Here is a 50,111-nt window from a genome sequence, read left to right on the forward strand (position 1 = left end):
CTACGCCACCGGCGCGCGCCCCGACAAGGCGAAGGAATTCGGCTTCATCGGCGGCAAGATGGCGCTCCACCACGGCCCGGCCGAAGGCATTGAGGGCCTCAAGAAGAATATCGCCGAACTGGCCGACATGCGTTCCAAGGTCGGCGATGATTTCTGGCTGATGTGGGACTGCTGGATGGCGCTCGACGTCGACTATGCCACCCGCCTCGCCATCGCCGCGCATGAGCTGGGCCTCAAGTGGATCGAGGAAGCGATCAGCCCGGACGATTATTGGGGCTACCAGCAGCTCAAGCGCAACGTGCCCAAGGGCATGCTGGTCACCACCGGCGAGCATGAAGCGACCCGCTGGGGCTTCCGCATGCTGATGGAAATGGATTGCTGCGACATCATCCAGCCCGACGTCGGTTGGTGCGGTGGCGTGACCGAACTGCTCAAGATCAGCGCGCTCGCCGACGCCCATGGCAAGATGGTCGTGCCGCATGGCTCGTCGGTCTACAGCTATCATTTCGTCATCACCCGCCACAACTCGCCCTTCGCCGAGTTCCTGATGATGCATCCGGGGCCGACGGAAGTGGTGCCGATGTTCCACCCGCAATTGCTGGGCGAACCGGTGCCGGAAAATGGCCGCATGAAGGTGACCGCGCTCGACAAGCCGGGCTTCGGCGTCGACCTGAACCCCGACATCGCGATGCACCGTCCCTATACCCACTGATCGCCTGAACAGAGAAAGAGTGATCCCATGAAATTTGTTCGTTTCGGCCAGCGTGGCCAGGAAATGCCCGGCGTGATCGATGCCGAAGGCAAGATTCGCGACCTCTCCGGCGTCGTCGCCGACCTGACGATCGAGAGCCTCGCCGCCGCCAAGGGCGTCGATGTGGACTCGCTCCCCGTCGTCGATGGCGACCCGCGCTATGGCGTGCCGGTCAAGGGCATCGGCAAGATCGTCGCCATCGGCCTCAACTATGAGGACCATGCGATCGAATCCAACCTGCCGATCCCGACCGAGCCGATGATGTTCATGAAGGCGCTGTCGTCGCTCAACGGCCCCAATGACGAAGTGATGCTGCCCAAGGGCGCGACCCATGGCGACTGGGAAGTCGAACTGGGCGTCGTCATCGGCGAAACCTGCCGCTTCGTGTCGGAAGAAGAGGCGCTGTCGAAGGTCGCGGGCTATGTCCTCGTCAACGACGTGTCGGAACGCTTCAACCAGAAGCAGCGCGGCACCCAGTGGAGCAAGGGCAAGGGTCATGACACCTTCTGCCCGGTCGGCCCCTGGCTGGTGACCGCCGACGAAATCGGCAACCCGCAGGATCTCGACATGTATCTCGACGTCAATGGCGATCGGATGCAGACCGGCAATACGAAGACGATGATCTTCAACGTCGCCCAGCTCATTTCCTATGTCAGCGAATATATCACCCTCTATCCGGGTGACCTGATGATCACCGGCACCCCTCCGGGCGTGGGCGAGGGCAAGAAGCCTGAGGCCGTCTACCTCAAGGCCGGCGACGTCATGGAACTGGGCATCGCCAAGCTCGGCAGCCAGAAGCAGAATGTCGTGGAATGGCGCCACCTGGGTGACGAGGTGCTCGGATGAGCGTCTTTTCCGGACGCTATGAAGGTCGCTGCGCCATCGTCACCGGTGGCGCCTCGGGCCTGGGCAAGCTGGTCGCCAAGCGCATCGTCGAAGAAGGCGGCAAGGTGGTCCTGTGGGATCTGAACGCCGACGCCCTCGCCGCTGCTAGCCAGGAAGTCGGCGCGACCCATGTGGTTGCGCTCGACGTCTCCGATCAGGCCGCCGTCGCCGCCGCCGCCAAGGCCAGCGCGGATGCGCTGGGCAAGATCGACGTCCTCGTCTGCTCGGCCGGCATCACCGGCGCGACCGCCACGGTGTGGGACTATCCGGTCGACAGCTGGCAGCGGGTGATCGACATCAACCTCAATGGCCTCTTCTACTGCAACCGGGAAGTCGTGCCCTTCATGCTCGAAAACGGCTATGGCCGGATCGTCAATCTCGCCTCGGTCGCAGGCAAGGAAGGCAATCCCAACGCCAGCGCCTATTCGGCCAGCAAGGCCGGCGTCATCGGCCTCACCAAGAGCATCGGCAAGGAACTGGCGGGCAAGGGCGTGATCGCCAATGCGCTGACCCCGGCCACTTTCGAAAGCCCGATCCTGGAACAGCTGCCGCAGAGCCAGGTCGACTATATGCGCTCGAAGATCCCGATGGGCCGGCTTGGCCTGGTCGAGGAATCGGCCGCCATGGTCTGCTTCATGGCCAGCGAGGAATGCAGCTTCACCACGGCGTCGACCTTCGACACCTCGGGCGGCCGCACCACCTTCTGACCCAAGCCTCTACGCGGCGCGACCGGCCATCCAAGAGCCCGGCGCGCCGCGATTTATGCCAGTTTCTCCCCGTTCGCCCTGAGCCTGTCGAAGGGCAGGCTGAGCGAAGCCGAAGCCTTCGCTACGCTCAGCCCGAACGGAAAGAGGCTGCTGAACTGTTCGTGGGAGAGGACGCATGATCCCCTTTGTCGATGCCCATATCCATCTGTGGGATCTCAATCATATCCGCTACGACTGGCTGAACCCGCCCTTTTCGGACGATGGCCCCAATGGCAGCGTCGAGCCGATCGCCCGCAATTATGGCGTGGCCGACTATCGCGAAGACCTTGCCCGTTGGAACGTCATCGGCGCCGTCCATGTCGATGCCGGCGCGGCTGCGGAAAGCGCGCTGCGCGAGACCCAGTGGCTCGACACGCTCGCCGCCGTAGATGGCCTCCCCACCGGCTTCGTTGCCTTCGCCGCCCTCAACGACCCGGATGTCGATGCGCTGCTGGCCGCTCAGGCTGCCCATCCCCGCGTCAAGGGCATCCGCCACATCGTCAACTGGCATGCCGATCCCCAGCGCACCTATGGCCCGGTCGACCTCACCGTCGATCCGCAATGGCAGGCGGGCTATGGCCTGCTCGCCAAACATGGCCTCTCCTTTGACCTGCAATGCTATCCGGGGCAGATGCCCGGCCTCGTCCCGCTGATCGAGCGGCATCCCGACATCCCGGTCATCATCAACCATATGGGCATGCCGGTGCTGACCGACCCGGATGGCCTCAACGACTGGCGCCGGGGCATGAAGGCGCTCGCCGCGCTGCCCCATGTCGCGGTCAAGCTGTCGGGCATGGGCTTCATCCGCCGCGACTGGACCATGGCCGGCATCGCGCCACTAGTGCATGAGGCGATCGACATGTTCGGGACGACACGCTGCGCCTTTGCCAGCGACACGCCGACCGACAAGCTGTTCGGCCCGATCGACCGCTATATGGAATCCTATCACGCCATCGTGTCGGATTTCCCCGAAGCCGATCGCCGCGCCATGTTCGGCGGCAACGCCAATCGCCTCTATCGCCTGGGACTAGATCTATGACCCCCAATCCTCTGCTCGGCGTCCTCTTCCACTGGCTCGGCGGCTTCGCCTCGGCCAGCTTCTATGTCCCCTTCCGCGGCGTGAAGCGCTGGAACTGGGAGATTTTCTGGCTGACCGGCGGCATCTTCTCCTGGGTGATCGCGCCCTGGTTCTTCGCCTCGGTCCAGACCAATGACCTGATGGGCGTGATGGCACAGGTGCCCTCGTCCGTCGTCGGCTGGTGCATCTTCTTCGGCTTTCTCTGGGGCTTTGGCGGTCTCACCTATGGCCTCACCATGCGCTATCTCGGCCTCTCGCTCGGCATGGCGGTGGTGCTGGGCCTCTGCACCGTCTTCGGCACGCTCATCCCGCCGATCTTCGACGGCAGCTTCATGACGGAAATTGCCGGCACCCTGCATGGCCAGATCGTCCTGCTGGGCCTTGCCGTCACCGTGCTCGGCATCGTCGTCGTCGCCCGCGCCGGCGCCCGCAAGGATGAGGCGCTTTCGGCCGAGCAGAAGGCCGCAGCCGTCGCCGAGTTCGATTTCAGGAAGGGCATCGCCGTCGCCATCTTCTCCGGCATCATGTCGAGCTGCTTTGCCTTCGGCCTCGCCGCCGGTGAACCGGTCAAGGCACTGTCGGCCGCCGCCGGCACCGGTCCGCTCTGGACCGGCCTTCCCACCCTCTGTCTCGTCATGTTCGGCGGCCTCATCACCAACGCGCTCTGGTGCGGCTGGCTGATCGCCAGGAACAAGTCGGCGGGCCAGTGGGCCGGCGCGCCCGACGCCAGCGGCCAGCGCCCGAAGCTGCTGCCCAATTTCCTGCTCTGCGCGGTGGCCGGCACGGCCTGGTATTTCCAGTTCTTCTTCTACACCATGGGGGAAAGCCAGATGGGCCGCTTCGGCTTCTCCAGCTGGACGCTGCACATGGCCTCGATCATCATCTTCGGCACCTGCTGGGGCTTTGCCTTCCGCGAGTGGAAGGATGCCGCGCCGGCAGTCCGCCGCATGGTGTGGAGCGGCGTCGGCCTGCTGATCCTCGCCACCCTCATCATCGGCTATGGCAACAGGCTGGCCAGCTGATGCGCCGCTGGCTCGCCGCCCTGCTGCTGACGCTCGCCGCCCCGCTGGCAGCGGCCGACGCGCCGCTGCTGACATTGCATCTGCGCATCCATGATCCCTTCGTCGTGGCGGAGCAGGCGAGCCGAACTTATTGGCTCTTCTCGAAGAATGACCCGGCCGTCACCGGCGATCCGCGCATCGGCATCATGGCCTATGCCAGCACCGACCTCGCCCATTGGCAGACACCCAAGCTGGTCTTCGCCCTGCCGAAGGATGTTTGGGCCGATGACGGCGGCTGGGCGCCGGAGGTGCATCGCTGGAAGGGGCGCTATTATCTCTTCGCCACCTTCCACAATGACAAGGCGGCAATCCCCGCCAGCGGCAAGCGCCCCACTTATCGCCGCGCCACCTTGCTGGCGGTGGCCGACCGGGTCGATGGCCCCTATCAGCTTATCCACAAGGGTGAGCCGGTCACCGGGCCCAATGTCATGACGCTCGACGGCAGCCTCTATGTCGACCCGGCCGGCAAGCCCTGGATGGTCTATGCCCATGAATGGCTGCAGATGGGTGTCGGCACCATGGAGGCGCTACCGCTGAAGGACGATCTCTCGCCCGCCGGCAAGCCGCAATTGCTGTTCCGCGCCAATGACGCCGATTGGGTGATCGGCCAGAAACAGCCCGAAGGGGACATGGGCTATGTCACCGACGGCCCCGAACTCTATCGCACCAAAAACGGCACCCTGCTGATGCTCTGGTCCAGTTGGGGGAAGGGCGGCTATGTCCAGGCGCAGGCTCGATCAAAATCGGGCACGCTTGCCGGCCCCTGGGAACAGCTTGGGCCGCTTATCATGCAGGACAGCGGCCATGGCATGCTGTTCCATGCCTTTGATGGCAAGCTGATGCTGGTCCTCCACCGCCCGTTCAAGCGGGCGATCGCCAAATTCTACGAAATGCGCGACGCCGGCGATCGGCTGGAGGTCGTGCGCGAGGCCGTGGAGCTGGATGGCGAAGCCTATCCCACCCATGGCTGCCCGATGGGAGTATCCGATGCTCGCTGCTGATCTGGTCTGGCCGCTGCGCGATGCGCCAAGCGGCGCCTTCGCGCTGGAAGACGCCAATGCCGCGCCCGAACAGGCGGTGGTCACCGCCGTCGATCGCCCGGTGCTGCTCGGCTATGCGCCCGACAAGCCCAATGGCCGTGCCATGCTCGTCCTGGGCGGCGGCGGCTATGTCGCGCTGATGGCCGGACGCGAAGGGGTTCAGGTCGCGCGCTGGCTGACGTCGCTCGGCTATCATGCCTTCGTCCTCATCCACCGCTTCCCCCATGCCGGCACCGGCCCGTCCGCGCCGCTCGACGATGCGCTCGCTGCGATGCGGATGATCCGTGCCTCCGGCCTGGCGCCCGATGGCGTCGGCGTCGTCGGCCTCTCCTCGGGCGGCCATCTCGCCGCCTGCCTCGCCGCGCACTATCCGGCGGACTGGGGCGATGTCGCGCCACAGCGGCCCGACGTCATGGTCATCGGCTATGCGCCCATCTCCACCAATGCCAAAGGCCGCACCATCGTCGCCGACAAGCCGCCGCTGCCGCCGGCGGAAAAGCAGGCGCTCTACGACGCGCTCCAGCCCGACGCGCAACTATTGCCCGGCCCGCCGCCGGCCTTCATCGTCTATGCCGGCAATGATCCGGTGGTGCCGGTCGAAAACGCCCATCGCCTCAGCCGCGCCTGGCAGGATGCGGGCGGCAGCGCGGAACTGCACATCTTCGCCGACGCCCCCCATGGCTTCGCGCTCGACACGCCGTATCAGCCCGTCTCGCTCTGGCCGCGCCTGTGCGAAGCCTGGCTCAGGCAGGTCGGCTTCCTGTAAACATCGCTGTCACCTTAAGCGGGCTTTGATCAGCCCGCGCGGCGCCTGAGCGGTTCAAGCTGCCGATGCGTCAACATGCTGGCAGCTTGTAATCAATGCCGTGAGGGCACGGCATCCGACTGGCGCCGGATCAGCTGATAATCCAGCTTCACCCGGCCCAGCGCCTCTTCGCCGGCGCCATCGTCCTGGCTGCTGAAATGGGCGCCCAGCAGGCCGATCGCCTCGCGCGCCATGTCGCGGATCGGCTGGCGGATCGTCGTCAGCGCCGGCCAGATCGCGCTCGCCAATGGCGTGTCGTCGAAACCGCAGATGGTGATGTCGCCCGGCACGTTAATCCGCCGCTGATGCGCCACCGTGATCGCCGCCGCCGCCATATCGTCGTTGCAGGCGAAGATGGCGCTCGGCGGCGTATCGAGGCTCAGCAACTGCTCGGCCGCGTCCAGCCCCGATCGATAGGAAAAGTCGCCCGGCACGATCCAGCGCTCGTCCAGCTTTATGCCCCGGTCGGCCAGGCAGTCGCGAAAACCCTGCAGGCGTCGGGCGCTGGCGCGGTGGCGGATATTGCCGGAGATGAAGCCGATCTGCCGATGGCCAAGGTCGATGAGGTGCCGGGTCAGGTCATAGGCGGCATGGCGATCGTCGGTCCCCACCGCCAGCATGCCGGGCACATCGCCATCGGGCGCGATGCCGACCACGGCGATGTCGCGCGCCTGCAATGCCTCGACCAGCTCAGCCCAGTCGCACAGCGGCGGCGGCAGGATGACGCCGGCGACATGCGCTTTCGACACCTGATCGACGATCTCCTTGGCAAAGGCGCCGGGCGCGCATTGCTCGACGACCAGATGCAGATGGCGCTGCGGCGCCTCGCCCAGCGCGCCGAGCAGCAGTTCGCCCAGATAGGCCGATGTCGTCGAATTGCTGTGCAGCAAGGCCACCCGCCGGTCGGCGCTGCCCACCAGCGCACGCGCCGACGCATTGGGCACATAGCCCAGATCCTTGACCGCCTGCTCGACTGCCTGTTGCGACTTGGCGCTGACCAGCGCCTTGCCGTTGATCGCGCGCGATGCGGTCATCATCGACACGCCAGCACGGGCGGCGACCTCGCGGATCGTGGGCGGCTTCTTCTTCGCGGCTTTCTGCATCGTCCATCTTCCTAGCCACTTTTACGGGCAAGGAAAATCGCGGCGATCAGGGCTTTAGTCGTATATGCGCCGGCGCATCGCGATCGACGCTGACGATCCCGTCCTTCTCGGTCAGTTCGGCGATCTGCAGCACCGACCGCCGTTTCCAGTCGGGATTGGCCTTGGCCTCATCCTCGCCCTCCTGATGGACGAAATAGATGATATAGGCCCGGTCGTCCGACACGATGATGTCGGGGTGCTGGCCCTTGGCCCGGTCGGTCGGGGCCTTGCCGGGCGTCGCCAATATATAGTCCGGCTGGCGCGTCCAGTGCGTCCCGTCGTCGGAGCGCATCACCAGCAGCCCCTTCCACGCGTCGGAGATCAGCCAATATTTGCCCTTCCAGCGAAACGCCTTGGGCCCTTCGCCCGGCGTATCGGTCAGCCGGTCCTTGACGCTCCAGTGGATGAGGTCGCTGCTGTCGGCAGTGCGGATCGCCTTGTTCATCCGCTCGTCGTTGAAGAACAACCGATAGCCGCCGCCCGGTAACGCCAAAACACTGGCGTCGATCACCCGGTCGGAGCCGAGATCGAGCCGCTCGCCACAGGTCCAGCTCTTGAGGTCCGGGCTGGTCAGATGGACGATGAAGCGCGGTGCATTCCAGTCGCGATAGACGCCCGGCACCACCGTCAGCCACATATGCCACTGGCCTTCCAGCCACTGCACTTCTGGCGCCCACAGCGTCTCGCCGGTGCAACTGGTCGGGATCGTCGCGGTGCCGCTATAGCGCCACCTGGCGCCGTCCTTCGACCGCGCCGTGCCGATCGCCGTGCCATGGACCCAGCGGACATCCTTGGCGTCCTCCATGGGCAGGTCGGCGCGGCGATTGGTGTAGAACATCACCCATTCGCCGCTATTGCGGTCATAGACGGTCGACGCATCGGCCGCGCCATCATGCACCGGATCGCGCAGCAGCGGCTTGGGCGCCACCGGCCCGCTCGCGGCGGCCGCCATCAACAGCAGCGATGCGATCATTTGAACAGCCTCAGGTCGAACGCATCGGCCATGACGCGGAAGCCTTCGTCATTGGGGTGCAGCGCGTCGCCGACATCATAGGGCTTGGCCATGCGCGACGGATCGGCCGGATCGGCCACCGCCTTGGCCAGATCGACGAAGCCGTCGGCCTCCTTGGTCGTGCGGATCCAGTCATTGACGGCGACACGCACCGCATCGCCCTCCGCGCTCCAATAGCCCGCGCCCTTATAGGGCAGGATGGTCGCCAAAATGACCTTGATATTGCGGTCATGCGCCCGCGCGATCATCTGGCGATAGGCGCCGATGACGGTCTGCGGCGTCAGCATCGGACGCTTGTCGCGCGCCGCCCCGCCCAGATCGTTGACCCCTTCCAGGATGACGACATGGGTGACGCCCGGCACCGCCAGCACGTCGCTGTCGAACCGCGCCAGCGCATTATAGCCGTCCGCCTCGCTCAGCAGCCGGTTGGCGCTGATCCCGGCATTGGCCACGCCCACGCTCTTGCGCCCCGCCTTCTGCAGCCGTTCGGCCAGCAGGTCGGGCCAGCGCCGGTTGCTGTCGGGGGTGGCGCGCACGCCATCGGTGATGGAATCGCCCAGCGTCACGATCGCCGTGCCGCGCTTGGTATTATCGACCTCGACCGCGGAAATCACCACGCGCGGCCCGATGACGGTCGGGCTGGTCAGCGTCTCCGCCCCGGTCTGGTCGCCCGGCGCGGTCCAGGTCGTCGCCGCCGAGTAGCTGTGGACGGTCGCATCCGCCGCGCCCTGCGGCAGATGGATGGAAATGCTGATCCGGGTCAGCGGCTTGACCGCCAGGTCGATCGGATCGCTCAACAGCGGCGCACGCGCGGGGATGGTCGCGCCCTGCGCCTGGTTGAAGGTCACGACATGGTCGCTGCCCGGCACGATCGCGCCATTCTCGCCGGCCAGCGCGACATGCACGCTGCCCACCAGCAGCGGATTGACCGACATCTCGTTCGACAGGCGGATGCGGATGCGCTGCCCGCCGCTCGACAGGCGCACGACCTGGCGGACGGTGCGGTCGTTGAGATCGGGATGCTTTTCCGGCGGGGCGCGGTTGACCAAGGGCGCCGCCATCCAGCTGCGCGACCAATATTGGGCCTGCGCCGGCGATGCGGCGACCATCGCCAGCAGCGCCGCACCCAATAGCATCCTCTTGCCCATGTCCCTCTCCCTTATTGTCTGACCAGCCCTTATTGCGCGACCGGGTTGCGGCCCCACAGCTGGTCATAGCGCCAGCCCGACAGATCCTCGACCACTTCGGCCGCCACCGGCGATGTCGGCGTGCGCGCACCGCTGCGCAGATGCTCGATCTCGCGCATCAATATGTCGTGCGTCGCCGGGCTCAGGCGGAATTTGGTCGACACCCAGATGCCCAGCCCCAGGCAGCCGACCGTGCCGACGCCCAGCAGCAGCGCCATGGTCAGGATCGCGCCATGGCTCTGTTCCGCCGCGCCCGACACGAAGCCGCCAGCCTGCATGATGAAGCCCACGCCCGCGACGGCCGCCGCCTGCGTCGCCTTGCGCACGAAGGTCATGACCCCGGCAAAGCTGCCTTCGCGGCGCTGGCCGGTCACGATCTCGTCGACATCGGCCATATAGTTGTAGGTCGCCCAGGGAATATAGTTGAGCGCGCCGCGGCCCAGGCCGCACAGGATGATCGGCAGCCAGATCCACGGGCTGGTCGCCGGCACGCCGGCAAACCACAGGCCGATCAGCGTCAGGCAGCCGACCGCGAAGTCGGCGGCGGCAACCTGATAGGCCTTGGCCGGCGATGCTCGCAGCGCCAGGTTGATGGCGATGATCACCGCCACGAACTGGACGATATACATGGTGCCCAGCAGGCCCGATGCGATCGCCGTCGATCCGGCGAGTGCGAAGATCACGAAGAAGGTGAAGGCCGCGTTGAAGATGTCCTGGCTGATATAGCCACCCAGATACATGCCCAGATGCAGGCGGAAGGCGCGGATGCGCATGGTGGAAAACAGGTTGCGGTAGAGCGCCTTCAAGGCCTGTCCCGGCCCGCCCGCGCCGACCGGATGCTGGCCGATCGCCTCGGCCGATCCGGGCAGATGCCGTTCCCAGCTGAACAGGTAGAGCAGCCCCGCCGTCACCATGAACAAGGCGGCAAAGATGATGCCCATGTAGAAGAAGGTGTCGGCGCTGTCGCGGCCCAGCGCGTTGATCAGCCACAGCGGCAGGAAGCCGGCCAGGATCGCCGATGCCTGACCGAACAGGATGCGCGACCCGGCGAACTTCGCCTTGGTGCGATAGTCGGTCGACATTTCAGCCGCCAGCGTCTCGAACGGAATGATCTCCATCGCATAGACCAGCTCGAACAGCACATAGCTGACCAGATAATACCAGAAGCCCTGACCCGGCAGCCACATCAATGCAAAGCTTGGCAGCAGCGGGATCGCGGCCAGGATGAAGAAGCGGCGGCGGCCGAATTTGCGGCCCAGCCAGGTACCGCCGAAATGGTCGGAAATATAGCCGATCATCGGCGAGGCGAAGGCGTCCAGGATGCGCGCCACGGCAAAGATGGTCGCCGCCTGCCCGGCGCTAAGCCCGCAGAATTGCGTGTAGAAGATCAGCACCCAGCCGGAAATGACCGCCATCGATCCCGCGCCCAGCACGTCGTTGGAGCCATAGGCGAGGTAATTTTGCAGGCGGACGGGACGCGCGGTGGATGGGGCAGTCTCGGGCAATTCAGGTCCTCCGCCTAGGGCAATGATCGGCGCTTGGGCTCTTGTTCTGACGCGCGCGGGCATATGAGATATATGCCACATAGTGAACGGCTATCACACGATATGAGACTAATGCAAGCCGTTCTCGGCCTTTTCTGCGGTCGCCGGCACGAAGCGGATCGCTTCGATCAGCACGCCGGAATCGGCGCGCTCCAGCGTCACGACATGCCGCCCGCCGCTCAGTCGTTGCGTTATCGTCATGGTCGCGCGATTGTCCAGCACCCCCATCGCCCAGTCGCGACTGCCGGTCTCGCGCCGACTCTCCAGCACCTGCGTCACGCCATCGATGCCGATGGTCAGGTGCAGTGCGTCGCCATCCTTGTCGGCATAGGTCGGCAAGATATCCACAAGCACGGTCCATTCGCCCGGCGGCAGGTCGATCGTCGCGCGACTCGACCCGACCTTGGTGCCCGGCGCCAGCATCGCGCCATGGCGACCCAGCCCCTCCACGCGCGTCCATCCGGCGAATCGGTCCGGCGTCAGCAGCGGCAGGGCAGGGGCGGCTGGCTGCGCCTTCGCCGGTCCGGCCGGCGGCGCCAGCGCATCTATCGGCGGCAGGATCACCGGCGTCTGGCGATAGCTGCGCCATTGCCCGTCCGCCGGCCCCACCGCCATGATTCCGCGCCATTTTCCGCCCGCCAGTTCGCGGTTGTAATAGGTCGTCAGCCTGTCAATTTCGCTGTCCGCGTCATGCGCGATCCTGCCACGCCGCGTCGCCTCGGCCAGGTCGCTGTCGCGGAGCCGGTCATGCGCCTCCGCCGCGAAGAAGCGCCGGTTGGCCGCCGCCGATGCGCGCACCGGATAGGCCAGCAATTCGTAGAAGGCGTCGCGCCGCTCGGCCGGGATCGCCGGCTCCACTTGCGCCAGCGTCGCTTCCATCGCCGCGAACGCCGCGAGCCGTGCATCCGCCTCGCCGATCGTCAGCGGGCTTTGCCGATACTTATCCACAGGCAGGTTCCACTGCAGATGCTCGGGCCGCCGGGCGAAATTCAGCCGATGATAATCGCGCAATATCCCCGCAATGGCAGGCGCCTGCGCGGCATCGACATTCTCCGCCGCCCAGTCGTCCACAAACTTATCCACAGGCTTTGCCCGCACCTTATCCACAGCCCAGGCGAGGCTCAAAAAATAGTCGGTGGCCAGCTCCGCCGGCTTCAAATCGCCGACATTGGCGACCCAGACCTGCCGCGCGCCGGCATCCCAGGCACGCCCCATTTCCTCCCGGATCAGCATCGGTGGGGTTGTGGATAACCATAGGTAGGAGAGCGGCGCACCCAGATAGGAGAGGTGATAATAGACGCCCGATCCGCCCTTGCGCGCCCGCTCGGCGGCATCCGGGAAGTGGCGGATATAGCCGAAATTATCGTCCGGCCACATCAGCGTCACATCGTCCGGCACCTTGAGGCCCGCGCGATAGACGTCCAGCACTTCCTTGTAGGGGGTGAAGACCTGCGGCGCGTCGGCCGCACCGGCCCTGGCCAGCATCGCCCGCTGGTCGGCAAAGATGCGCTCCAGCGTGGCGCGCCGTTCCTCGACCGTCTTGGGCCCCACCATGCCGCTGTCATGGATGCCGCGCATCCCCAGCGTCCAGATGCTCTCATAGCCGGCATTGCTGCGTACCCGCTCGTCCCAATAGCGCCGCACCCCGTCGGGGTTCTTGAGATAATCGAAATCCTCGGCCGGGGCGGTCCATTCGCCGACATTGTTGCGCAGCATCGGCTCGGCATGGCTCGATCCCATGATGATGGCATAGCGATCGGCCAGCGCCGCATTGGCCGGGTCGGCGTTGAAGGGCGTCGTCACCTTGTGCATCGCCGGCCATAGCAGATTGGCCTTGAGCCGCAGCAGCAGCTCGAAAACCTGTGCATAAGTCTTCGGCCCCAGCGGCTTTTCGCCGGGCGCATGACGGCCCGCGGCCCAGGGCACCAGCCCCCAATCCTCGTCATTCAGGAAAATGCCGCGATATTTGACCGAAGGCGGCCCGAAGCGCCGGGCATCCTTCGCGACATAAAGCGCATCGCGATGCAGCGGCGTCACATCGGCCCACCAGTGCCAGGGTGACACGCCGATCGCGCGCGACAGTTCATAGGCGCCATAGGCGGTGCCGCGCCGGTCGCTGCCGATGATCAGCAGCGCGCGCGCCACGCCGGGCGCCGGTCGCTCGACCGGTAGGATCAGGAAGCTCTCCCACGCGCCCTTCAGCTTCGCGACGTCGATCCGCTTGCCTGCCACCAGCCGGTCGATCGCTGCATTATGCCCCAGCGTGCCGATCCAGACCTGTGCCGCGCCGCCTTCGGCCGCGCCGGTGACCCGGCCAATATCCTGCTTCAGGTCATCGGCGGCAATCCGCACCACGGTGTCGTCGGCCGGATCGGTGACGATCCGTGCCGCCTGCCCCTGCGCCACCAGCGGGAAGTCCCCCCGCTGCGCCGCCGACCGCACCCAGTCCGCCGCCTGCGCCGGCGTAGCGCCAAGCAGCAGCAGCGCGAGCCACCAGCGCATCAGAAACGCACCATGCCGACCGTGTCGATCCGCCGGTCCGGCAGGTCGTGGATTGCGCTGCTGCGAAAGCCGGTCACATGCTCCAGCCGGAAGGCACCCGCGCCGCCCGGCATCTTCAGATAGGACCCGTCAAACCCCTCGACATGTTTCAGCCAGAAGGCCGGCCGCGCGTCCGCCGCCCGCGTCCGCACCTCGACATGGCTCAGGTCCAGATTGCGGGCATGACGGATGAAGAAGCCACTTGCCGGCAACGGCCCGAACCGGTCGGGATCGGGATAATCCTCTTCCTTCGCCGGAGGATCGATCGCCGCCATCGCCGCGTCGCCGCCGCCCGGCTGGTCGATGAAGATATTGCTGATCTGGACGTCCTCGACCGGATGTCCGGCCACGCCCGCGATGATCGACGGCAGCATCGACCCGCTCTGGCAGGTGATATTGTCGATCAGCACCCGCCGCATCGATCCCACCGCCGCGCCGGCCGGCCCACGCATCCGCCGGCCCAGCCGCAGGAACAGGGCCGGGCTGTGACAGCCGCGCATGGCGATGTTGCTGATCGTCACATCCTCCATCACCGCGCCGTCCACCGTTTCCAGCGCCAGCCCCCAGCATTGGTCGAACACGCAATTGCTGATCGTGATATTCTTGAACCCGCCATTGCTCTCCGTGCCGCACTTGATACGGCCCAGCAGCCAGGTGTCGCGATTGCGCGCCAGCGGCCGGAATGTCCCGTCCAGCAGCGTGCCGACGACATAGGATCCGCTGACATGGCAATTGGTGATGGTCACATTCTCGGTCGCGCGCGGATAGCCCAGCGCATAGCTGGACTTGGGCACGATCGCATCGTCATAGGGGGTGTTAAGCGTGCAGTTGCTCACCCGCACATTGCGGCAGCAGTCGATGTCGAAGCCGTCGCGGTTGGTGTCGACGGTGAGGTTGTCGATCAGCAGATTGTCGACCCCGGTGGCCAGCAGGGCGAAATGCCCGCCCTCCAGGATCGAAAAGTCCCGCAGCGCAACATTGCGACAGTTCTTGAGCGCGATCGCCTTGTTGCCGACGCCGGGCAGTTCGGCAGCCGGCCGATCCGTGTCGGGATGGCCCCGGCTCAGCCCCTTGCCCCAGATCAGCCCGTCGCCGCAGATCGCGATATCATGCAGCCCCTCGCCATGGATCAGGCTGTTGCGCCAGTGATTATGGCCATAATCCTGATAGGGGGCGATCGCCGGATCCTGCGGCTCGGCCGCGTCATAGCCGCCGCTGGCGAGGCCCGTCAGCGGCACTGATGCGGCCAGCAGGGTGGCGCCCCGGTCCAGCCATAGGGTGATGTTGCTCTTCAGGTGAATGGTATAGCTGGCATAGCGGCCGGGGGGCACATAGACGGTCCCGCCGCCGCGCTGCGCGGCAAAGGCGATTGCCCGGTCGATCGCGGGGCTGTCGATATGGCTACCATCGCCCTTCGCGCCGAAATCGCGGACATTGACGATGCCTTGCGGCAGGGCGCGGCCGAAAGCGGGCAGTGCCGCCAGCATGGATATGCCGGCGGCACCTTTCAGCAGGAAACGGCGATCGAACGGTCCTTCCATTTACCCCTCGATCCCCGTTTCCCGTGACTCAGATATAGGTGCGCAGGAACTCGCCGAGTGCGCACATGGCCAAGCTCTGGCCATAGGGCATGGAGGTGAGCGCGATGTCCTTGTAGAACTGCATCGTGTCACCCATCGCCGTGCCGAAGCTCACCTGCTGCAGCTCGCCGGTCTCGTCGATATTGGCGAGCACGCCGCGCACCGCCTTGATGCCGACCGCTTCATAATGGCGCGGCAGATAGCCCTTACGCACGGCCTTCAGGATGCCATAGGCAAAGCCGGCGGTGGCCGATGCTTCCAGATAGCTGGTCGGATCGACGATCAGCGTGTGCCACAGGCCGGTTTCGGCGTCCTGCGTCTCGGCCAGCGTCTTCACCTGGGCGGCCAGCGTGTCGATCAGGAAGGTGCGGAAGAAATCGCCTTCCTTCAGGTCGAGAATCTCGATGATCTCGGGGATGGCGATCGTCACCCAGCAATTGCCGCGCGCCCACAGCGCTTCGGCGAAATTGTGGCGACCGTTGAAGTCCCAGCCGTGGAACCACAGGCCGGTCTTCGTGTCATAGAGATATTTGATATGGACCAGGAACTGGCGCTTGGCTTCCTCGACATAGGCCGGGCGACCCAGCAGCAGGCCGATCTTGGCCAGCGGCAGCACCGACATCATCAGCGTGTCGTCCCACATCTCGCCGGGATTCACGTCATTATAGACGATGTGCTGGAACCCGCCTTCTTCGGTCTTGGGCAGGCCATCGGCCGCCATCAGCCATTCGGCCCAGACGTCCAGATAGGGGATGTAGCGCGGGTCGGGCTCATATTCATACAGATAGGCCAGCGTTATGAACGGGGCCATCGTGTTGATATTCTTGGTCGGCGTGCCTTCGGCAAAGCGATCCTCGAACCACTGCTTGATGATGCCAAGCGCCTTCTGGTCGCCGGTCTGCTCGAAATAGCGCCACATGCCGAACAGGCCGACGCCGTGGGTCCATTCCCATCCGGCCCAGCCCTTGGTGTCGATGATGCGGCCATCTTCCAGATGGAGCAGGAATTCGCCTGTCTCGTCCTTGATATTGACGAGATTGTCCATCAGCCGGTCGATGGATTCGACGACCTGCTGGCGCGGTACATCATGGGTGAGAGCGGCCACTTACTTGGTCTCCTTGAGGTCTGAAGGTGCGTTTGGCGCGGTCACCATCTGCACCGGCAGACCGCCTTTCACATTGCGTAGGGTGACGAGGCGCACGGCTTCGAGCGCATCGCCCGGCTGACCGTCGGACGTGACGGCCAGCGCGACATGGTTCTGGCCCCTGTGGTTCAGGATGCCTTCGGGAATGGGGAAGGTCCGCTGCGGCCCGACATGGGCGATGAACTGCCCCATGTTCCAGCCGTTGACGAAGACCAGCACACGGTAACGGACCGGCGAACGCGGCTTGCTGGCGTCGCCGAAGCTGAGGCCAATGGTCGCGTCCTGGCCCTTGGGCACGTTGAGGGCAAAGCTGGTGCGATACCAGCTCGTTCCGGCCGCCGCCTGGGTCGCGGGCACGCTGACCTTGGCCCAGCTAGCATCGTTGAAGCCGGGCAGGTGCCAGCCCATCCGCTCGCCATAGAGGCCGCCATTGTTCGCCGGACCACGGACGACATCGGGCAGATCCTCGCCGCCCTGCTTGCCCTGGATCTTCCAGTTGATCGGCACCGCGAAGCTGCGTCCGCTCGGGCCGCCCTCCAGCGATGCGGAGACCAGGCCGCGCGCTTCCTTGTGGAAATCGTCGCTGTCCAGATCCCAGTTATGGCCATTGTTGCGGACCATGACCGATATGACATGCTCGCCCGCCGCCTGCGCCTCCACCGGCAGGGCAAAGCGCGCGGTGCCGGTGGTGATCGGCCGCGGCAGGCCGCCGGACGTTTCGCCTTCGCCCAAAAACTTGCCGTCGATCCAGGCCTGCACCAGTCCCGAACCGCCCGCGCCATAATAAAGCGACAGCGCCCTGGCATCGGCTGACCCGGTGAAGCGGCCGCGATACCAGACATCGCCATCATGGAAGCCATAGGCGTCCATCAGCATATTGGGCTGGCCGTCGGGCTTGGCGGTGGTGCTGGCATAGGATCGGTTGTCGATCGCCTGCCAGCCGCTGTCGTCGAAACCGGGCTGCGCCTCGGGCGAACCCTGCGCCATGCGCCAGTCGTTGAGCGCCGGCAGCGCGACATCCGCCGGGCCGGCGAGCGGCTGGACCGCTGCGATGCTGCCGATGGCTGTCGCCTTCGTTGTCACCTTCGCGCCGTTCCAGCTGACCGAGCGGACCGCCTTTGGTGCCCAGATTTCGAGCGGGCTGGCGGCAGCCGTGTCACCGGTCAGCACCAACGAACCGCCCTTGGCAACGGCGCTGCGCACCAGCGCCGGCCCGCGCACCAGCATGTCCTTCTCGCGCCAGTAGCGCGCGCCCTCGGCCTCATCGGCCAGGATCAGGGTCAGTGGCGGACGCCCGCCACCCTCGATCCGCAGCACGGCGCGGCCCTGATGGCTGTAATCCAGCTTCAGGTCGCCCTTGGCGGCATCGAACGCGCTGTTCGCCTGCCCCTCAACTACCGTAACCTTGGGCGCGGTAGCGTAGCGCAGCACGGTCTCGCCCGGCTCGCCGGCGCGGCCATAGAGCAGGATCAGGTCGTTGCCGTCGATCTGTTGCGCCGACTGAAGTTCGGAACTGGAATAGACCAGCCGCTGCCCGCCCAGCGTCACGCCCGCGACCAGCCATTTGGCGTCAAAGCCATTGAGCTGCATCGGCACGGTGTAGCGGCCATCGGGCAGGTCGGCGGTGAAGCTGAAAGCATCGCTCGTCTGCCCGTTGGACGGCTTGTGCGTCACCATCAGGAAGCGCGCGTCCGTCTCCGGGCTCTTGTTGTGATAGACCTGGATATTGGGCGAGCTGATCTCCGGCGTCCCGGCCGGGATCATCCCGGCCATGTCGGGGACGGAGGCGATCAGGCCGCCCAGTTGCTTCATCTCCAGCGCCTTTTCGCGGATTTCGCGCGGCTCGGAAATGGCGGAGCCATAATCATAGCTGCTGAACACCACCGGTGCAGGCAGCCAGCCCCAGCTGGTGCCGCCATAGCCCATGTAGAAGCTCTGGATGCCGATGCCATTGGCGAGATTGGTGCCATAGAAGACGCGCTGGAACCGCTTGCCGCGCTGGATCGCGTTGCATTCATAGCCGCCGTTCGATCCCCAATAGTCGAACCAGCCGCCACCGAATTCGGCCAGAAAACCGGGCGTGTCCGGGGACGCGGATGCGCCGCCCTTGGCCCCGCCGGGACCATAATAGCCCCAGTCGGGCGCGGCCGACCCGCGCGTCGGCTTACCGTCCACGGTACAGGTGCCGCCGGGATAGCCGTCGAACGCATACATGTCGTTGGGGCCGTGAACGACCTTGTCCACCTTGCTGCTTTCCGGCGCCCAATAGCCGTTGCGGCCCTGGTCATTGTGGAACAGCGGCACGGTGATGCCGTCGGCCCGTGCCTTGGCATAGAGATGATCCATGTAGCGTCGCTGGGCCGGCGTGGTCATCGCCAGCTCATTCTCGATCTGGTGCAGGATCACGCCATATTTGCGGCTCGGATCATTGTTGATCTGGTGCTTGGCGATGATCGCGTTGACCTTGGTCAGCCATTCGTCGGCCGCCGCCATATAATCGGGGTCATCGGTGCGGGCGCGGGCGCGCTGGTTGACCAGCCAGCCGGGAAAGCCGCCGCGCGACAGTTCCGCATTCACATAGGGGCCGGCGCGGGTGATGACGTAGAGGCCTTCCTCCTCCGCCATCGTCAGCAGCCGGTCGATGTCGCGGATACCGCTGAAATCATACACGCCCTTTTTCGGGCTGTGGAAACCCCAGTCGAAATAGACGGCGACGCTGTTGAAGCCGCTCGCCTTCATCTTCTGGAGGATGTCGCGCCACAGATCGGGCGAGGGCAGGCGGAAATGATGGAATTCCGACGACCAGATCACCATCCGCTTGCCGTCGATCATCAGCGATCGCGCATCATAGGAGACGCGGCCGAACGTCTTGACCGGCGCGGAGAGATTGGCGGTCGGCTTGGCCTGCTGCGCAAGCGCAGGCGTGGCCAGCATGGTGCCAAGGGCGAGGGCGGCGATGAAGCTACGCATGGATGTCAGCCTATCCCTGCACTCAATCCATGTGGAACAGCAGCGACAGCGGCCATTCCTTGGGCTGGTTGCTCGGCTGCACCTCCATCAGCGGCGCCATATAATCCCACCAGCGCTTCATGATCGGATGGTCGGGCAGGCTGTCGCGGCTATTGTCCTCGCGCAGCTTCAGCACCGCGAACAGGCTCAGCGTCTCTTCGTCCAGGAAGATCGAATAATCATGGATGCCCGACTCGGTCAGCAGCGCCGACAATTCGGGCCAGATCTCGTCATGGCGCTTGCGATATTCCGCGACCACGCCGGGCTTGAGCTGCATCTTGAAGGCGTGGACGGACATCGGCTCTCCCCTGTGAACCATATTATGGAACTCGAAACCGATATTTGGGTAACATCGTCCCACATGTTCGTCAAATGCTAAGAATGGGTGGGACGATGTCCGTTTCAGCGCGCCAGGATCGGGCTGTTGCGGATCGTCAGCCCCGCGACATCGCCGAACAGCGCCGGTGGCCGCGCGTCAGGCGTCGCCGTCTCCGCCGTAAAACGCTCGATCGTCAGCCGCTCGGCATGGCGCGCCCATAGCGCCCAGCTGGGCAGCACGCCGAACATGCTGGGTTCGGGATAGGCATCGGCCAGTTCGGCCGGCCTGCGCGCCGCGTCCTGCGCGGTGCCGCTACCCTGATAGACCAGATGCACATCGCGCAGCGTCACGTCGCGCACCGGATGGCCCGGCAGGCCGGCAATGCTTGCGGCAAATCTGTGATCGATCCCGCGTGCATCGACCTCGCTGATCTCGACCCCGTTGATCGCGCCGATGCCGGTGCCATCCGGCCCGCGGCGCCGGTCGCCAATGCGCAGGAAGATCGGCGCGGTCGTCACCTCGCGCATGGTCAGCCGCCGCGCGACGACATTCTCCATCACCCCGCCATCGACTGTTTCCAGGGCCAGCCCGCGGCAGCGGGTGAAGCGGCAATCCTCGATCCGGATATTGCGATATCCGCCGTTGCTCTCGGTGCCAAGTTTGATCCGGCCGGTGACCCGGTCCTGGTCGGGCGCGATCTGCTGCGTGGTGCGCTTGGTGCCGTCCAGCATCGATCCCATGTCATAGCCGGACACGTCACAGTCGCGGATCAGGATATTTTCCGACGCGATCGCCCGGCCCAGCGCATAGCTGCTCTTGACGACGATGCCGTCGTCGTTGGGCGAATTGACCCGGCAGCGTTCCACCACCACGTCGCGCACGCAGTCCAGGTCGATGCCGTCGCGTTCGGTGTCGATCGCCAGATTGTCGATGCGCAATTGCTGCGTGCCGGTCGCGATGATCGCGAAATGCCCGCCCTTCAGGATCGAAAAGCCGCTCAAATGAATGCTGCGGCCGTTCTTCAGCGCGATCGCCTTGTTGCCAAGGCCATTCATCTTCGCGGCATCGGGCTCCAGCTCGGCAATCTGCGCGTCGCTCATCCCGCGCATCGACAGCGGCCGCTCGCCCGCCTGTTTCTTCCAGCGCGCACCCGGCCCATCGCGGGTCAGGCCCAGGCCATGGATCATGCCGGGGCCAAGAATCGCAACCTCGATCAGATCCTCGCCCCAGATCAGGCTGTTGTGCCAATGGCTATGACCGAAATCCTGGTAGAGCTGGTCGATCCCCGTCTCGGGCAAATCATAGCGGCCGCCATGGCGCGCCGGATCGGCCGCCTCGATCACCGCGCCTTCGCCGATGACCAGGGTGACATGGCTCTTCAGCCGGATCGAGAAGCAGAGGTAGCGGCCCCGCGGCAGCAGCACCGTGCCGCCCCCCGCCTGCGACGCGACCAGGATCGCGGCATTGATCGCATCGCTGTCGATCGCGATGCCGTCGCCGCGCGCACCATGATCGCGCACGTCGAAACGCCGCGCCGCATGACCGGCAAAGGGGAAGGCGGTGCCGGGCGCCAGCAGCGCGCCGGCGGCCAGGCCCAGGCTCATCTCGCGCCGGCTCATCTTCTGCATGCCTCAGTTACCCGCCGGACGCACATCGCTATGCGCCCGGCTCGGCACGATCGCCACCTGCGTCGCGCTCGGCGGTTGGGCCGGCACAAAGGGTGCGGCGACGATATGGGGCGCCAGTTCGGGAATCTGTGCCCTGATCCGCTCGGCCACCGCGCTCGCCATCAGCCAGGCGCCATAATTATCATGATGGGTCTTGTCCTTGCCGCCATCATTGAAGGCGGTCGGCGAAACCTGCGGCCCCAGCGCTTCATAAATGGCCCGGCTGTCGGCATTCAGGTCGATCAGCGGCACTCGCTCCTCCACCGCCAGCTTGCGCACCGCATCCGCATAGCTGCCCAGCGTATCCTTGATGTGACCGCTCTCGTCGAAATTGCGCCGTTCGGGCGATGTCACCAGTGCCGCATGGGCGCCGCGCCGCCGCGCCTCGGCGATATAGGCGCGCAGATAGGCAGGGTAGGTGGTGGCCGCATCGGCATAGGTCTGCGGCCATTCCTGCTTCTGGTCATTATGGCCGAACTGGATGAACAGCCAGTCGCCCGGCTTCACTGCCGACAGCAGCTTGTCGAAGCGCAGGTCGGTGAGGAAGGATTTCAGCGTCGCACCTGAACGCGCATGATTGGCCACGGCAACCGTGCCGTCCAGCATCGCCGGCAGCATCTGACCCCAGCTTGCCGCGGGTTCGGCTGCTTGATCGGTAACCGTCGAATCGCCGGCGAGGAAAAGGGTCGGCGCGCTCACCGGTTCGATCGTCACCGAAGCGACCTGCGGCTTGCCCAGAAATTCCAGCGTCAGCCGGTCGTCCCACGTATATTCGCGCGCATCGCCCGGAGTGATCCGCACCGCCGTTCCGCCCGGCGCATTGGCGGGCGGCGGCGGCAGGGCAGGGCTGCGGACATTGACCAGGAACTGCCGTTCGACCAACTGCCCCTTCTTGGTTGCGACATTGCGCAGCATCAGCCGCCGCGCTTCGGCCTTCACCGTGGTTTCGCCGGCTGCCTTGCGGTCGCCCAGCGTCAGCGTCACCCGATAGGTGCCGTCGGGCACCGCCACCGAAAACAGGAAGTCATCGTCCGTGCTGCCCGGCTCCATGCCATGGCCGCCAGCCTGATAGGGCGTCTGCCGTGTGGCGCTGCCCGACGACAGGTCGAAGGACTGCGGCGCGGCGATGGAGGATCCTGCCATCAGGATTAGGGCAAGGCTGGTGCTGAGCGGCATGACGCAAACATCCTGAGCGAGACAAATAGGGGAGCGCGCCAAGACGCGCTCCCCCAAGAAAACCGCCCGTGCAGAGGCGGAAGCAGGAATCCGGTCGCGATCACGATAGGATCGGTCTCATAAATTGATAGCATGATCCATATATAGGGAAAAAATTCCGGTCAATCCCTTCCCGTATCCAATGCGATCAGCGCCATGGCGATCCACATCGTGGAACTTGCGATCATATTATGATTTTTATGGAAATGTCGTGAAATATAATATAGTGTGACACGAAATTTCACATAGTGGGAATGCTGGCGAGGGCCGGCACATTGGGGAGGAAGTCATGATCGAGCATTACAGCCGTATTGCGTCCGCGCGCCGTTCGTCGGTGATCGCGCTGGCCGTCGCCATGATGGCGGGCGCGCCGGCCCTGGCGCAGGACCAGGCACCGCAGGCACAGCCTGACCAGGAAAATGCCGACATCGTCGTCACTGGCTTCCGCGCGTCGCTCAACAGCGCGCTCAGCATGAAGCGGCAGGAAGCCGCCGCGATCGACTCGATCGTCGCCGAAGATATCGGCAAGTTCCCCGACTCCAACCTCGCCGAATCGATGCAGCGCGTGCCGGGCATCGCGCTTCAGCGCGGCGACGGCGGCGAAGGCCGCAACATCTCGGTCCGCGGCCTTGGCCCGGCCTTCACCCGCACCCGCATCAACGGCATGGAAGGCACGTCGCAGACCGGTTCGTCGGACATTTACGGCGCCGGCAACAATGGTCGCAGCTTCGACTTCAACGTCTTCCCGACCGAAATCTTCTCGGCCCTGTCGGTGCGCAAGACCCCCTCGGCCGATGTCGAGGAAGGCTCGCTCGGTGCGACGGTCGATCTGAGCGCGCCCAAGCCGATGGAGCAGAAAGAGGATTTCGTCCTCTCGATGACTGCGCGCGGCGTCTATAACGAACTGTCGAAGGAGGTCGATCCGCGTGCCTCGCTGCTGGTGTCGAAGAAGTTCGGCGACAGCGGCTTCGGCATCCTCGGCTCGGTCGCCTATCAGAAGCGGCACATCCGCGAAGTCGGCTATTCGGCGGTGGACATCCTGTCGGCCAATACCAATGGCGGTTTCTGCTCGCCGGTCGGCTTCGCGCCGCAGAACCCGGCCGACAATGCCGCCAAGGGCGCCGATGCGCTCAATTGCTCGACCGGCAATCCGCGCACCAGCACCAGTGCCGCCTATCAAGCCATCTATGATCTGCGTCGCGACGACCTGCCCAATACGCCGGGCAGCGGCGCCTTCCTGCCGCGCATTCCGCGCTACCTCAATTCGGAACAGAATCAGGAACGGATCGGCGGGTCGCTGACTCTGCAGTTCAACCCCGACGACGATACCGACATCTCGCTCGACATGCTCTATTCGCGGTTCGAGGTGACCCGGCGCGACAATTATATCGCCGCCATCTCCTTCGCCCGCTCGGCCGCCAATAACGGCCAGCCGATGACGTCCGTGCGCGATATCGAGTTCGACGAGAATGGCTCGCTGGTCCAGGGCGTGTTCGACGGCGTCGATGTCCGTTCCGAAGGGCTGGTCGATCATTTCGTTTCGACCTTCAAGCAGGCCAACCTCAACTTCCGTCGTCGCCTCAACGACAGTCTGGAACTGAGCGGGATCGTCGGCTTCAACCGGTCCATCTGGGACGGCAAGAAGCGTCTGCAGACCTTCATGGATGCGATCGACACCGACGGCTTCTCGATCGACTATAGCAAGGGCGGCACCACGCCGACCTTGGGCTTCGGCATCGACGTCAATGATCCGGCCAGCTTCAACTACGCGCCGGGCCGTTCTGACGGCACCGTGCTGGGCGGCTTCAGCTATCAGGGCAAGCCGTCGAAGAATACCACCGACAACATGACCGCCGACATCAACCTCAAATGGACGGTCAGCGACGCCTTCTCGATCAAGGGCGGCGCGCAATATCGGCGCAGCAATTTCCTCTCGACCTTCCTGCGTCCCTATAATGCCGATACCGTGGTGCGGGCGCTGCCGGCCGGCACGACGCTGGCCGATATCACCACCAACATCACCGGCGTCGACAAGCTGTGGGGCCATGGCGCCCCGTCCAGCTGGGCGGCGATCGATCCCGAGAAATGGGCCGACACCTTCGGCTTTGACGATGTCCGCTATTGCGGCGTCGAATGTGGCGGCGGCCGCAGCCGCGTGCGCGAAGAGGTCATGAGCAGCTATCTCATGGCCAATTTCGACCTCAGCGATGCGATCGGCTTTGGCATTCGCGGTGACGTCGGCGTGCGCTACGTCAAGACCGACATGCTGTCGTCGGGTTACATCGCCGTGGCTCAGGCCAGCTCGCCGACGGGTCTGACCGGCCAGTTCGCCGCCGCCAGCAACAGCTATGACGATTGGCTGCCCTCGGCGAACATCGTCGTCGAACCGGTCGAGAATGTCCTGGTCCGCTTCTCTGGTGCCAAGGTCATGGCCCGTCCGGAACTCGGCCTGCTGACCCCGACCAGCGGCGTCAATCCGGTCACCCGCGTCGGCAATGTCAACAACCCGTTCCTCGACCCGATCCGGGCCAACACCTTCGACGTCGCGGTCGAATGGTATTTCCGCCCCGGATCGCTGCTCTCGGCCGCCTTCTTCTACAAGGACATCAAGAGCTTCATCCAGAATGTGAACAGCCAGATTCCGTTCAATCAGCTCGGCCTTCCCAACGCCCTGCTAGAAAACAGCAACACCTTGCCGGATGAGCTGTTCACCGTGTCGCAGCCGTTCAACACGCCGGGCGGCAAGCTCAAGGGCATCGAGCTTAATGCCCAGATCCCCTTCACCTTCCTCGACGGCTTCTTCAGCAATTTCGGCGTGCTGGCCAATTACACCCATGTCACGTCGAAGATCGACTATATCCTCGCCAGCGTGAACGGCGTGCCGACCGTGACGACCACGGCAGACCTGGTCGGCCTGTCGCCCAACACCGCGTCGGGCACGCTCTATTATGAGGATGACAAATTCTCGATCCGCACCACCGGCAACTTCCGCGACAAGTTCATCCGCGGCATTCCGGCCTCGCCCGGCAGCGATCTGCAGGGCAATGCCAAGACCTTCTACATGGATGCGTCGGCCAGCTATAATGTCACCGATCGCCTGAAGATCATCGTCGAGGCGCAGAACCTGACCGATGAGCAGAACCGCCTCTATATCGACAGCCAGCGTCAGGACACGCTGTTCGAAACCCGCATCGGTCGCACCTTCACCTTCGGCGTGACCTACCGGATGTAATTTCCCAATCCTCCCCAACCTCAAAGGGCGCGGTTACCATTGGTAACCGCGCCCATTTTCTTATCCGGTAGATCAGGAAATTCAGCGCTGGCCGCTGAAGCCCACCGCGGCGCTGATCTGTTCGGCCGACTTCATCACCTGCTCGGCCAAGGCCGGGCGGACATCGTCGGTCAGATAATGGGCCGCGCTCGCGATCGAGATGGCGACGCAGATCTGCCCCTTGGCATCGCGCACCGGCACCGCGATCGACCGCACGCCATCGCCCAGTTCGCTGTCGTGCAGCACTTCGCCGCGCGCCTTGTGGATGCGCATCTCGGCAATATAGGCGTCGATCTGCGCCCGGCTGGCCTCGCCGCCCTTGGCCTCGACATAGAGCCGTTCCCAGGTCGCCTCATCCTCGTCCAGCAGCAGCGCCTTGCCCAGGCCCGTTTCGGCGACCGGACGACGATCGCCCGGCGCGGTCGCGACGCGCAGCCGCTGGTTGCCGGTCACCCGATCCAGATGGCGCGACCAGTCGCCCTCGCGCTTGCCCACGAACACGCAGAAGCCGGTCTTTTCCGACAGCAATTCCATGAACGGGCGGGCGACGCGGACATAGTCGATCTGCTCGGTCGCCAGCACGCCCAGCTGCAACAGCTTGGGGCCGAGCGCGAAGCCGTTGCGCGTCACCGCCAGATAGTCGCGCGATTTGAGCGCCTGCACCAGCCGGTGTGCCGTGGTCTTGCTCATGCCCAGCTTGCGGGCCAGATCGGCGGCGCGGATCGGCCCGTCGATCACCTCATCCATGATATCGAGCGCGCGCATCAGCGTCTGCGTGCCCTTAACGCCCTGTTCCTGCTTCTCTTCGCCATCTTGCATATGTTTTTTCGCTTCCTGTTTTCGTCCCATATATAGGGTCGTCCCACATATCGGAAACGAATTTCGCAATGACGGAGCGAAGATCGCGATCAGCCCAAAAACATAAGGGCCCGCCGATCGAAATCGGCGGGCCCATAGCCGTCAGTCGCGACCCGACGGGGATCAATATTGGACGGTAACGGTCACTGCACGGCGGTTCTGCGCCCAGCTTGCCTCGTCCGAACCCAGAGCCGCCGGCCGTTCCTTGCCATAGCTCACGGTGTTGATGCGGCTGGGCGAAATGCCCAGCGATGCGAGATAATTTTTGGCCGCATTGGCGCGACGGTCGCCCAGCGCGATATTGTAATCGCGGGTGCCGCGTTCGTCGGCATGGCCTTCGATGGTGATGCGGACATTGGGGTTCTGCTGCAGCCAGGCAGCCTGGCTCTGCAGCGTCGCCTGATCCTCGGCATCGACATCATATTGGTCGAGGCCAAAGAAGATGCGGTCGGACGACACCGACGCGACGAAATCTTCCTGGCTGCCCTTGACCGGGCCGGTCTGGCCGGTGGTGCCACCCGTCTGGGTCGTGTCGCTGCCACCCGGTGCCGGCGGCAGTTCGGCCGGCGGCTTCTTCGAGCAGGCGGCGAGGGCCAGGACGGCGGTTGCCATGAGCAGGGGCCGGGTGATCTTCATCGGGGTCTCCTAAGGATATCGCCATTCTGCCACCCGGACGGGCAACAGCATGGTTGGTAAAAATCGTTACGCTGTCAAGACGATAGGGTTCCCTATCGCGTCGAAAAGCTGTGGAAAACTTATGGCAGCAACGGACCCCAGGCCGGGTCGGAGCCGCTGAGCGGCGTCGGGATGCGCCGTTCGTTCACGCCGGTCAGGTCGACCTGCCACACCTGGCTGCTGCCCTGGCGGCCCGGCGTGGTGCGGAAAAATTGCAGCACGCGGCCATTGGGCGACCAGGTCGGCTGTTCGTCCTGCCAGCCATTGGTCAGGATGCGCTCATTGTCGCCGCTCGGCGTCATCACCGCGATCTTGAAATCGCCGGACAGCTTGGTGAAGGCGATCAGGTCGCCGCGCGGGCTCCATTCGGGCGTCGCATAGCGGCCGCCGCCATGGCTGATGCGGCGCTGGTTCGACCCGTCGGCATTCATCACATAGATTTGCTGTCCGCCCGACCGGTCGCTTTCGAACACGATCTGGCGACCGTCCGGCGAATAGGAACCGCCGACATCGATGCCCGGCGAATTGGTCAGGCGCACCGGCGCGCCGCCCTGGGCGGAGACGCGATAGATGTCGGTATTGCCCGACACCGCCATCGAAAACAGGATGTTGCGGCCATCGGGCGACCAGCGCGGCGCGAAGGTCGTGTTGTTGCTTTCGGTCACCAGCCGCTGCTGCCCGGTGCCGATGTCATAGACATAGATGCGCACCCGGCTGCCCAGATAGCTCACATAGACGATCGACTTGTAATCGGGCGAGAAGCGCGGGGTCAGGGCGATCGATTGGCCATTGGTGATGAAGCGGTGGTTGGCACCATCGGAATCCATGATGGCGAGGCGCTTGACGCGGTTATCCTTCGGCCCGCTTTCGGCGATATAGGCGATGCGGCTGTCGAAGAAGGGGCTCTCGCCCGACAGGCGGGCATAGATGGCGTCGGCGCATTTATGCGCGGCGCGGCGCCAGTCGCGCGGGGCGACGACATAGCCCTGGCGCGTCAATTCCTGCTTCAGCGCCACGTCGTAGAGATAGCAGCCCACGGTAATGTCGGCCTCGCCGCCGGTGGTGCGGACAAAGCCCTGCACCAGCGCCTGATAGGCACCCCATTTGTCATAGACCGGATTGGTCACTTCCGGGAAGGCGAGCGCGGGCATGCCGGCCGGGCCGGACGGATCGAACAGGCCCGATCCTTTGAGGTCGGTGGCGATCACCTCGGCGATCTTGCGGCCCAGTTCATTGGCGGTGCCGGCCGGGGTCGCCACATCCTGCTGCGCCGGCAGCGCGGGCACCGCGATCTTCAAATTGCTGTCGATATCGCCGGTCACGTCGACCGACAGCTGCGCCAGCGCGGGCATGGCGGTGAAGGCGAGCAGGGCGGCGGTCGCCGCGGCCAGGCGGCGGAGCAGGGTCGTCGTCATCGGGTCAGCCTCGCGTCAAAGCGGAGTGGCCGCAGCCATTTCCATTGTTCATAATATTCGGGCGGCAAATTGCGGAAGGGCGAAGCGAGCTTCACTGCCTGGATCGCGCGCTCCGCATGCAGCTTGGCCTGGGGCCGGTTGCTGGCGGTGACGCCCAGCTGGTCGATCACTTCGGGGGTACCGATCACCGCGCCATTCTTGTCCAGCCGCACTTCCAGCAGGGTCACCAGCTGGTCGGCATCCGCACCTGACGGCGGGCGCCAGTTGGGCTTCAACTGTCGGCGGATCTCGGCGTCCAGTGCCGCCTTCTGCTGTGGCCCCATGGCGGCAGCCTGCGGTGCGGCGGCCGGTTTGCGCGGCGCGTCGGCGCTGGTGTCGATCCCTTTGAGGAAATCATTGCCCAGCAGCGATCCCTTGGGCTTGGCCGCGGTCTTTCCTGATCCTGATACCGCCGCCGGCTTTGCGGCTTTGGGCGCCGGCTTGGCGCTGGCCTTTGCCGGCGCGGCCGCCGCCTTGGGCTTCTCCGGCGCCGGCTTCGCCCTGGGCTTTTCCGCCGGCTTTTCGGGTGCCGGCTTGGGCTTGGGCGCCGCCTTGGGCGTTTCCTTCTTCGGCGGCGTTGGCTTCGGCTTGGGCGGCGCGAGCTTCGCGACTTCCTTGGGCGGGACCGGCTTTGGTTTGGGCGGTGCCGGGGTCGGTTCGGGCACGGGCGCCGGCTCGGGCTGGGCGGCGGGCGCAGCGTCCTCGGTCGGGCCCTTCTCAGGCGCGACGCTGGGTGGTGGCGGCTCGGTCGAAATGCGCGGCGCGGTCGATTGCAGCGCCACTTCGTCCACCAGGCTGACATCCATCGGCGGGCTGTTCAGCTTCAGCGGATTGGGCGTTGCCAGGAACCCGGCCGACAGCAGGCCGAACAGCAGGACATGTCCTGCCGTCGCAACGCCAAGGCCGATTTTTTCCGCGCGTTCCATCGGTTTGACCTATGGCCCCTATTCTGAACCTGCGCTGACATCGTCGGCGCCGTCCTGCCCGCCGGTGCTGACCAGCGCCACCTTGTTGAGGCCGGCCCGGTTGAGCTCGCCCATCACCCGCATCACCCGGCCATAATCCAGCGCCGTGTCCGCCCGCAGGAAGATTTGCGGCGCGTCGGGCTTGCCGGCATTGGCCGACACGATCTCGGCCAGCCGGTCGGGCAGGTCGGCATCGCTGACCACATCCTCATCGACATAGATGGCGCCGTCGCGGTCGATCGACACCACCGTCGGCTTGGCATCTTGGTCCAGCCCCTTGGCGCGCGTCTCGGGCAGGTTGACCGGCACGCCGGTCACCAGCAGCGGCGCGGTCACCATGAAGATGATCAGCAGCACCAGCATGACGTCGACCAGCGGCGTCACGTTGATATCCGCCATCGGCGCGCGATTGCGCCCGCGCCGACCGGACGGAGGACCGGACATCGCCATTAGCGCTGGGCCTCCAATTCACGGCTCAACGTGGCGTAGAAGCCGTCGGCAAAGCGGTTGAGGCGCGATTCCATCCGGTTGATGCCATGGCTGAACCGGTTGTAGGCGATCACCGCCGGGATGGCGGCGAACAGGCCGATCGCGGTCGCGAACAGCGCTTCGGCAATGCCCGGCGCCACGACGGCGAGCGAGCTGTTCTGCGCCGCGGCGATCGAGGTGAAGGCGCGCATGATGCCCCAGACGGTGCCGAACAGGCCGACGAACGGCGCAACCGAACCGACCGTCGCCAGGATGTTCAGCCGATCCGACAGGCGGTCGACCTCGGCCGCGATCGTGCTCGACATGCTGGTCGCCAGCCGGTCGCGCGTGCCGTCGCGGTCGATCACCTTCTGCGCGGTGGAGCGGCGCCATTCGGTGACGCCGGCGGCCATCACCTTGGCGGCCGGGAATTCGGCCTTGCCGCGGGCTTCATAGAAACGGTCGATATCGTCCGCCTTCCAGAAATCCGCCTCGAACGCGCGGCTCTGCTTGCTCGCCTTGCGCAGGGTGAAGCTGAAGCCGATGATGATCGCCCAGGTCCAGATGCTGGCCAGCAACAGGCCCAGCATCACCCCCTTCACGACGATGTCGGCCTGCAGGAACAGGGCGAGCGGCGAAATGGTGGCGGCGTCGGCTGCGGCGCCCATGGCGGTGCCGACGTCAGGCATGGACAGGTTCATGGGTGGATGTCTTCCCCTCGCATCAAACGGCTGAAAATCTCGATCCAGGGGCGCGGCTGGCGCTGCGGTCGTCCCTGGGGTGTCAGATAGGCGACGGTGATGACGCCGTCGGTCAATATGTCCTCGCCGCGCATGACTCTTTGCTGAATGACGCAGCTGGCGGCCCGCACCTCCATCACCTGGCTGACGACCATCAGGTCATCGTCCAGCCGGGCGGGGCGGCGATAGGCGAGTTTCAGGTCGGTGACGGCATAGACGCCTTCGCCGCCTTCATGATTGGCGCGCTGGTCGATGCCGGCGATGCGCAGCATGTCGGACCGGGCGCGCTCCATATAGCGCAGATAATTGGCGTGATAGACCAGCCCCGACAGGTCCGTATCCTCGAAATAGATGCGCAGCGGGAAATGATGCACGGCGGCGATGAACCGTCCGGATGCGGGCGCTGGCAGGGGATCGGCAAGGGGCATGGGCGGCTATTAAGCATGGCGTGCGGTTCGCGCAAAGGCGGAAAATCGCGCGGGCGAACCATCCATCCGTCGCGATGGCCCGTTCGCCGCCCGCGAAGGGGCTTGGCGCGCGGCCTTACTTGTCGGTAGGGGTGACTGGAACGAACATTTGGTGAGGAGAATGGGACATGACCGACATAAAGACCGTGGGCGTGATCGGCGCCGGCCAGATGGGGGCGGGCATTGCCCAGGTCGCCGCCCAGGCCGGCTATGACGTGATCCTGTCCGACATCGACCTGCCCCGCGCCGAAAAGGGCAAGGCCGGTATCGCCAAGCTGCTGGCCCGCGCGGTCGAGAAGGAAAAGATCAGCCAGGCCGATGCCGATGCCGCCCTTGCCCGCATCACCCCGGTCGGCGAGATCGCGCCGCTCGCCGGCGCCCAGCTGGTGATCGAGGCCGCGACCGAGCGCGAAGAGGTCAAGCGCACCATCTTCACCAATGTCGGCCAGATCCTGGCGCCCGGCGCCATCCTCGCCACCAACACCTCGTCCATCCCGATCACCCGCCTCGCCCAGGCCGCGCCCGATGCCAGCCGCTTCGTTGGCGTCCATTTCTTCAATCCGGTGCCGGTGATGGTGCTGGTCGAGGTCATTCGCGGCCTCGCCACCTCGCCCGAGACGGTGGCCGCGGTCGAGGGTTTCGCCGCGAAGATCGGCAAGACCACGGTCCACGCCTTCGACGCACCGGGCTTCGTGGTGAACCGCATCCTGCTGCCGATGCTGAACGAGGCGGTGTTCGTGCTGGGTGAGGGGGTCGGCAGCGTCACCGACATCGATCAGGGCTGCAAGCTCGGCCTCAACCATCCGATGGGGCCGCTGACCCTGCTCGACTTCGTCGGCCTCGACACCGCGCTCGAAATCCTCAACGTCTTCCTCACCACCACCGGCGATCCCAAATATCGCCCGGCGCCGCTGCTGGTCAAATATGTCGAGGCCGGCTGGTATGGCCGCAAGACCGGCAGGGGCTTCTATGACTATTCGGGCCCGGAACCCGTCCCGACCCGTTAAAACATTCAGGTGGGGCGGCCTCGTGCCGCCCTATCCCGCGCTCAGCCCATGTTTCTTCATGCAGTGGCGCAACTGGTCATAGGTCAGGCCCAGCCCCTTGGCGGTCGCCCGCTGATTATAGCGGAACCGCTCCAGCGCCGCCCGCACGATCGCCGCCTCATGCGCGTCGACTGCCGATTTGAGATCGGTGACATCGCCATGCCCGTTCATCACCGATGCGGTCACCGGTCCCGGCGTCGCGCTTTCCGGTGAAACTGCCGCAGGCCCCGGCATCAGCGGGCGCGGCTTCCAGGGCGAGGCGAAGGGGTCGAACACAATGGACGAGATCGGCCGCCCCGGCTCGGGCCAGCGATAGACTGCCCGTTCCACCACATTGCGCAGTTCGCGCACATTGCCCGGCCAGCCATGGCCTTCCAGTTCGGCCGCGCAGGCGGCGGAGAAACCCGGCCATTGCGGCCAGTTCAGTTCCGCCGCCATGCGCCGGCCGAAATGGTCGGCTAATACCGTTATGTCGCCTTCGCGCGCGCGCAGCGGTGGCAGGGTGATGACCTCGAAGCTCAGCCGATCCAGCAGATCGGGGCGGAAGCGCCCGGCATCGGCGGCGGCGGGCAGATCCTCGTTGGTCGCCGCGACGATGCGGACATCGACCATCACCGGCCGCGACGATCCGATCCGCGTCACTTCGCCATATTCGATCACCCGCAGCAGCCGCTCCTGCGCCGCCATCGACAATGTGCCCAGCTCGTCCAGGAACAAGGTGCCGCCATCGGCTTCCTCGAACCGGCCCGGCCGTGCCTTGGTCGCGCCGGTGAAGGCGCCCTGTTCATGGCCGAACAGCTCCGCCTCGATCAGCGTCTCGGGCAGGGCGGCACAGTTCATCACGATCAGCGGCTCGCCCCAGCGCGGCGACAGATGATGCAGGCGCTCGGCGATCAGCTCCTTGCCGGTGCCGCGTTCGCCGATCACCAGCACAGGGCGATTGAGTTCGGCGGCCCGCCCGGCCAGTTCGACGGCGTCGAGAAAGGCCAGCGACTGGCCGACAAACTGGGTATTTTTCTCCATGCGCCAAAATATGGGGAAATTTCCCAACTATCAGCAAGCGAAATCTTTGCGCAGCCGTGCTAAATCATCAAAAAATGGCTGTTTTCTGCGCTTTTCGAAAATTGGCACGGCCTCTGCAATGTTGGGAACGAAGCCGCTGCACAGACAGGCGGCACCTTTAGAAGGCCAGGTTCAAGGAGTGTTGAAGATGGAAAAGAACAGCAACAGCGTTCGCGAAATCGGTCAGCTGATGTCGGTCGCCATTGCCGCCGTCCTGTTCGGATCGACCATGATCCTTTCGGCGGTCGGCCCGGCCCGCGCCAGCGAAGCCCCGGTCCTCGCGACCCAGGATACCCCCGCGACCCTGCGCTATCTGGCGTAAGGCCGTACGACCCAGGCCGGGGCGGAAATGCCCCCTCTCGTCCGCCCCGGCCCCCTTGAAGAGAAGACCAGGAGCACCGTTAAAATGGGTATTTTCTCCCGCACCCGAGACATCATCGCCGCCAATGTCACCGACTTGCTCGACAAGGCCGAAGACCCGGCGAAGATGATCCGCATGATCATCCTCGAAATGGAGGAGACGCTGGTCGAGGTGCGCGCGTCCGCCGCCCGCACGATCGCCGACCAGAAGGAAATGCGTCGCCACATCGGCAAGCTGCAGGCGCTGCAGGATGGCTGGACCGAAAAGGCCCAGCTCGCCCTCAGCAAGGACCGCGAGGATCTCGCCAAGGCTGCCCTGGTCGAACGCCAGAAGGCCGCCGACATGGCCGAGCATCTCTCCCACGAGATCGAGGTGCTGGACGAGGCGCTGAAGGCGTCGGAAGAGGATATCGCCAAGCTGCAGGGCAAGCTGCGCGAGGCGCGTGCCCGCCAGAACAGCCTGGTCAGCCGCATGGAAAGCGCGCAGAACCGCCTGCGGGTGCGTGAAGCCTATGCCGGCGAGAAGGTCAACGAAGCCTTTGCCCGCTTCGACATGCTCGAACGCCGCGTCGATATGGCCGAAGGCCGCGCCGATGCCATGGGTCTGGGCGCGCAGCCCAAGACGCTGGAAGAGGAAATCGCGGAGCTGAAGTCGGCCGACAAGGTCGATGCCGATCTCGCCGCGCTCAAGGCCTCGATGAACAAGGGAGCCTGATTCCATGGAAGACGTCTTCTTGCCTATCATGGTCTGCGGCATGCTGTTCATCGGCATGCCCTGGCTGATCTTCCACTATGTCACCAAGTGGAAGCAGGCGCCCAAGATCACCGACGAGGATGAGCGGCTGCTGGATGAACTCCATCTGCTCGCCCGCCGTCTCGAAGACAGGCTGCAGACGGTCGAACGGATCGTCGCAGCCGACAATCCCGACTTCCGCCCGCAACGTCCGGCACAGGACGATAATTACGACTTCGACCGGAGGAACTGACATGAGCGCCCGCCGCACCAAATTCTATCTCGACAAGCAGAATGGCAAGTGGATGGGCGTGTGCTCCGGCATCGCCGACTATACCGGGATCGACGTGGTCTGGGTCCGGGTCGGCGCGGTGCTGGTGACCCTCATGGGCGCCTTCCCCTGGACGCTGATCGCCTATTTCGCCGCCGCCTATTTCGCCGATGCCAAGCCCCAGGGCCTTTATTCGGATCGGGACGACGAGAAATTCTGGCAGGGCGTGCGCACCAATCCGGCGCGCTCCACCCGCGACGTCCGCTCCAAGTTCCGCGACATCGACCGCCGCCTCGCCGACATCGAGGTCTATTATACCAGCCGCAACACGCGCCTCGCCGACGAGATCGACAGCCTGCGCTGAAGCATAGCCAGGACAGGGCAGTAATAACGGGGAGTTAAGGCCATGAATTTCGCAGGACCGACCTTCGTTCTGGCCATCATCGCCATGTCGGCGCTGGGCTGGATGTTCACCACCTGGGTCCGTGCCCGCCATGGTTATCCGGTTGAAAATGAATGGACGGGCACCGTTCATCGAACAGATCCCGACGCCGGTCGAAAAATCGACCTTCTTTCAAGTGAAAACGAAAAGCTGACTGGCCGCATCAGCCGCCTCGAAGAACGCATCGCAGTCCTCGAACGGATCGCCACCGATCCCGCCGCCCGGACCGCGCGCGACATCGACGCGCTGCGCTGACGCTGACCAGGCAAGGGGAGTAAAGATCATGGTTCCAGTTGAAGTTCTTGCGCCTGCTGCGGTCATCGTCGGATCGCTGGGTGTCGCGGGTTGGGTTTTTACCACCTGGCTTCGCATCCGGCACGGCTACCCGCTGGAAAATAGCTGGGGCAAGGCGGTCTATCCGCAGAAGAACGAAGAACTGGTCGAGCGCATCAAGCTGATCAGTCAGGAAAATGCCCAGCTGCGCGCCGAAATCGGCTCGATGAAGGACCGGCTCGCCGTGGTCGAGCGGATCGTCACCGATGAAAGTCATCAGCTCAATCGCGAAATCGAGCGGCTGCGCGGCCCGGCGAACTGATCGCCCCGCACGCCCAAGGGAGGACAAATATGGATCCGTTTCAAATGGTCGTCGCCATCGTCGGGATTACCGCCGTCGCCAGCGTCGTCCGCGCCAAATATGGCGTCGTCCGCCGCCATAAGGGTGAGGAGTTCATCCAGCGCGGTCCCGATCCGGAGGCCGAACGCCTCCGCGCCGAAGTGAAGGCACTCAAGGACCGGGTCGCCGTGCTGGAACGGCTCGCCACCGACAGTTCGACCGCGCTGGAGCGCGAATTCGAGAAGCTCAAGGACCGCGACTGATCGCGGCAAAGGACACAGGGAGGACATCATGCAGGATCCCCTCTTCTACCTCACCATGGCCACCGCCGGCCTCGCCGGCCTCACCATCGTCGCCTTCGCGTCGCTGCGCGGCTGGAACGGCTGGCTCGACCTCAAGCGCGCGGAACTGAGCCGCCGCAGCGAGGAAGCCGCGCCGCCCTCGGCCGCCGCCCGGATCGAGGTGGCCGACCTCAAGGAACGCATCCGCAAGCTCGAAGCCATCGCCGCCGGCGTCGATCTCTGATCCGCCGGCGGGGAAAAGCGGCTTTCCCGCACCGCTTTTCCCCCTATATGGGCGGCATGACCGATCAGCCCGCCCCGATGCCCGTTCTGGCCGACCTCCAGGAAGAATATGAATTTCTCGACGCCGATGATCGCTATCGCCTGTTGATCGATCTCGGCCGGGGGCTGGAGGATATGCCCGACGCGCTCAAGACCGATATGACGCTGGTGCGGGGCTGTTCGGCGGCGGTCTGGGTCTATCCCACGGTGCTGGATGATGGCCGGCTCCATTTCCTTGCTGACAGCAATGCCGCCATCACCAAGGGGATCATCGCGCTGGTGCTGCTGACCGTGCAGGACCGCGCCCCGGCAGAGATCGGCGCGACCGATATCGAGGGCGCGCTGGCGCCCTTCGACCTCAAAAACCAGCTCAGCTCCAACCGCACCCAGGGCATTCCCAACATGATCGCCCTGATCCGCGAGACCGCTGCCCGCTACGCCTGACGGAAACTCCCGCGCATCCCCGCGTTCTTGCCTGACAAGGAGAATGCGACAATGCGCCATATCATGCCCCTCGCCATGCTCGGCCTGCTGGCCGCCTGTTCGGGCGGGGACAAGAAGGAACCGACCCAGCGCGACCAGATCGGTCAGGTCTGGAAATATGAAACCGCCGGCGCCGGCCAGAAGGTCGCCTATATCGGCAGCGCCAACAGCGTGCAGACCATGACCGCTGCCGACACCTTCTCGGTGCTGATGGTCCAGCCCATGTCCAATGGCGAAAAGACGGTGACGGTGAAGCTGGTCGGCGCGCCCTTCCAGTGCGACCTGTCCGATTGCGCGGTCGATGCCACCACCGATGACGGCAAGGCCCATCGCTGGAAGGGCCGCATGACCGAAGCGAAGGACGGGATCGAGATCATGCCCTCGCAAAATGCCTATGAGGCGATCGCCAAGGCGAAGAGCCTGAAGGTTGACCTAGCGGTCGGCCCCAAGGATCAGCGCTTTCCGTTCGAATTCAACGTCGCCGGGCTCGACCTCAAGAAGGGCGCCTGACGCGCGACAGGCGAGCGCGACGCTGCGCTCGCCATGATCGCCTGCCTTATTCCTGCAGCGACACGCCGGGGCTGCGCGGGTCGGCGGCGCCGATCCAGTGGCCGTCGGCGGTGCGCTCGGCGGCATTGGCCTTGAGGCCCAGGCGCGAGATGGTGACGCGGTGGCCCAGTTTCTCCAGCGGTCCCTTCATTGCCTCCAGCGACGTGCCCTGTTCCAGCACAAGCCCGTCGCCATTGAAGAATTCCAGCCCCAGCGCGATCGAATCCTGCGCCGACAGGCCCCAGTCGAAATGGGCGATCAGCGCCTTGGCGACCTGCATGATGATGGTCTTGCCGCCGGCCGCGCCAACGGTGAAGATCGGCATGCCCTTGGCGTCATAGACGATCGTCGGCGACATGGACGATAGCGGCCGCTTGCCCGGTTCCACCCGGTTGGCGACCGGCGCGCCATTCTTCTCGGGCGTGAAGCTGAAATCGGTCAGCTCATTGTTCAGCACCACGCCATTGGCAACCAGCTGGCTGCCGAAGAAGCTCTCGATCGTCGAAGTCCAGGCGGCGATGTCGCCATTGCGGTCCACCGCGACGAAATGGCTGGTGCCGCTTTCCGGCTGGGGCAGGGCGCTGGTGCGCGGCTGCGCCCCGGCGGGCAGGCCGGGCTTATAGGCAGTGAGCGCCTTGTTCAGCCGGATCTCGCCCGACCGCTGCTTCAAATAAGCGGGATCGATCAGCCCGGCGATCGGCACGTTCACGAATTCGGGATCGCCCAGCCAGGTGTCGCGATCGGCATAGGCCAGCTGCATCGCTTCGCCGATGACGTGCCAGGAGCGCGGATCATCCTTGCCCCACTGCGCCAGCGGGAAGCGCTCGACCATGCCCAGCACCTGCAGCACGGTGATGCCGCCGGCCGAAGCCGGGCCCATGCCGCACACCGTATAGGCGCGATAATGGCCGCACACCGGCTTGCGGTCCTTGACCTGGTAATTGGCCAGATCCTCCGTCGTCATCGGCACCGGGTTCCGCGGCGCAGTGGTGACGGCCTTGGCGATCGCCTGCGCATTCTCGCCCAGATAGAAGGCGTCCGGCCCTTCCGCCGCGATCCGCTTGAACAGGGCGGCGAGCGGCGGGTTCTTCAGCGTCGTGCCGACCGCCGGCAACTGCCCGTCGATCCAGTAATAGCTGCGGATTTCGGGAAAATCGGCCCAGATATTCTGCAGCGCCTTCAGCGCCGTGGCGGTGCGCTCGCCCAGCTGGAAGCCGTCGTCGGCCAGCCGGATCGCGGGCTGGAACAGGTCGGCCCAGGGCAGTTTGCCCCATTTCTTGTGGGCTTCCCACGCCATGCGCAGATTGCCCGGCACGCCGACCGAATAGCCGCCTGGCCAGGCCTGGACGAAGGGCAGGGGCTTGCCGTCGGCGCCCATGAAGCGATCGGGCCGAGCGGCGGCCGGCGCGGTCTCGCGCCCGTCGATCGATTCCAGCACGCCGCTCGCGCCGTCATGATGCATCAGGAAGCCGCCGCCACCGATGCCGCTATTATGCGGCTCGACCACATTCAGCGCCAGCATCATCGCGATCGCCGCATCGGTGGCGCTGCCGCCCTTGCGCAATATTTCCTGCCCCGCCGCCGCCGCGCGCGGATCGGCGGCGGACACGGTGGCATTCAACGCCACCGGCTCGCGCGCCAGTACGGTCGCGGGCGCCAGGGCAAGGGGGGCAATCAGGGCGAAGGGGGCCAGCAGGCCGGTCAGGCGGGAGGTCATGGCCGGCACCCTAAAGCTCGCATTTCGTTTCGCAACCCGTCTTGTTTCGATCATGTCCGGGAAGGACGGATCAGGCGTCGATCCCCACCACGTCGCCGATATGCCGCACGCCATCGCGCGCCATCAGGGCCTTCAGGCCATCATTGATCCGCCTGGCGAGAAAGGGGCCTTCATAGACCAGCGCGCTATAGACCTGCACCAGCGATGCGCCGGCGCGGATGCGGGCATAGGCCTGCTCCGCATTGGCGATGCCGCCGACGCCGATCAGCGGCAGCCGGTCGCCCAGCAGCCGGCGGAAGTCGCGCAGCTTGCCCAGCGACAGGTCGGTCAGCGGCGCGCCCGACAGGCCGCCGGTCTCGCCTGCATGGGGCGATTGCAGCGCTGGGCGGGTGATGGTGGTGTTGGACACGATCAGCGCGTCGATCCGGTGGTCGATGCAGGCGGCGGCAATATCCTCGATATCGGCCGGCTCCAGGTCCGGCGCCACCTTCAGGAAGATCGGCGGGCCGCCTTCGGGCCGTGCCGCCATCACTGCGCCCAGCAGGTCGTCCAGCGCCGCCCGGCCCTGCAGCGCCCGCAGCCCCGGCGTGTTGGGTGACGAGACATTGACCGTCAGATAATCGGCCAGCGGCGCCATGCAGGTAACGCCGGTGGCATAGTCGGCATTGGCGCGCCCGGCCGCCGTCGCTTCCTTGTTCGCGCCGATATTGATGCCGATCACCGGACCCTCCCCCACCGGCCGGCGATAGCGGGCGATGCGGTCGGCGGCGGCGCCCTGGCCACCATTGTTGAAGCCGAAGCGATTGATGACGGCCCTGTCCTCGACCAGGCGGAACAGGCGCGGCTGGGGATTGCCCGGCTGCGCCAGCGGCGTCAGCGTGCCCAGCTCGGAAAAGCCGAAGCCCAGCCCATGCATCTTGTGCGCGACCCGGCCATCCTTGTCATAGCCTGCCGCCAGACCCACCGGATTGGGAAAGGCGATGCCCGCTACCGTCTGCGCCAGCATCGGGTCGGCCTTCAGCGGGGCCGGGGTCGGCATCATCCGCAGCAGCGCGATCGACAGATTATGGGCGCGCTCGGCATCGAGCGCGAAGAAGAGCGGACGGATCAGGCGATAGGACATGGCCGCGCTATGCCAGCGGTGCCTGCGCAGGTCGAGTTGTGTTGCGTTATTGCAACAACATATTCCCTTGCGTCATTTCATGACAGAAAACGTCATGAATGCGATCCTTTTCGGTCGTCAGATGTCCGATCTGTCCAATAATCTTCCACCGATTCGGGCTTAAAGCCGTCTTGCGACCCGAAGGCTCTAGGCCATTTTGGCTGATGAGACCTTTTCCTGACCCGGCAGTGAAAGCTGCCGGGTCATTTTTTTGTTGCAACGCTGTGGCGAAAAATCGTCATGGTGACGTCATGGCTCTTGCACGGTCGTTGGCCGCGCTCATAATGCCGCCATTGGGGTGAAACTATGGGGCCGCAACATTGGGATTTGCCGCTGAGTGCGGCGCGGGGGGTGGTACCGGATAATCGCGGGCCATTGTCCTATTCGGTGGATGCCGAACAGGGCCCGGTCCGCTTGCGCTATTTTACCCCGCCGGAAAAGGTCCGGCCCTATTTCGGCTCGCTTTACATATTTTCCGTGGCGGCCGACCATTATGCCGACGTCACCCGCGCCGATGTCGCGCAGTTGCGGCTGATGCTGCGGGGCGATGGGCGCTATCATTTCCAGGATGGATCGGTGCAGCGGCCCCCCGCGGTCGGCCTGATCGGCCCCACGCAGGGCGCAACCCGCTTCGAACTGGATGCCCCGACCCGGCTGCTGGGCGTGTCGCTGCTGCCGGCTGGCTGGCTGGCGCTGCATGGTGGCGACGCTGACAAGCTGGCTGATGGCCTGTGCGATCTGGCGGCGGAACGGGACGACGGCTTTCTCGACCTGCTCGCCCAGTTGCAGCGCATGGAGGATGGCGACGCCATGGCCGCGCTCACCTGGTCCTTTCTCGCCGAACGGATCAAGCCACTGCCCGAAGCGACCTGGGCGATCCTGCGGGCGATCGACAGCTGGCTGATCGGCGAAGGATCGCCCAGGATCGAGGTGCTGAGCGAGATGACCGAATTGTCGCCGCGCCAGCTCGCCCGCATCACCAACAAGCTCTATGGCGCCCCGCCCAAGCTGCTCGCCCGCAAATATCGCGCCTTGCGTTGCAGCGCGCGGATCGCGCTCGACCATGAAAGCTGGCAGGCCCTGTGCGACGATGGCAGTTTCTATGACCAGTCGCATTTCATCCGCGAGATCAAGCATTTCATCGGCATGACCCCGCACCAGCTCCAGACCGAGCCGACCGCCGTGGTCCAGCTCACCCTGCTCCGCCGCACGTTGGGCGGCGATGTCGCGGTGCTCAACCGGCTGAGCTGATCGTCCCTTCGATCCAATCAAAAATGCCTTGATTCCGGGGGCGAGTGGGACCACATGCCCAATCGGATTGATTCGATCCGATTTGAGAATGGTTCGCAACACGCATGAAATTATCGAGCTTTGCCGATTATGCCGTCGTGCTGATGTCTGCTGCCGCCCGTCACTGCGGTGCGGCCAAGATGAACGCGACCACGCTCAGCGCCGAAACCGGCATCCCGCTGCCCACCGCGCAGAAGCTGGTGAGCCGGCTGTCGGCGGCGGGTCTGCTCGAATCGAGCCGGGGCACCGGTGGCGGCGTGCGCCTGTCGCGCCCGCCCGCGACGATCACCCTGGCGGACGTGGTGGAGGCGGTCGAAGGCCCCATCGCCATGACCGCATGCAGCGAACAGGGGGCGCATGACTGCAATCTGGAACAGGATTGCCGCATCCGTCCGCACATGAATCTGGCGAACAACGCGATCCGCGAAGCGCTCGCGAACGTGACCATCGCCAGCCTGACACGAGAAATGGCATGACCGAAGAAGTGAGCACCGTCCGTAATCAGGAAGCGCTGGAGGCCGCCGAGCGCGCCTCCACCTATGAACATGGCTGGTCGTCGGCCATCGAGCAGGATTTCGCGCCCAAGGGCCTGAACGAGGATACGGTCCGCTTCATCTCGGCCAAGAAGAACGAGCCGCAATGGCTGCTCGACTGGCGCCTGAAGGCCTTCGCCATGTGGCAGAAGATGGAAGCGCCGGACTGGGCGAAGCTCAACGTCCCGCCGATCGATTACCAGGACGCCTATTATTACGCCGAGCCGAAGAAGAAGGTGGAGCTGGATTCGCTGGATCAGGTCGATCCCGAAATCCTCGCCACCTATCAGAAGCTGGGCATCCCCATCGCCGAGCAGGAAATGCTCGCCGGCGTGAAGGGCAGCCGCAAGATCGCGGTCGACGCCGTGTTCGACTCGGTCTCGGTCGCCACCACCTTCCGCAAGGAGCTGGAGGAAGCGGGCGTCATCTTCCGCTCGATCAGCGAAGCCGTGCGCGAATTTCCCGACCTGGTGAAGAAGTGGCTGGGCAAGGTCGTGCCGATGCACGACAATTATTTTGCTACCCTCAACTGCGCGGTCTTTTCCGACGGCACCTTCGTCTACATTCCCAAGGGTGTTCGCTGCCCGATGGAGCTGTCGACCTATTTCCGCATCAATGCGGAAAATACCGGCCAGTTCGAACGCACTTTGATTGTCGCGGACGATGGCGCCTATGTCTCCTATCTCGAAGGCTGCACCGCGCCGATGCGCGACGAAAATCAGCTCCACGCTGCCGTCGTGGAACTGGTCGCGCTGGACGATGCGGAGATCAAGTACAGCACCGTCCAGAACTGGTATCCGGGCGACGAGAATGGCAAGGGCGGCATCTATAATTTCGTGACCAAGCGCGCGCTCTGCCAGGGCCGCAATAGCAAGGTCAGCTGGACCCAGGTCGAAACCGGCTCCGCCATCACCTGGAAATATCCGTCCTGCGTGCTGAATGGCGAGAATAGCGTCGGCGAATTTTACTCGGTCGCGCTCACCAACAATCTGCAGCAGGCCGACACCGGCACCAAGATGATCCACAATGGCAAGGGCAGCCGTTCGACCATCGTGTCGAAGGGCATCTCGGCTGGCCGCTCCAACAACACCTATCGCGGCCTGGTCCGCGTGAGCCCAAGCGCGGAAGGCGTGCGCAACTTCACCCAGTGCGACAGCCTGCTGCTGGGCGACCAGTGCGGCGCCCACACCGTGCCCTATATCGAGGTGCGCAATCCCTCGGCCCAGATCGAGCATGAAGCGACCACCAGCAAGATCAGCGACGACCAGCTTTTCTACGCGATGCAGCGCGGCCTGGACCAGGAAAGCGCGGTCAGCCTGATCGTCAACGGTTTCGCCAAGGAAGTGCTGCAGCAACTGCCGATGGAATTCGCGGTGGAAGCGCAGAAGCTGCTGGGCATCAGCCTGGAAGGCAGCGTGGGCTAAATTTGTCCCGCATCTTCCCGTCATGCCGGACTTGATCCGGCATCCCGCTTTTCTTGAGCGGGACGGAAAGGCAGCGGGACCCCGGATCAAGTCCGGCGTGACGATAGAACAGAGATTTTGAAGGACGGAAAATTGAGCGACGAAGACGATATCCAGGATGCCCTCGCCGATTTCGCGGAGGATGTCGGCAATGGCCAGGCATGGACCGCCGCGATCCGCATCCTGACCGAGGATTATGAGCTGGAAGAGGGCGAGTTGCAGACGCGTGCCGCCAAGGATTTCGGCGATCTCGACGCCTATCAGGCCGAATGCCGCGATGCGCTGGAGAAGGGCGACGTCGCTATGACCGAGAAGCTGCGGAGCGACAAGGCCTTCCACAAGGCGAAGGCGCCCAACCTCGCCCGCATGGGCCCGGTCAGCGAATTCGTCGTCGCGCTGCTGGAAAAGGGCGCGCCGGAACCGGACGCCGACTGGTGGCCCTATATGCCGATCAAGCGCCATATCGACACGCTCTTCCCCGCGCCGGGCGACGTGCGCGACATGGCCTTCTGGACCGCGCGGACGCTCCAGCGCGCGCACAAGGACTAAAGACACATGCTGACGATCGACAACCTCACCAACGAAATCGACGGCAAGGCGATCCTCAAGGGCCTGTCGCTCCAGATCAACGCGGGCGAAATCCACGCGATCATGGGGCCGAACGGCGCCGGCAAGTCGACGCTCGCCTACACGCTGGGCGGTCGCCCCAATTATGAAGTGACCGGCGGCACCGCGACCTTCGAGGGCGAAGACCTGTTTGAAAAAGACCCGCATGAGCGTGCGGCGGCTGGCTTGTTCCTGGGCTTCCAGTACCCGGTCGAGATCCCCGGCGTCTCCAACCTGCAGTTCCTGCGCGAAAGCCTCAATTCGCAGCGCCGCGCGCGCGGCGAGAAGGAACTGAACGGCGGCGAGTTCATCAAGCTGGCCAAGGAAAAGGCCGGCCTGCTCGGCCTCGACATGGAGATGCTCAAGCGTCCGGTGAATGTCGGCTTTTCCGGCGGCGAGAAGAAGCGTGCCGAAATGGTGCAGATGGGCATCCTCGATCCCAAGCTGGCGATCCTCGACGAGACGGACTCGGGTCTCGACATCGACGCGCTCAAGACCGTCGGCGCGGGCATCAATGCGATCATGCGCAAGCCTGACAAGGCGGTGCTGCTGATCACCCATTATCAGCGCCTGCTCGACTATGTGAAGCCGGACTTCGTCCACGTCCTGGCCGCCGGCCGCATCGTCAAGTCGGGCGGCCCGGAACTGGCGCTGCAGCTCGAAAGCGAAGGCTATTCAGAAGTGCTTGGGGCCGAGGTGACCGCGGCGTGACCCTCCTCGCTCCCCCCACGCGCAAGGATGAAGCCTGGCGTTACAGCGATCTTGACGCACTCGCCGCTGCCTGGCCGGTGCCGGCCGCGACCCGGATCACGGTGGCGGAGGGCGAAAGCGCGCATGACCATCTGCTGCAGGACGCGGCCGATGGCACGACCGCGGTGCATGACTATGTCATTGATATCGCTGATAATGCCCGGTTCGATTTCCATCTGCTCAACATTGGCGGCAAGCTTGGACGTGTCACTTTCGCTGTCACGCTGGGCAAGGGCAGCCATTTCGAGCTGAACGGTGCGATCATCGGCGGTGGCGAGCAGACGCTGGAGATCATCACCAGCGTCACCCATGCCCACCCCGACGCGACCAGCGGCCAGACCGTCCGCTCGATCCTGGGCAGCCATGCCACCGGCAATTATCTGGGCAGCATCAATGTCGCCCGCGATGCCCAGCGCACCGACGCCTTCCAGTCGATCAAGGCGATGCTGCTCGACCGCACCGCCACGGCCAACGCCAAGCCGGAACTGGAAATCTATGCCGACGACGTGAAATGCGCCCATGGCGCCACGGTCGGCGAGCTGGACCGCCAAGCGCTCTTCTACATGGCCTCGCGCGGCATGGACCCGGCAACTGCCAAGACATTGCTGTTGAAAGCCTTCGTCGCCGGCGTGTTCGACGATGTCGCGCAGGACGATCTGCGCGAACGGTTCGAGGCGGCGGCGCTCGCCAAGCTGGGGACGCTGGTATGACCGATCTCGCCCAAGGCCTGCGCCTGCGGGACGACTTTCCCGGTGTCGGCGACTGGCATTATCTCGACAGCGCCGCCACCGCGCAGAAGCCGACCGCCGTGATCGACGCGATCGCCCGCGCCTATGGCCCGGACTATGCCACCGTGCATCGCGGCGTCTATGAACGCTCGGCAAACATGACGCTCGCCTATGAAGCCGCCCGGCGCAAGGTCGCCGGCTTCATCGGCGCGCAGTCGGACAGCGAGATCGTCTATGTCCGCGGCGCGACCGAGGGCATCAACCTCGTCGCCCAATGCTGGGCCGGCACGCAGTTGAAGGCCGGCGACCGCATCCTGCTGTCGACCCTCGAACATCACAGCAATATCGTCCCCTGGCAGATCGTCGCCGAAAAGGTCGGCGCCCAGATCGACGTGGTGCCGCTGACGCAGGATGGCCGGATCGATCTCGACGCGATGCGCGCGATGATCACGCCGCAGCACCGCATGGTCGCGCTCGCCCATGTGTCGAACGTGCTCGGCAGCGTGCTCGATTGTCGCCGCGCCGCCGACATCGCCCATATGGTTGGCGCCAAGATCCTGATCGACGGTTGCCAGGCGGTCCCCCGCCTCGCCGTCGATGTTCAGGCGCTCGACTGCGATTTCTATGTCTTCTCCGCGCACAAGCTTTACGGCCCGACCGGCATCGGCGTGCTGTGGGGCCGCAAGGAACTGCTGGACGCCATGCCCCCCTATCAGGGCGGCGGATCGATGATCGACAAGGTGACGTTCGAAAAGACCACCTATGCCCCCGCGCCGACCCGGTTCGAGGCTGGGACGCCGCATATCGTCGGCGTCGTCGGCCTGTCGGCTGCGATCGACTATGTGCAGGGCATCGGCCTCGACATCATCCACGCCCATGAATGCGCCATGGTGGCCAAGGCCCGCACCGCCATCAGCCAGCTCAACAGCGTGCGCGTCTTTGGCCCCGAAGATTCGGCCGGCATCCTTTCTTTCGAGGTGGAGGGGGTTCATCCGCACGATGTCGGCACCATATTGGATGAAACGGGTGTCGCGATCCGCGCCGGTCATCATTGCGCCCAGCCGCTGATGCGGCATCTGGGCGTCGAGGCGACCGCACGGGCCAGTTTCGGCATCTACAGCGACGACAGCGACGTGGATGCGCTGGTCAAGGGTATCGAACGGGTAAGGAAGATCTTCGGATGACCGAGGAAAAGAAGTTCATGGTGGAAGAAGTCGACGCGGTGGAAACCCCGCCCAAGGCACGCGTGGAAGAGGCGGAGGCCGCTCCGCGCCAGCGCGACTATCTCGACGGTTTCCTGGCGCAGAAGCCCAGCGAAGTCGCGGTCGGCGAGCCGGGCGGCGATCTCTATGACGGCATCATCGATGCGCTGAAGGAAATCTTCGACCCGGAAATCCCGGTCAACATCTATGACCTCGGCCTCATCTACGGCGTCGACGTCACCAGCGACGGCCATGCCGTCGTCACCATGACGCTGACCACGCCGCACTGCCCGGTCGCCGAATCCATGCCCGGCGAAGTCGAACTGCGCGTCGGCGCGGTGCCGGGCGTCGGCGATGTCGAGGTGAACCTGGTCTGGGATCCGCCATGGGATCCGGGCAAGATGTCGGACGAAGCCAAGCTCGAACTGGGAATGCTGTAAGATTTCCCCTCCCTTTCAGGGAGGGGATTAAGGGGTGGGTGGCGAGCGCAGCGAGCCGACTTCCCCTGCGATGAAAACGCCGCCTATGGCGACGACCCACCCCCGGCCCCTCCCTTCCAGGGAGGGGGGAGGATATTGGAATGACCGAGACGACCACCAAGACCCGCGCCCGTCCCGCCGCCGTCATGCTGACGCCCAGCGCCGAAGGCCGCATCGCAGAGCTGATGGCGCAGGCGCCTGAAGGCGCGATCGGGGTCAAGCTCTCGACCCCCAAGCGCGGCTGCTCGGGCCTTGCCTATTCGGTCGACTATGTCACCGAAGAAGCCAAGTTCGACGAGAAGATCGAGACCCCCGGCGGTGTCCTTTACATTGACGGTGCCTCGGTCCTCTATCTCATCGGTTCGACCATGAACTGGGTCGAGGATGATTTCACCGCCGGCTTCGTCTTTGCCAATCCCAACGCCAAGGGCAGCTGCGGCTGCGGCGAGAGCTTCACGGTCTGATACTGGCCTCAAGGGGAGGGCGCCGATGCTGCACATGCTGATCCTCGGCATGGGCTATAGCGCCTCCCGCCTCGCCGCCCGGCTGCGCGCCGAGGGCTGGCAGGTTACCGGCGTCCGCCGCAGCGCCGACGCAAACCATATCGCCTTCGACGATGAACCCGCCGTCCGCGCCGCCATTGCCGGCGCCACCCATATCCTCTCCTCCGTCCCGCCCGAGGGCGAGGATGACCCCGTCCTCACCCGTTATGGCGCCGTGATCGCCGCCGCGTTGGCGCTCTGGGTCGGCTATCTCTCCTCGACCGGCGTTTATGGCGATGCGGCCGGCGCCTGGGTCGATGAGGCAAGCCCTGTGGGGCAGGGGCGCCGCACCGCCCGCGCCCGCGCCGATCTCGACTGGGGCGCCTTGCGGCCCGATGTCCGCCGCTTCCGCCTGCCCGGCATCTATGGCCCCGGCCGCTCGGCGCTCGATCGTGTCCGGGCCGGCAAGGCGCATCGCATCGGCTTGCCCGGACAGATATTCAGCCGGGTCCATGTCGACGATATTGTCGGCGGCATCATCGCCGCCTTCGACGGTCCGCCCGGTGTCTATAATCTCGCCGACGACCGCCCCTGCGCCCAGAATGATGTGATCGCCACCGCCTGCGAACTGCTGGGCCAGCCGCTACCGCCGCTGCTGTCGCTGGAACAGGCGGACCTCTCGCCCCAGGCGCTGGCCTTCTATGCCGAAAATCGCCGCGTCGCCAATGGCCGGGCGCGTCGATTGCTTAACTGGAAACCTCTTTACCCCACCCATGTTGAAGGTCTAAGGGCCTGTCTTGTGGAAGAAAATCAGCCTTGCTGATCGGTTCGTCGCATGGTTTACGCCCCGTTAACCAGCGTGCGCCGAAAGCGGGATTACCGCATCAACAAGGGTGTGTCATGACCAGCATCGACAAGACTGTTTCCACGCTCGGTGACCGCATCAACGCCATGTCCGTGCCCGATCGCGCGGCCCCCGCACCGGAATCGCTCAGCAGCCTGATCGCCCGCCTCAACATGGCCAAGCTGCGCTACCAGCCCGGCGGCGTCAGGCTGTAATCCCGGTTCAGCTCCTGGTCTTCGCCCGCAGCGCGATCACCATCCCGGCGATCGCCAGCAGCGCGCCCGGCACGGCCAGCCCGCTCCAGCGATACCCCTCCACCACCGTGGAGATCAGCATCGCGATCACCGGGATCAGTACGCTGGTATAGGCGGCCCGACCCGCGCCCATGCGCTGGATCAGCCCGAAATAGAGCGGGAAGGTGACGACCGATCCTGCCAGCGCCAGCCAGCCTATGCCCAGCAGATAGCCGATCCGCGGCTCGATCACCGGCGGCCCGGTGGTGATCCAGGCAAAGGCGGCGTCGATCCCGGCGCCGATCAGCATCGCCCAGGCCAGCACCGCGATCATCGGCAGCCTGCGGGCAATCTCCATCCCCTGCATCACATTGGCGGTCGATGCGCTCATCAGCCCGGCACAGGCAAAGGCCGCGCCCAGCACGACCTTGTCCGGGTCGATCCCGGCAAAGCGATATTCATGCACCAGCATCATGGCGATGCCCGCCGTCGCGATCACCGACCCGCCGATGAAGGCGCGGCTGACCGGCTGGCGATGGAAGATCCAGGCCAGGATGCTGTTGGGGATCAGCAGCATCGCATAGACCACCGCCACCACGCCGGACGTCAGATAGACCTCGGCGCGATAGACGAAGTTGAAATTGAGCACGAACTGCGCCGTGCCCAGCAGCGCGGCAAAGACCAGGCCGCCCCGCCCGATATTGAGGGACACGCCGCGCATCCGCGCGAACGCGGCCATCGCCACGCCCGCCAGCAGGAAGCGATAGCAGACCGACCAGCTTGCCGGCACGCTGCCCAGCTGGTCGCGGATCACGATCCAGGTCGAACTCCAGATCAGCGTGACGACAGGGCACGGCGCGGGATGGAGCGGGGCGG

General features: G+C 64.9%; 52 protein-coding genes (1 of these 52 only partly in view). 30 read left to right on the forward strand and 22 right to left on the reverse strand.

Going from position 1 to position 50,111, the window contains the following annotated elements; genetic code table 11:
- From rhmD to CG471_RS03285, 7 genes are all read left to right on the forward strand, one after another.
- Nucleotides 1-712 carry the 3' portion of an L-rhamnonate dehydratase gene (gene rhmD, locus CG471_RS03255; RefSeq protein ID WP_017500963.1) on the forward strand. The gene continues 509 nt to the left of window position 1, outside the view, so 712 of the gene's 1,221 nt are visible here — the last part of the coding sequence; its start codon lies beyond the left edge, outside the window; its stop codon occupies nucleotides 710-712.
- Between the two features lie 27 nt (nucleotides 713-739).
- Entirely contained in the window at nucleotides 740-1,597 is an 858-nt protein-coding gene (locus CG471_RS03260; protein WP_099230599.1) for a fumarylacetoacetate hydrolase family protein, read from the forward strand.
- On the forward strand, nucleotides 1,594-2,343 hold the full coding sequence (locus tag CG471_RS03265; RefSeq protein WP_097385001.1) for an SDR family NAD(P)-dependent oxidoreductase: 750 nt from the start codon (nucleotides 1,594-1,596) through the stop codon (nucleotides 2,341-2,343). The genes CG471_RS03260 and CG471_RS03265 overlap by 4 nt, the downstream gene beginning before the upstream one ends.
- A gap of 175 nt (nucleotides 2,344-2,518) precedes the next feature.
- A complete protein-coding gene (locus CG471_RS03270; protein ID WP_099230601.1) occupies nucleotides 2,519-3,421 on the forward strand; it encodes an amidohydrolase in 903 nt (300 codons plus the stop codon).
- Nucleotides 3,418-4,482 carry an L-rhamnose/proton symporter RhaT gene (gene rhaT / locus CG471_RS03275; RefSeq protein WP_099230603.1) on the forward strand — a complete coding sequence of 355 codons (1,065 nt, stop codon included), beginning with the start codon at nucleotides 3,418-3,420 and terminating at the stop codon, nucleotides 4,480-4,482. The genes CG471_RS03270 and rhaT overlap by 4 nt, the downstream gene beginning before the upstream one ends.
- Entirely contained in the window at nucleotides 4,482-5,522 is a 1,041-nt protein-coding gene (locus CG471_RS03280) for a glycoside hydrolase family 43 protein (protein ID WP_099230605.1), read from the forward strand. Before rhaT ends, CG471_RS03280 begins: the two co-directional genes overlap by 1 nt.
- On the forward strand, nucleotides 5,509-6,327 hold the full coding sequence (locus CG471_RS03285; protein ID WP_099230607.1) for an alpha/beta hydrolase: 819 nt from the start codon (nucleotides 5,509-5,511) through the stop codon (nucleotides 6,325-6,327). The genes CG471_RS03280 and CG471_RS03285 overlap by 14 nt, the downstream gene beginning before the upstream one ends.
- Nucleotides 6,328-6,419: 92 nt before the next feature.
- Here CG471_RS03285 and CG471_RS03290 read toward each other — a convergent pair whose 3' ends face one another.
- The 11 genes from CG471_RS03290 to CG471_RS03340 all read right to left on the reverse strand — a co-directional run bounded on the left by CG471_RS03290 (nucleotide 6,420) and on the right by CG471_RS03340 (nucleotide 22,687).
- Nucleotides 6,420-7,469 (reverse strand): LacI family DNA-binding transcriptional regulator, encoded by a 1,050-nt coding sequence (locus CG471_RS03290; RefSeq protein WP_099230609.1) that lies wholly within the window; start codon nucleotides 7,467-7,469, stop codon nucleotides 6,420-6,422.
- 46 nt (nucleotides 7,470-7,515) lie between these two features.
- Entirely contained in the window at nucleotides 7,516-8,481 is a 966-nt protein-coding gene (locus CG471_RS03295; protein WP_099230611.1) for a family 43 glycosylhydrolase, read from the reverse strand.
- The gene (locus CG471_RS03300) at nucleotides 8,478-9,668 is read right to left on the reverse strand and encodes an SGNH/GDSL hydrolase family protein (RefSeq protein WP_099230613.1); all 1,191 of its coding nucleotides are present in this window, start codon (nucleotides 9,666-9,668) and stop codon (nucleotides 8,478-8,480) included. The genes CG471_RS03295 and CG471_RS03300 overlap by 4 nt, the downstream gene beginning before the upstream one ends.
- 29 nt (nucleotides 9,669-9,697) lie before the next feature.
- Nucleotides 9,698-11,212, reverse strand: a complete 1,515-nt coding sequence (locus tag CG471_RS03305; RefSeq protein ID WP_017500972.1) for an MFS transporter — start codon at nucleotides 11,210-11,212, stop codon at nucleotides 9,698-9,700.
- 108 nt (nucleotides 11,213-11,320) lie between these two features.
- Nucleotides 11,321-13,753, reverse strand: a complete 2,433-nt coding sequence (locus CG471_RS03310) for a glycosyl hydrolase 115 family protein (protein WP_099230615.1) — start codon at nucleotides 13,751-13,753, stop codon at nucleotides 11,321-11,323.
- The gene (locus tag CG471_RS03315) at nucleotides 13,753-15,333 is read right to left on the reverse strand and encodes a glycoside hydrolase family 28 protein (RefSeq protein ID WP_099230616.1); all 1,581 of its coding nucleotides are present in this window, start codon (nucleotides 15,331-15,333) and stop codon (nucleotides 13,753-13,755) included. The genes CG471_RS03310 and CG471_RS03315 overlap by 1 nt, the downstream gene beginning before the upstream one ends.
- A gap of 28 nt (nucleotides 15,334-15,361) precedes the next feature.
- Nucleotides 15,362-16,477, reverse strand: coding sequence for a glycoside hydrolase family 105 protein (locus CG471_RS03320; RefSeq protein ID WP_097385011.1), 1,116 nt, complete (start codon nucleotides 16,475-16,477; stop codon nucleotides 15,362-15,364).
- Entirely contained in the window at nucleotides 16,478-19,486 is a 3,009-nt protein-coding gene (locus CG471_RS03325; protein WP_099230618.1) for a beta-galactosidase, read from the reverse strand.
- A 22-nt stretch (nucleotides 19,487-19,508) separates the two neighbouring features.
- A complete protein-coding gene (locus tag CG471_RS03330) occupies nucleotides 19,509-19,823 on the reverse strand; it encodes an L-rhamnose mutarotase (protein ID WP_037508075.1) in 315 nt (104 codons plus the stop codon).
- 104 nt (nucleotides 19,824-19,927) lie between these two features.
- Nucleotides 19,928-21,463, reverse strand: a complete 1,536-nt coding sequence (locus tag CG471_RS03335) for a glycoside hydrolase family 28 protein (RefSeq protein WP_099230656.1) — start codon at nucleotides 21,461-21,463, stop codon at nucleotides 19,928-19,930.
- 12 nt (nucleotides 21,464-21,475) lie between these two features.
- Nucleotides 21,476-22,687 carry a rhamnogalacturonan acetylesterase gene (locus tag CG471_RS03340; protein ID WP_099230620.1) on the reverse strand — a complete coding sequence of 404 codons (1,212 nt, stop codon included), beginning with the start codon at nucleotides 22,685-22,687 and terminating at the stop codon, nucleotides 21,476-21,478.
- A gap of 328 nt (nucleotides 22,688-23,015) precedes the next feature.
- Between CG471_RS03340 and CG471_RS03345 the strand changes: the two genes are divergently transcribed.
- Nucleotides 23,016-25,958 (forward strand): TonB-dependent receptor, encoded by a 2,943-nt coding sequence (locus CG471_RS03345; protein ID WP_099230622.1) that lies wholly within the window; start codon nucleotides 23,016-23,018, stop codon nucleotides 25,956-25,958.
- Nucleotides 25,959-26,039: 81 nt separating this feature from the next.
- On the opposite strand, the gene CG471_RS03350 is transcribed toward CG471_RS03345, so the two are convergent.
- The 7 genes from CG471_RS03350 to CG471_RS03380 form a co-directional block, all read right to left on the reverse strand.
- The gene (locus tag CG471_RS03350; protein ID WP_004209365.1) at nucleotides 26,040-26,816 is read right to left on the reverse strand and encodes an IclR family transcriptional regulator; all 777 of its coding nucleotides are present in this window, start codon (nucleotides 26,814-26,816) and stop codon (nucleotides 26,040-26,042) included.
- A gap of 162 nt (nucleotides 26,817-26,978) precedes the next feature.
- On the reverse strand, nucleotides 26,979-27,491 hold the full coding sequence (pal, locus tag CG471_RS03355) for a peptidoglycan-associated lipoprotein Pal (protein WP_099230624.1): 513 nt from the start codon (nucleotides 27,489-27,491) through the stop codon (nucleotides 26,979-26,981).
- A gap of 119 nt (nucleotides 27,492-27,610) precedes the next feature.
- On the reverse strand, nucleotides 27,611-28,945 hold the full coding sequence (gene tolB / locus CG471_RS03360) for a Tol-Pal system beta propeller repeat protein TolB (RefSeq protein WP_037519409.1): 1,335 nt from the start codon (nucleotides 28,943-28,945) through the stop codon (nucleotides 27,611-27,613).
- Nucleotides 28,942-29,910, reverse strand: a complete 969-nt coding sequence (locus CG471_RS03365; RefSeq protein ID WP_099230626.1) for a cell envelope biogenesis protein TolA — start codon at nucleotides 29,908-29,910, stop codon at nucleotides 28,942-28,944. The genes tolB and CG471_RS03365 overlap by 4 nt, the downstream gene beginning before the upstream one ends.
- A gap of 18 nt (nucleotides 29,911-29,928) precedes the next feature.
- Nucleotides 29,929-30,399 carry a protein TolR gene (tolR, locus tag CG471_RS03370; protein ID WP_004209369.1) on the reverse strand — a complete coding sequence of 157 codons (471 nt, stop codon included), beginning with the start codon at nucleotides 30,397-30,399 and terminating at the stop codon, nucleotides 29,929-29,931.
- A complete protein-coding gene (gene tolQ / locus CG471_RS03375) occupies nucleotides 30,399-31,118 on the reverse strand; it encodes a protein TolQ (RefSeq protein WP_010339241.1) in 720 nt (239 codons plus the stop codon). The genes tolR and tolQ overlap by 1 nt, the downstream gene beginning before the upstream one ends.
- Nucleotides 31,115-31,585 carry a YbgC/FadM family acyl-CoA thioesterase gene (locus tag CG471_RS03380; RefSeq protein ID WP_004209371.1) on the reverse strand — a complete coding sequence of 157 codons (471 nt, stop codon included), beginning with the start codon at nucleotides 31,583-31,585 and terminating at the stop codon, nucleotides 31,115-31,117. The genes tolQ and CG471_RS03380 overlap by 4 nt, the downstream gene beginning before the upstream one ends.
- Nucleotides 31,586-31,752: 167 nt before the next feature.
- On the opposite strand from CG471_RS03380, the gene CG471_RS03385 reads away from it, so the two are divergent.
- The gene (locus tag CG471_RS03385; RefSeq protein ID WP_099230628.1) at nucleotides 31,753-32,631 is read left to right on the forward strand and encodes a 3-hydroxybutyryl-CoA dehydrogenase; all 879 of its coding nucleotides are present in this window, start codon (nucleotides 31,753-31,755) and stop codon (nucleotides 32,629-32,631) included.
- A gap of 30 nt (nucleotides 32,632-32,661) precedes the next feature.
- On the opposite strand, the gene pspF is transcribed toward CG471_RS03385, so the two are convergent.
- A complete protein-coding gene (pspF, locus tag CG471_RS03390; RefSeq protein WP_099230630.1) occupies nucleotides 32,662-33,693 on the reverse strand; it encodes a phage shock protein operon transcriptional activator in 1,032 nt (343 codons plus the stop codon).
- A gap of 187 nt (nucleotides 33,694-33,880) precedes the next feature.
- Between pspF and CG471_RS30510 the strand changes: the two genes are divergently transcribed.
- From CG471_RS30510 to CG471_RS03435, 10 genes are all read left to right on the forward strand, one after another.
- Nucleotides 33,881-34,054 carry a hypothetical protein gene (locus tag CG471_RS30510; RefSeq protein ID WP_007708701.1) on the forward strand — a complete coding sequence of 58 codons (174 nt, stop codon included), beginning with the start codon at nucleotides 33,881-33,883 and terminating at the stop codon, nucleotides 34,052-34,054.
- 84 nt (nucleotides 34,055-34,138) lie between these two features.
- Nucleotides 34,139-34,807: a phage shock protein PspA gene (gene pspA, locus CG471_RS03395; RefSeq protein ID WP_004209375.1), complete on the forward strand. Its 669-nt coding sequence runs from the start codon at nucleotides 34,139-34,141 to the stop codon at nucleotides 34,805-34,807.
- A 4-nt stretch (nucleotides 34,808-34,811) separates the two neighbouring features.
- Nucleotides 34,812-35,078 (forward strand): envelope stress response membrane protein PspB, encoded by a 267-nt coding sequence (pspB, locus tag CG471_RS03400; RefSeq protein ID WP_004209376.1) that lies wholly within the window; start codon nucleotides 34,812-34,814, stop codon nucleotides 35,076-35,078.
- Between the two features lies 1 nt (nucleotide 35,079).
- A complete protein-coding gene (pspC, locus tag CG471_RS03405; RefSeq protein WP_004209378.1) occupies nucleotides 35,080-35,460 on the forward strand; it encodes an envelope stress response membrane protein PspC in 381 nt (126 codons plus the stop codon).
- Between the two features lie 42 nt (nucleotides 35,461-35,502).
- Nucleotides 35,503-35,793 (forward strand): hypothetical protein, encoded by a 291-nt coding sequence (locus CG471_RS03410; protein WP_099230632.1) that lies wholly within the window; start codon nucleotides 35,503-35,505, stop codon nucleotides 35,791-35,793.
- Nucleotides 35,794-35,821: 28 nt separating this feature from the next.
- Nucleotides 35,822-36,133: a hypothetical protein gene (locus tag CG471_RS03415; protein WP_037508090.1), complete on the forward strand. Its 312-nt coding sequence runs from the start codon at nucleotides 35,822-35,824 to the stop codon at nucleotides 36,131-36,133.
- Nucleotides 36,134-36,162: 29 nt separating this feature from the next.
- Complete coding sequence (locus CG471_RS03420) at nucleotides 36,163-36,414, forward strand: hypothetical protein (RefSeq protein WP_037519415.1); 252 nt, start codon at nucleotides 36,163-36,165, stop codon at nucleotides 36,412-36,414.
- Between the two features lie 28 nt (nucleotides 36,415-36,442).
- Nucleotides 36,443-36,676, forward strand: coding sequence for a hypothetical protein (locus tag CG471_RS03425; RefSeq protein WP_010339237.1), 234 nt, complete (start codon nucleotides 36,443-36,445; stop codon nucleotides 36,674-36,676).
- A gap of 47 nt (nucleotides 36,677-36,723) precedes the next feature.
- Nucleotides 36,724-37,158: a SufE family protein gene (locus tag CG471_RS03430; protein WP_099230634.1), complete on the forward strand. Its 435-nt coding sequence runs from the start codon at nucleotides 36,724-36,726 to the stop codon at nucleotides 37,156-37,158.
- Between the two features lie 51 nt (nucleotides 37,159-37,209).
- A complete protein-coding gene (locus CG471_RS03435; protein WP_048936793.1) occupies nucleotides 37,210-37,707 on the forward strand; it encodes a hypothetical protein in 498 nt (165 codons plus the stop codon).
- Nucleotides 37,708-37,753: 46 nt separating this feature from the next.
- On the opposite strand, the gene ggt is transcribed toward CG471_RS03435, so the two are convergent.
- Together ggt and CG471_RS03445 are read right to left on the reverse strand one after the other, a co-directional pair.
- On the reverse strand, nucleotides 37,754-39,463 hold the full coding sequence (gene ggt, locus CG471_RS03440) for a gamma-glutamyltransferase (protein ID WP_099230637.1): 1,710 nt from the start codon (nucleotides 39,461-39,463) through the stop codon (nucleotides 37,754-37,756).
- 70 nt (nucleotides 39,464-39,533) lie between these two features.
- Entirely contained in the window at nucleotides 39,534-40,586 is a 1,053-nt protein-coding gene (locus CG471_RS03445; protein WP_099230639.1) for a quinone-dependent dihydroorotate dehydrogenase, read from the reverse strand.
- Nucleotides 40,587-40,931: 345 nt separating this feature from the next.
- On the opposite strand from CG471_RS03445, the gene CG471_RS03450 reads away from it, so the two are divergent.
- The 11 genes from CG471_RS03450 (at nucleotide 40,932) to CG471_RS30515 (ending at nucleotide 49,217) form a co-directional block, all read left to right on the forward strand.
- Nucleotides 40,932-41,876 (forward strand): AraC family transcriptional regulator, encoded by a 945-nt coding sequence (locus CG471_RS03450; protein WP_010339232.1) that lies wholly within the window; start codon nucleotides 40,932-40,934, stop codon nucleotides 41,874-41,876.
- A 104-nt stretch (nucleotides 41,877-41,980) separates the two neighbouring features.
- Nucleotides 41,981-42,391, forward strand: a complete 411-nt coding sequence (locus CG471_RS03455) for an Rrf2 family transcriptional regulator (protein ID WP_004209390.1) — start codon at nucleotides 41,981-41,983, stop codon at nucleotides 42,389-42,391.
- On the forward strand, nucleotides 42,388-43,872 hold the full coding sequence (sufB, locus tag CG471_RS03460; RefSeq protein ID WP_010339231.1) for a Fe-S cluster assembly protein SufB: 1,485 nt from the start codon (nucleotides 42,388-42,390) through the stop codon (nucleotides 43,870-43,872). The genes CG471_RS03455 and sufB overlap by 4 nt, the downstream gene beginning before the upstream one ends.
- A 132-nt stretch (nucleotides 43,873-44,004) precedes the next feature.
- Nucleotides 44,005-44,460 carry a hypothetical protein gene (locus CG471_RS03465; protein ID WP_007706730.1) on the forward strand — a complete coding sequence of 152 codons (456 nt, stop codon included), beginning with the start codon at nucleotides 44,005-44,007 and terminating at the stop codon, nucleotides 44,458-44,460.
- A 6-nt stretch (nucleotides 44,461-44,466) separates the two neighbouring features.
- Nucleotides 44,467-45,228 (forward strand): Fe-S cluster assembly ATPase SufC, encoded by a 762-nt coding sequence (sufC, locus tag CG471_RS03470; RefSeq protein ID WP_099230641.1) that lies wholly within the window; start codon nucleotides 44,467-44,469, stop codon nucleotides 45,226-45,228.
- The gene (locus tag CG471_RS03475) at nucleotides 45,225-45,977 is read left to right on the forward strand and encodes a SufD family Fe-S cluster assembly protein (RefSeq protein WP_099230643.1); all 753 of its coding nucleotides are present in this window, start codon (nucleotides 45,225-45,227) and stop codon (nucleotides 45,975-45,977) included. Before sufC ends, CG471_RS03475 begins: the two co-directional genes overlap by 4 nt.
- Complete coding sequence (locus CG471_RS03480; protein WP_099230645.1) at nucleotides 45,974-47,179, forward strand: cysteine desulfurase; 1,206 nt, start codon at nucleotides 45,974-45,976, stop codon at nucleotides 47,177-47,179. The genes CG471_RS03475 and CG471_RS03480 overlap by 4 nt, the downstream gene beginning before the upstream one ends.
- Nucleotides 47,176-47,637: an SUF system Fe-S cluster assembly protein gene (locus tag CG471_RS03485; protein WP_099230647.1), complete on the forward strand. Its 462-nt coding sequence runs from the start codon at nucleotides 47,176-47,178 to the stop codon at nucleotides 47,635-47,637. The genes CG471_RS03480 and CG471_RS03485 overlap by 4 nt, the downstream gene beginning before the upstream one ends.
- A gap of 140 nt (nucleotides 47,638-47,777) precedes the next feature.
- Nucleotides 47,778-48,140: an iron-sulfur cluster assembly accessory protein gene (locus CG471_RS03490; protein WP_017503694.1), complete on the forward strand. Its 363-nt coding sequence runs from the start codon at nucleotides 47,778-47,780 to the stop codon at nucleotides 48,138-48,140.
- Between the two features lie 25 nt (nucleotides 48,141-48,165).
- A complete protein-coding gene (locus CG471_RS03495; RefSeq protein ID WP_099230649.1) occupies nucleotides 48,166-48,981 on the forward strand; it encodes an NAD(P)-dependent oxidoreductase in 816 nt (271 codons plus the stop codon).
- A 77-nt stretch (nucleotides 48,982-49,058) separates the two neighbouring features.
- Nucleotides 49,059-49,217 (forward strand): hypothetical protein, encoded by a 159-nt coding sequence (locus tag CG471_RS30515; RefSeq protein ID WP_004209402.1) that lies wholly within the window; start codon nucleotides 49,059-49,061, stop codon nucleotides 49,215-49,217.
- Between the two features lie 7 nt (nucleotides 49,218-49,224).
- Here CG471_RS30515 and CG471_RS03500 read toward each other — a convergent pair whose 3' ends face one another.
- On the reverse strand, nucleotides 49,225-50,073 hold the full coding sequence (locus CG471_RS03500) for a DMT family transporter (RefSeq protein ID WP_099230658.1): 849 nt from the start codon (nucleotides 50,071-50,073) through the stop codon (nucleotides 49,225-49,227).
- Nucleotides 50,074-50,111: the final 38 nt, after the last annotated feature.

This window comes from Sphingobium sp. IP1 (assembly GCF_002708645.1).
Lineage (GTDB): Bacteria > Pseudomonadota > Alphaproteobacteria > Sphingomonadales > Sphingomonadaceae > Sphingobium > Sphingobium yanoikuyae.

Coding starts and splice junctions, on each gene's coding strand:
- CG471_RS30510 (WP_007708701.1), top strand. CDS start 33,881: ATGGAAAAGAACAGCAACAGCGTTCGCGAAATCGGTCAGCTGATGTCG.
- CG471_RS03265 (WP_097385001.1), top strand. CDS start 1,594: ATGAGCGTCTTTTCCGGACGCTATGAAGGTCGCTGCGCCATCGTCACC.
- CG471_RS03430 (WP_099230634.1), top strand. CDS start 36,724: ATGGGCGGCATGACCGATCAGCCCGCCCCGATGCCCGTTCTGGCCGAC.
- CG471_RS03325 (WP_099230618.1), bottom strand. CDS start 19,486: ATGCGTAGCTTCATCGCCGCCCTCGCCCTTGGCACCATGCTGGCCACG.
- CG471_RS03345 (WP_099230622.1), top strand. CDS start 23,016: ATGATCGAGCATTACAGCCGTATTGCGTCCGCGCGCCGTTCGTCGGTG.
- ggt (WP_099230637.1), bottom strand. CDS start 39,463: ATGACCTCCCGCCTGACCGGCCTGCTGGCCCCCTTCGCCCTGATTGCC.
- CG471_RS03330 (WP_037508075.1), bottom strand. CDS start 19,823: ATGTCCGTCCACGCCTTCAAGATGCAGCTCAAGCCCGGCGTGGTCGCG.
- CG471_RS03315 (WP_099230616.1), bottom strand. CDS start 15,333: ATGGAAGGACCGTTCGATCGCCGTTTCCTGCTGAAAGGTGCCGCCGGC.
- CG471_RS03335 (WP_099230656.1), bottom strand. CDS start 21,463: ATGAGCCGGCGCGAGATGAGCCTGGGCCTGGCCGCCGGCGCGCTGCTG.
- CG471_RS03385 (WP_099230628.1), top strand. CDS start 31,753: ATGACCGACATAAAGACCGTGGGCGTGATCGGCGCCGGCCAGATGGGG.
- CG471_RS03365 (WP_099230626.1), bottom strand. CDS start 29,910: ATGGAACGCGCGGAAAAAATCGGCCTTGGCGTTGCGACGGCAGGACAT.
- pspA (WP_004209375.1), top strand. CDS start 34,139: ATGGGTATTTTCTCCCGCACCCGAGACATCATCGCCGCCAATGTCACC.
- CG471_RS03450 (WP_010339232.1), top strand. CDS start 40,932: ATGGGGCCGCAACATTGGGATTTGCCGCTGAGTGCGGCGCGGGGGGTG.
- CG471_RS03445 (WP_099230639.1), bottom strand. CDS start 40,586: ATGTCCTATCGCCTGATCCGTCCGCTCTTCTTCGCGCTCGATGCCGAG.
- CG471_RS30515 (WP_004209402.1), top strand. CDS start 49,059: ATGACCAGCATCGACAAGACTGTTTCCACGCTCGGTGACCGCATCAAC.
- CG471_RS03285 (WP_099230607.1), top strand. CDS start 5,509: ATGCTCGCTGCTGATCTGGTCTGGCCGCTGCGCGATGCGCCAAGCGGC.
- CG471_RS03310 (WP_099230615.1), bottom strand. CDS start 13,753: ATGCGCTGGTGGCTCGCGCTGCTGCTGCTTGGCGCTACGCCGGCGCAG.
- CG471_RS03280 (WP_099230605.1), top strand. CDS start 4,482: ATGCGCCGCTGGCTCGCCGCCCTGCTGCTGACGCTCGCCGCCCCGCTG.
- tolB (WP_037519409.1), bottom strand. CDS start 28,945: ATGACGACGACCCTGCTCCGCCGCCTGGCCGCGGCGACCGCCGCCCTG.
- CG471_RS03485 (WP_099230647.1), top strand. CDS start 47,176: ATGACCGAGGAAAAGAAGTTCATGGTGGAAGAAGTCGACGCGGTGGAA.
- CG471_RS03260 (WP_099230599.1), top strand. CDS start 740: ATGAAATTTGTTCGTTTCGGCCAGCGTGGCCAGGAAATGCCCGGCGTG.
- CG471_RS03410 (WP_099230632.1), top strand. CDS start 35,503: ATGAATTTCGCAGGACCGACCTTCGTTCTGGCCATCATCGCCATGTCG.
- CG471_RS03270 (WP_099230601.1), top strand. CDS start 2,519: ATGATCCCCTTTGTCGATGCCCATATCCATCTGTGGGATCTCAATCAT.
- CG471_RS03380 (WP_004209371.1), bottom strand. CDS start 31,585: ATGCCCCTTGCCGATCCCCTGCCAGCGCCCGCATCCGGACGGTTCATC.
- rhaT (WP_099230603.1), top strand. CDS start 3,418: ATGACCCCCAATCCTCTGCTCGGCGTCCTCTTCCACTGGCTCGGCGGC.
- tolQ (WP_010339241.1), bottom strand. CDS start 31,118: ATGAACCTGTCCATGCCTGACGTCGGCACCGCCATGGGCGCCGCAGCC.
- CG471_RS03480 (WP_099230645.1), top strand. CDS start 45,974: ATGACCGATCTCGCCCAAGGCCTGCGCCTGCGGGACGACTTTCCCGGT.
- sufB (WP_010339231.1), top strand. CDS start 42,388: ATGACCGAAGAAGTGAGCACCGTCCGTAATCAGGAAGCGCTGGAGGCC.
- CG471_RS03490 (WP_017503694.1), top strand. CDS start 47,778: ATGACCGAGACGACCACCAAGACCCGCGCCCGTCCCGCCGCCGTCATG.
- sufC (WP_099230641.1), top strand. CDS start 44,467: ATGCTGACGATCGACAACCTCACCAACGAAATCGACGGCAAGGCGATC.
- CG471_RS03420 (WP_037519415.1), top strand. CDS start 36,163: ATGGATCCGTTTCAAATGGTCGTCGCCATCGTCGGGATTACCGCCGTC.
- CG471_RS03340 (WP_099230620.1), bottom strand. CDS start 22,687: ATGCCGCTCAGCACCAGCCTTGCCCTAATCCTGATGGCAGGATCCTCC.
- CG471_RS03435 (WP_048936793.1), top strand. CDS start 37,210: ATGCGCCATATCATGCCCCTCGCCATGCTCGGCCTGCTGGCCGCCTGT.
- CG471_RS03300 (WP_099230613.1), bottom strand. CDS start 9,668: ATGGGCAAGAGGATGCTATTGGGTGCGGCGCTGCTGGCGATGGTCGCC.
- CG471_RS03495 (WP_099230649.1), top strand. CDS start 48,166: ATGCTGCACATGCTGATCCTCGGCATGGGCTATAGCGCCTCCCGCCTC.
- pal (WP_099230624.1), bottom strand. CDS start 27,491: ATGAAGATCACCCGGCCCCTGCTCATGGCAACCGCCGTCCTGGCCCTC.
- CG471_RS03290 (WP_099230609.1), bottom strand. CDS start 7,469: ATGCAGAAAGCCGCGAAGAAGAAGCCGCCCACGATCCGCGAGGTCGCC.
- pspB (WP_004209376.1), top strand. CDS start 34,812: ATGGAAGACGTCTTCTTGCCTATCATGGTCTGCGGCATGCTGTTCATC.
- CG471_RS03455 (WP_004209390.1), top strand. CDS start 41,981: ATGAAATTATCGAGCTTTGCCGATTATGCCGTCGTGCTGATGTCTGCT.
- pspF (WP_099230630.1), bottom strand. CDS start 33,693: ATGGAGAAAAATACCCAGTTTGTCGGCCAGTCGCTGGCCTTTCTCGAC.
- CG471_RS03425 (WP_010339237.1), top strand. CDS start 36,443: ATGCAGGATCCCCTCTTCTACCTCACCATGGCCACCGCCGGCCTCGCC.
- CG471_RS03295 (WP_099230611.1), bottom strand. CDS start 8,481: ATGATCGCATCGCTGCTGTTGATGGCGGCCGCCGCGAGCGGGCCGGTG.
- CG471_RS03350 (WP_004209365.1), bottom strand. CDS start 26,816: ATGCAAGATGGCGAAGAGAAGCAGGAACAGGGCGTTAAGGGCACGCAG.
- tolR (WP_004209369.1), bottom strand. CDS start 30,399: ATGGCGATGTCCGGTCCTCCGTCCGGTCGGCGCGGGCGCAATCGCGCG.
- pspC (WP_004209378.1), top strand. CDS start 35,080: ATGAGCGCCCGCCGCACCAAATTCTATCTCGACAAGCAGAATGGCAAG.
- CG471_RS03415 (WP_037508090.1), top strand. CDS start 35,822: ATGGTTCCAGTTGAAGTTCTTGCGCCTGCTGCGGTCATCGTCGGATCG.